The sequence below is a fragment of the Lactobacillus melliventris genome, assembly GCF_013346935.1.
Lineage (GTDB): Bacteria > Bacillota > Bacilli > Lactobacillales > Lactobacillaceae > Lactobacillus.
In genome coordinates, this window is sequence record NZ_JAAEEB010000003.1 from 115,344 (window position 1) to 173,014 (window position 57,671).

At 36.1% G+C, this 57,671-nt stretch carries 55 protein-coding genes and 1 pseudogene (2 of these 56 cut by a window edge); 39 read left to right on the forward strand and 17 right to left on the reverse strand.

Going from position 1 to position 57,671, the window contains the following annotated elements:
- Positions 1-977 carry the 5' portion of a L,D-transpeptidase family protein gene (locus GYV61_RS03525; RefSeq protein WP_174794810.1) on the reverse strand. 235 nt of this gene lie to the left of the window's left edge, so the window shows 977 of its 1,212 coding nt (coding positions 1-977); it begins with the start codon at positions 975-977; its stop codon lies off the left edge, out of view.
- Between the two features lie 111 nt (positions 978-1,088).
- Here GYV61_RS03525 and GYV61_RS03530 point away from each other — a divergent pair, with 111 nt between their 5' ends.
- The 7 genes from GYV61_RS03530 (at position 1,089) to GYV61_RS03560 (ending at position 9,971) form a co-directional block, all read left to right on the forward strand.
- Positions 1,089-1,883: a DUF4931 domain-containing protein gene (locus tag GYV61_RS03530; protein ID WP_174794811.1), complete on the forward strand. Its 795-nt coding sequence runs from the start codon at positions 1,089-1,091 to the stop codon at positions 1,881-1,883.
- A gap of 119 nt (positions 1,884-2,002) precedes the next feature.
- Entirely contained in the window at positions 2,003-2,617 is a 615-nt protein-coding gene (locus GYV61_RS03535) for an ECF transporter S component (RefSeq protein WP_174794812.1), read from the forward strand.
- Between the two features lie 174 nt (positions 2,618-2,791).
- Positions 2,792-3,541 (forward strand): ABC transporter ATP-binding protein, encoded by a 750-nt coding sequence (locus GYV61_RS03540; protein ID WP_174794813.1) that lies wholly within the window; start codon positions 2,792-2,794, stop codon positions 3,539-3,541.
- Between the two features lie 11 nt (positions 3,542-3,552).
- Positions 3,553-5,358 (forward strand): FtsX-like permease family protein, encoded by a 1,806-nt coding sequence (locus GYV61_RS03545; RefSeq protein WP_174794814.1) that lies wholly within the window; start codon positions 3,553-3,555, stop codon positions 5,356-5,358.
- Positions 5,359-5,412: 54 nt separating this feature from the next.
- The gene (locus tag GYV61_RS03550) at positions 5,413-7,227 is read left to right on the forward strand and encodes an FtsX-like permease family protein (protein ID WP_174794815.1); all 1,815 of its coding nucleotides are present in this window, start codon (positions 5,413-5,415) and stop codon (positions 7,225-7,227) included.
- Positions 7,228-7,452: 225 nt separating this feature from the next.
- Complete coding sequence (locus GYV61_RS03555; protein WP_174794816.1) at positions 7,453-8,301, forward strand: helix-turn-helix domain-containing protein; 849 nt, start codon at positions 7,453-7,455, stop codon at positions 8,299-8,301.
- Between the two features lie 197 nt (positions 8,302-8,498).
- The gene (locus tag GYV61_RS03560) at positions 8,499-9,971 is read left to right on the forward strand and encodes a hypothetical protein (RefSeq protein ID WP_174794817.1); all 1,473 of its coding nucleotides are present in this window, start codon (positions 8,499-8,501) and stop codon (positions 9,969-9,971) included.
- Positions 9,972-10,055: 84 nt separating this feature from the next.
- Here GYV61_RS03560 and GYV61_RS03565 read toward each other — a convergent pair whose 3' ends face one another.
- From GYV61_RS03565 to pplA, 3 genes are all read right to left on the reverse strand, one after another.
- Positions 10,056-11,069: a UbiA family prenyltransferase gene (locus tag GYV61_RS03565; RefSeq protein WP_174794818.1), complete on the reverse strand. Its 1,014-nt coding sequence runs from the start codon at positions 11,067-11,069 to the stop codon at positions 10,056-10,058.
- Between the two features lie 45 nt (positions 11,070-11,114).
- Entirely contained in the window at positions 11,115-12,200 is a 1,086-nt protein-coding gene (locus GYV61_RS03570; RefSeq protein WP_174794819.1) for an FAD:protein FMN transferase, read from the reverse strand.
- A 69-nt stretch (positions 12,201-12,269) separates the two neighbouring features.
- Positions 12,270-13,187, reverse strand: coding sequence for an extracellular electron transfer flavoprotein PplA (pplA, locus tag GYV61_RS03575; protein ID WP_174794820.1), 918 nt, complete (start codon positions 13,185-13,187; stop codon positions 12,270-12,272).
- A gap of 244 nt (positions 13,188-13,431) precedes the next feature.
- On the opposite strand from pplA, the gene GYV61_RS03580 reads away from it, so the two are divergent.
- From GYV61_RS03580 to GYV61_RS03595, 4 genes are all read left to right on the forward strand, one after another.
- Positions 13,432-15,327 (forward strand): FAD-dependent oxidoreductase, encoded by a 1,896-nt coding sequence (locus GYV61_RS03580; protein WP_174794821.1) that lies wholly within the window; start codon positions 13,432-13,434, stop codon positions 15,325-15,327.
- A gap of 73 nt (positions 15,328-15,400) precedes the next feature.
- The gene (locus GYV61_RS03585) at positions 15,401-15,778 is read left to right on the forward strand and encodes a NusG domain II-containing protein (RefSeq protein ID WP_110445503.1); all 378 of its coding nucleotides are present in this window, start codon (positions 15,401-15,403) and stop codon (positions 15,776-15,778) included.
- 11 nt (positions 15,779-15,789) lie between these two features.
- Positions 15,790-16,335 (forward strand): Gx transporter family protein, encoded by a 546-nt coding sequence (locus GYV61_RS03590; RefSeq protein ID WP_174794822.1) that lies wholly within the window; start codon positions 15,790-15,792, stop codon positions 16,333-16,335.
- A 1-nt stretch (position 16,336) separates the two neighbouring features.
- Positions 16,337-17,296, forward strand: coding sequence for a polyprenyl synthetase family protein (locus GYV61_RS03595; protein ID WP_174794823.1), 960 nt, complete (start codon positions 16,337-16,339; stop codon positions 17,294-17,296).
- A 124-nt stretch (positions 17,297-17,420) separates the two neighbouring features.
- On the opposite strand, the gene GYV61_RS03600 is transcribed toward GYV61_RS03595, so the two are convergent.
- Positions 17,421-17,735, reverse strand: coding sequence for a hypothetical protein (locus GYV61_RS03600; RefSeq protein ID WP_174794824.1), 315 nt, complete (start codon positions 17,733-17,735; stop codon positions 17,421-17,423).
- 452 nt (positions 17,736-18,187) lie between these two features.
- Between GYV61_RS03600 and GYV61_RS03605 the strand changes: the two genes are divergently transcribed.
- From GYV61_RS03605 to GYV61_RS03630, 6 genes are all read left to right on the forward strand, one after another.
- Positions 18,188-19,393: an ABC transporter substrate-binding protein gene (locus GYV61_RS03605; protein WP_420870798.1), complete on the forward strand. Its 1,206-nt coding sequence runs from the start codon at positions 18,188-18,190 to the stop codon at positions 19,391-19,393.
- 25 nt (positions 19,394-19,418) lie between these two features.
- Positions 19,419-20,297: a branched-chain amino acid ABC transporter permease gene (locus GYV61_RS03610; RefSeq protein ID WP_174794826.1), complete on the forward strand. Its 879-nt coding sequence runs from the start codon at positions 19,419-19,421 to the stop codon at positions 20,295-20,297.
- 8 nt (positions 20,298-20,305) lie between these two features.
- Positions 20,306-21,262 (forward strand): branched-chain amino acid ABC transporter permease, encoded by a 957-nt coding sequence (locus tag GYV61_RS03615; protein ID WP_174794827.1) that lies wholly within the window; start codon positions 20,306-20,308, stop codon positions 21,260-21,262.
- 2 nt (positions 21,263-21,264) lie between these two features.
- A complete protein-coding gene (locus GYV61_RS03620; RefSeq protein WP_174794828.1) occupies positions 21,265-22,047 on the forward strand; it encodes an ABC transporter ATP-binding protein in 783 nt (260 codons plus the stop codon).
- A gap of 6 nt (positions 22,048-22,053) precedes the next feature.
- Entirely contained in the window at positions 22,054-22,758 is a 705-nt protein-coding gene (locus tag GYV61_RS03625) for an ABC transporter ATP-binding protein (protein WP_174794940.1), read from the forward strand.
- Positions 22,759-23,109: 351 nt separating this feature from the next.
- Positions 23,110-24,312 (forward strand): ABC transporter substrate-binding protein, encoded by a 1,203-nt coding sequence (locus GYV61_RS03630; protein WP_420870799.1) that lies wholly within the window; start codon positions 23,110-23,112, stop codon positions 24,310-24,312.
- Positions 24,313-24,403: 91 nt separating this feature from the next.
- Here GYV61_RS03630 and GYV61_RS03635 read toward each other — a convergent pair whose 3' ends face one another.
- The 6 genes from GYV61_RS03635 to GYV61_RS03660 all read right to left on the reverse strand — a co-directional run bounded on the left by GYV61_RS03635 (position 24,404) and on the right by GYV61_RS03660 (position 30,372).
- Positions 24,404-25,126, reverse strand: a complete 723-nt coding sequence (locus tag GYV61_RS03635; protein WP_174794829.1) for a GntR family transcriptional regulator — start codon at positions 25,124-25,126, stop codon at positions 24,404-24,406.
- A 93-nt stretch (positions 25,127-25,219) separates the two neighbouring features.
- Positions 25,220-26,647, reverse strand: a complete 1,428-nt coding sequence (locus GYV61_RS03640) for a PTS sugar transporter subunit IIC (protein ID WP_110445511.1) — start codon at positions 26,645-26,647, stop codon at positions 25,220-25,222.
- Positions 26,647-28,029, reverse strand: coding sequence for a glycoside hydrolase family 1 protein (locus GYV61_RS03645; protein WP_174794830.1), 1,383 nt, complete (start codon positions 28,027-28,029; stop codon positions 26,647-26,649). The genes GYV61_RS03640 and GYV61_RS03645 overlap by 1 nt, the downstream gene beginning before the upstream one ends.
- 153 nt (positions 28,030-28,182) lie before the next feature.
- Complete coding sequence (locus GYV61_RS03650; RefSeq protein WP_174794831.1) at positions 28,183-29,037, reverse strand: class I SAM-dependent methyltransferase; 855 nt, start codon at positions 29,035-29,037, stop codon at positions 28,183-28,185.
- A gap of 28 nt (positions 29,038-29,065) precedes the next feature.
- A complete protein-coding gene (locus GYV61_RS03655) occupies positions 29,066-29,710 on the reverse strand; it encodes a histidine phosphatase family protein (protein ID WP_174794832.1) in 645 nt (214 codons plus the stop codon).
- Between the two features lie 23 nt (positions 29,711-29,733).
- Entirely contained in the window at positions 29,734-30,372 is a 639-nt protein-coding gene (locus GYV61_RS03660; RefSeq protein WP_174794833.1) for a M57 family metalloprotease, read from the reverse strand.
- 210 nt (positions 30,373-30,582) lie between these two features.
- Between GYV61_RS03660 and helD the strand changes: the two genes are divergently transcribed.
- Together helD and GYV61_RS03670 are read left to right on the forward strand one after the other, a co-directional pair.
- Positions 30,583-32,877, forward strand: coding sequence for an RNA polymerase recycling motor HelD (helD, locus tag GYV61_RS03665; RefSeq protein WP_174794834.1), 2,295 nt, complete (start codon positions 30,583-30,585; stop codon positions 32,875-32,877).
- 8 nt (positions 32,878-32,885) lie between these two features.
- Positions 32,886-33,335, forward strand: a complete 450-nt coding sequence (locus tag GYV61_RS03670) for a GNAT family N-acetyltransferase (RefSeq protein WP_174794835.1) — start codon at positions 32,886-32,888, stop codon at positions 33,333-33,335.
- 15 nt (positions 33,336-33,350) lie between these two features.
- Here GYV61_RS03670 and GYV61_RS03675 read toward each other — a convergent pair whose 3' ends face one another.
- Positions 33,351-33,923, reverse strand: coding sequence for an SGNH/GDSL hydrolase family protein (locus GYV61_RS03675; protein WP_174794836.1), 573 nt, complete (start codon positions 33,921-33,923; stop codon positions 33,351-33,353).
- Between the two features lie 95 nt (positions 33,924-34,018).
- On the opposite strand from GYV61_RS03675, the gene coaA reads away from it, so the two are divergent.
- The 3 genes from coaA to efp all read left to right on the forward strand — a co-directional run bounded on the left by coaA (position 34,019) and on the right by efp (position 36,749).
- Positions 34,019-34,933, forward strand: a complete 915-nt coding sequence (gene coaA / locus GYV61_RS03680; RefSeq protein ID WP_174794837.1) for a type I pantothenate kinase — start codon at positions 34,019-34,021, stop codon at positions 34,931-34,933.
- 72 nt (positions 34,934-35,005) lie between these two features.
- Positions 35,006-35,995 (forward strand): ornithine cyclodeaminase family protein, encoded by a 990-nt coding sequence (locus GYV61_RS03685; protein ID WP_174794838.1) that lies wholly within the window; start codon positions 35,006-35,008, stop codon positions 35,993-35,995.
- A 181-nt stretch (positions 35,996-36,176) separates the two neighbouring features.
- Complete coding sequence (efp, locus tag GYV61_RS03690) at positions 36,177-36,749, forward strand: elongation factor P (protein ID WP_046324214.1); 573 nt, start codon at positions 36,177-36,179, stop codon at positions 36,747-36,749.
- Positions 36,750-36,837: 88 nt separating this feature from the next.
- On the opposite strand, the gene GYV61_RS03695 is transcribed toward efp, so the two are convergent.
- Positions 36,838-37,638 (reverse strand): MurR/RpiR family transcriptional regulator, encoded by an 801-nt coding sequence (locus GYV61_RS03695; protein ID WP_174794839.1) that lies wholly within the window; start codon positions 37,636-37,638, stop codon positions 36,838-36,840.
- 166 nt (positions 37,639-37,804) lie between these two features.
- On the opposite strand from GYV61_RS03695, the gene GYV61_RS03700 reads away from it, so the two are divergent.
- The 5 genes from GYV61_RS03700 to GYV61_RS03720 are packed head-to-tail and all read left to right on the forward strand — an operon-like array spanning position 37,805 to position 41,455.
- On the forward strand, positions 37,805-38,896 hold the full coding sequence (locus tag GYV61_RS03700; protein ID WP_174794840.1) for a tyrosine-protein phosphatase: 1,092 nt from the start codon (positions 37,805-37,807) through the stop codon (positions 38,894-38,896).
- A complete protein-coding gene (locus GYV61_RS03705) occupies positions 38,886-39,335 on the forward strand; it encodes a PTS sugar transporter subunit IIA (RefSeq protein ID WP_174794841.1) in 450 nt (149 codons plus the stop codon). The genes GYV61_RS03700 and GYV61_RS03705 overlap by 11 nt, the downstream gene beginning before the upstream one ends.
- Entirely contained in the window at positions 39,316-39,792 is a 477-nt protein-coding gene (locus tag GYV61_RS03710; RefSeq protein ID WP_174794842.1) for a PTS sugar transporter subunit IIB, read from the forward strand. The genes GYV61_RS03705 and GYV61_RS03710 overlap by 20 nt, the downstream gene beginning before the upstream one ends.
- The gene (locus tag GYV61_RS03715; protein WP_122037219.1) at positions 39,789-40,610 is read left to right on the forward strand and encodes a PTS mannose/fructose/sorbose/N-acetylgalactosamine transporter subunit IIC; all 822 of its coding nucleotides are present in this window, start codon (positions 39,789-39,791) and stop codon (positions 40,608-40,610) included. Before GYV61_RS03710 ends, GYV61_RS03715 begins: the two co-directional genes overlap by 4 nt.
- Positions 40,607-41,455, forward strand: a complete 849-nt coding sequence (locus GYV61_RS03720; RefSeq protein ID WP_110445528.1) for a PTS system mannose/fructose/sorbose family transporter subunit IID — start codon at positions 40,607-40,609, stop codon at positions 41,453-41,455. Before GYV61_RS03715 ends, GYV61_RS03720 begins: the two co-directional genes overlap by 4 nt.
- A gap of 358 nt (positions 41,456-41,813) precedes the next feature.
- Here the strand turns inward: GYV61_RS03720 and GYV61_RS03725 are convergent, their stop codons facing one another.
- Together GYV61_RS03725 and GYV61_RS03730 are read right to left on the reverse strand one after the other, a co-directional pair.
- Entirely contained in the window at positions 41,814-43,304 is a 1,491-nt protein-coding gene (locus GYV61_RS03725; protein WP_174794843.1) for a family 1 glycosylhydrolase, read from the reverse strand.
- Position 43,305: 1 nt separating this feature from the next.
- A complete protein-coding gene (locus GYV61_RS03730) occupies positions 43,306-45,195 on the reverse strand; it encodes a glucose PTS transporter subunit IIA (protein ID WP_174794844.1) in 1,890 nt (629 codons plus the stop codon).
- Positions 45,196-45,369: 174 nt separating this feature from the next.
- Between GYV61_RS03730 and GYV61_RS03735 the strand changes: the two genes are divergently transcribed.
- Both GYV61_RS03735 and GYV61_RS03740 read left to right on the forward strand, forming a co-directional pair.
- Positions 45,370-46,116 carry a MurR/RpiR family transcriptional regulator gene (locus GYV61_RS03735; protein ID WP_174794845.1) on the forward strand — a complete coding sequence of 249 codons (747 nt, stop codon included), beginning with the start codon at positions 45,370-45,372 and terminating at the stop codon, positions 46,114-46,116.
- A 299-nt stretch (positions 46,117-46,415) separates the two neighbouring features.
- Positions 46,416-47,810, forward strand: a pseudogene (locus tag GYV61_RS03740) (IS3 family transposase).
- Positions 47,811-48,056: 246 nt separating this feature from the next.
- Here the strand turns inward: GYV61_RS03740 and GYV61_RS03745 are convergent.
- Positions 48,057-48,818: a DeoR/GlpR family DNA-binding transcription regulator gene (locus tag GYV61_RS03745; protein WP_174794846.1), complete on the reverse strand. Its 762-nt coding sequence runs from the start codon at positions 48,816-48,818 to the stop codon at positions 48,057-48,059.
- Between the two features lie 201 nt (positions 48,819-49,019).
- Here GYV61_RS03745 and ulaG point away from each other — a divergent pair, with 201 nt between their 5' ends.
- The 7 genes from ulaG to GYV61_RS03780 all read left to right on the forward strand — a co-directional run bounded on the left by ulaG (position 49,020) and on the right by GYV61_RS03780 (position 54,740).
- A complete protein-coding gene (ulaG, locus tag GYV61_RS03750; protein WP_174794847.1) occupies positions 49,020-50,093 on the forward strand; it encodes an L-ascorbate 6-phosphate lactonase in 1,074 nt (357 codons plus the stop codon).
- A 36-nt stretch (positions 50,094-50,129) separates the two neighbouring features.
- Entirely contained in the window at positions 50,130-50,606 is a 477-nt protein-coding gene (locus tag GYV61_RS03755; protein WP_174794848.1) for a PTS sugar transporter subunit IIA, read from the forward strand.
- A 5-nt stretch (positions 50,607-50,611) separates the two neighbouring features.
- Positions 50,612-52,105, forward strand: a complete 1,494-nt coding sequence (locus GYV61_RS03760) for a PTS ascorbate transporter subunit IIC (protein WP_174794849.1) — start codon at positions 50,612-50,614, stop codon at positions 52,103-52,105.
- A gap of 21 nt (positions 52,106-52,126) precedes the next feature.
- Positions 52,127-52,429 carry a PTS sugar transporter subunit IIB gene (locus GYV61_RS03765; RefSeq protein WP_174794850.1) on the forward strand — a complete coding sequence of 101 codons (303 nt, stop codon included), beginning with the start codon at positions 52,127-52,129 and terminating at the stop codon, positions 52,427-52,429.
- 12 nt (positions 52,430-52,441) lie between these two features.
- On the forward strand, positions 52,442-53,080 hold the full coding sequence (locus GYV61_RS03770) for a 3-dehydro-L-gulonate-6-phosphate decarboxylase (protein WP_174794851.1): 639 nt from the start codon (positions 52,442-52,444) through the stop codon (positions 53,078-53,080).
- 70 nt (positions 53,081-53,150) lie between these two features.
- Positions 53,151-54,032 (forward strand): L-ribulose-5-phosphate 3-epimerase, encoded by an 882-nt coding sequence (locus tag GYV61_RS03775; protein WP_174794852.1) that lies wholly within the window; start codon positions 53,151-53,153, stop codon positions 54,030-54,032.
- A gap of 12 nt (positions 54,033-54,044) precedes the next feature.
- Complete coding sequence (locus GYV61_RS03780) at positions 54,045-54,740, forward strand: L-ribulose-5-phosphate 4-epimerase (protein ID WP_122025599.1); 696 nt, start codon at positions 54,045-54,047, stop codon at positions 54,738-54,740.
- Positions 54,741-54,863: 123 nt separating this feature from the next.
- On the opposite strand, the gene GYV61_RS03785 is transcribed toward GYV61_RS03780, so the two are convergent.
- Positions 54,864-55,544 carry a hypothetical protein gene (locus tag GYV61_RS03785; RefSeq protein WP_174794853.1) on the reverse strand — a complete coding sequence of 227 codons (681 nt, stop codon included), beginning with the start codon at positions 55,542-55,544 and terminating at the stop codon, positions 54,864-54,866.
- 56 nt (positions 55,545-55,600) lie between these two features.
- Between GYV61_RS03785 and yaaA the strand changes: the two genes are divergently transcribed.
- The 3 genes from yaaA to GYV61_RS03800 all read left to right on the forward strand — a co-directional run.
- Positions 55,601-56,368 (forward strand): peroxide stress protein YaaA, encoded by a 768-nt coding sequence (gene yaaA, locus GYV61_RS03790; protein ID WP_110445533.1) that lies wholly within the window; start codon positions 55,601-55,603, stop codon positions 56,366-56,368.
- 50 nt (positions 56,369-56,418) lie between these two features.
- Positions 56,419-57,024, forward strand: a complete 606-nt coding sequence (locus GYV61_RS03795; protein WP_110445534.1) for a histidine phosphatase family protein — start codon at positions 56,419-56,421, stop codon at positions 57,022-57,024.
- Positions 57,025-57,149: 125 nt separating this feature from the next.
- Positions 57,150-57,671, forward strand: the 5' portion of a protein-coding gene (locus tag GYV61_RS03800; protein ID WP_238786744.1) for a TetR/AcrR family transcriptional regulator. It continues 12 nt past the right edge of the window; only the first 522 of its 534 coding nucleotides appear in the window; the start codon lies at positions 57,150-57,152; the stop codon falls past the right edge of the window.

The following is a 57,671-nucleotide window of genomic DNA, read 5'->3' on the forward strand; positions in this document are numbered from 1 at the left end:
TGGCGTTGCTTATAGTGAATATACCAGACTCCTTGAGGAGTGCGGTTATTTTTATTACCATCCTTTGTCCCAGTAACAACATCGTTAAGGTGAACAACCACCTTGCCTTTGCGCACAATCCACATTTCCTGCTTTTGCAGAGAAACTACAATATAGTCATCACCTATGCCATGATTATTTAAGCCGTAGCCTAAACCATAAGTGCTGTAGCCAAGACCATAAATATAATTTTTGCCGTCCAGATTTTTAGTTCCATTCAAAAATGCCTGCTCAACAGCTGTTTGTGCTCTTTTGACATGCACGCCCCAGCCATAGCTTTGGTTTTTAACACTAATTTTCTTTCCTGCAACTTTATTGCCTTTTGGAACCGCAAAACTATAGCTTTGATGAATTGTTGAAACATCCTGGTCAATTTTATTAAGCTTTGCCGTTAAGTTTTCGCTGTTAAGAAAAGTGTACTTACCTTTTCTATAAATTGCCTGGTTAATTAATTTTTGTGCTTTGAGTTTATAAACTTTGCCTGCAACATGGTAATTAACTACGGCGTTGCTCATCGTTTGCATTTTTTTGTTAGCGGCATCCAGATCAGTATTGCGGTATTCATAGCTTTGCTTATTGGGCATAGTTGTATGTTGCTTTTTAAAATAAGCGGCAACTTCCCGCTTTTTAATAGTCTTGCTGCTAGGGTCACATTCAAGTGCAACTTTACCATTTTCCAGGGAAACCATGTTGTTCGCTTTCCGATTAATTTTGGCAGTTGCTTTATTAATTGTTAAGTTTCCAACTTCTACGCCATAAATGTTAACATTAGGGTTAAAATGATTTGTAGCGAATGCTTTAGCCTGCTTTTGCGCTTCGACGTGATTGTTATATAACACCACGCCAAATACAACTGCTAAAATCAGAACTATTCCGATAATAATTAAAAGCAAGTTATTGCGGTTATTGTATTTTTTTAAATTTCTTTTTGATTGCATAAGTTCTACCACCGTTGGAATTTTCAAAAAATAATTGCGGTTACAGTTTACCATCTATTGCGGCCCTAGTAAAATGCAAGATATAAGAATGTTTTTGGGAGGGATTGCTCAATGGAAAATGACCCATTAGTGTTTGACGTTAACATAGCTAAAGAAAAGCCTAATTCTTATCATAAAGTTAAAAATAATTCTGGCTGTCCCTTTTGTGATGTGGCGGGTTTGACCCATATCTTAAAAAAACAGGGTGGGATGATTTGGCTTGATAATAAATACCATACGTTACGTGATACGGTTCAGACTGTTTTGATTGAGTCCAATAAGCATCAAGGAGATATTACCACTTATTCGCTTGATTATAATCGTTCTTTGATGCGTTTTTCATTATCATGCTTTAAGCAGATGAATGATTCACACAAGTTCAGATCGGTTTTATGGTATAAAAATTATGGCGAAAATTCTGGTGGCTCTCTTGCACACCCCCACATGCAAATAGTGGGTCTGGAAAAGTTGGATGGTTATAAATATATTCAACCCAATAATTTTGAGGGCATAAGTCTTTTTAATAAAGATGGGGTTGAGGTTAACGTGAGCACACATCCAATTCAGGGCTACATTGAACTTGATTTTAATCTTCTTAATGAAAACAGTATTGATGAGTGGTCGGACTGGATTCAAAGCGGAGCAAAGTATATGCTAAAAGTTTTATCAAAAGGGCGTAATAACTCCTATAACTTGTTTTTCTATCCGCGCTTTGATCGGGGTATTTGTGCTAAATTGATCTTGCGTTATACGGCATCACCGTATTTTGTCGGTTATAAGCTCTCACAGGTAGATAACCGAGAGAAACTGCTCACTGAAGCCGAAAACTTTAAGCATTTCTTTGAATATGGATCAGTTTTAGAATAGAAATTCTTATGGTTTTAGAGCGTTAAATATTATTAAAACTAATCCATAACGGAGAAATTATTTGCGACTAATAAGATCAAGCAATATAATAGCAAGGTGTTTTTTTAAGGAGGATGAAAATGCACAGAAAAGAAACAAAAAACCTGGCTATTACTGCTATATTTGTCGCAATCTTTTTATTGCAAACTCTCATACCCAATATTGGTTACATTCGCATACTACCAACTTTGCCTGCTGTAACGACTATTCCGTTGACTGTTGCCGTTTATTCTTTGCTTATGGGGCCAATTGCTGGGACTTTCTTTGGCATTTTCTGGGGCATTGCCCGCATGGTGCAGGCATATACTCAGCCTGGCGATATTGTCAGCCTGATGCTTTTCCAGAACTTTCTAATTGCCGTAGTTCCCAGCGTCCTAGCAGGCTTTTTCCCAGGAATGATTGGAAAATTCACGGCTAAAAAGAAAAGCAGTGTTAAAGAAATAAGCTACACGATTGCAGGCGCAGTGACTTCTTTAACTAACACTGCTTTTGTAATACTATTAACCAGTCTGGTTTTCATGGGTAATTCCGCTAAATTACTAGGACATTTAGGCAGTTTTAGTCAAGGTACACCTTTAATTACAGCTTTAATAGTTGCTCTCGGCTTGAATGGACTTGTGGAAGCAGTATTTACAGCTATTGTGACACCAATTATTGTTACTCCACTCGACAAAGTTTTACGTAGATTGGGTTAAAAATGATATTTTTAATAAAAAGTTAACATTTTATGCTAGCCACTATTATTAGGAAAATAACATTGATATAAGTCTTTCAATTTCTGAAAGGCTTATTTTTTATTGACATTCTTGTTTTCTTTCATTAGTGTATTAGATAAATAGTACAGAAGTATTACAACGAGGACTTTACAAATGACTGAAATTTTACGAGTAGATCAAGTTACTAAAACATACGGCAAGCGGGGCGAAAAGCAATACCAGGCTTTAAAAGGAGTTAATTTTGCAGTTAATTCGGGTGAATTTGTAGCCATTATGGGAGCTTCGGGTTCTGGTAAAACAACTTTGCTTAATATTTTGTCAACTTTAGACAAGCCAACAACTGGTAATGTTTTTATTAATCACCAAGACAACAGTACTTTAAACGCTAATCAGTTGGCGGATTTTAGAAGTAAGCAAATTGGCTTTATTTTTCAGGATTTTAATCTCTTGGAGAATTTAACTAATCGTGAAAACATTGCCTTGCCTTTAAGTTTAAGGGGCATCTCTCCCAGGAAAATCGATCCCTTAGTTGATAAAATTGCAACTAGGTTAGGGATTAAAGAGATATTGCCCAAGTATCCTGCTGAGGTATCCGGTGGGCAAAAGCAAAGGGTAGCAGCAGCTAGGGCCTTAGTGCATGAACCGGCAATCCTACTTGCAGACGAGCCGACGGGGGCCTTGGATTCTAAAAGTGCCCGTGAATTGCTCTTTACTATGGCAGATTTGAATCAAAACGATGATATTACTACTCTCATGGTTACCCATGACCCGTTTGCTGCCAGCTTTGCCAGTCGCATTTTATTTATTAAAGATGGCAAGATTGGCGAGCAAATGTTAAAAAAGGGGCAGTCCAGACAAGAATTTTACCATCTACTAATTGATCACTTAGACACTGATGAATAAGGAGAACAAAAATGATTTGGAAGTTGTCCTTAACTGGAATCAAAAGTCGTTTTAAAGATTACGCGGTTTTGTTTTCCGGCTTGGTTGTTGCCAGCATGATTTTTTACATGTTCCTCACAATCACTATTAATCCCACTTTTATTAAAAATGATATTGCAGCACCAAGTAATTATGTTCGGTTCACCTTTGGCTTTGGTATTGTCTTGCTGGTAATTATTACTGCTATTTATCTGGTTTATGCTAATTCTTTTTTATTGAGCATGCGCAAACACGATTATGGCATGTACATGATGCTGGGAGCTAAAAGCACTAAAATCGGTGCACTAATTTTTTTGGAAACTCTGATAACTGGTATTTTGGCCACAATAGTGGGTATTCTGCTAGGCTTTGGTCTGACTGCCATTGTATCTCAGCTCCTGATTTCGCGCTTGGATTTGACCGTGAAGCATTTTGCTGTTGTTTTGCCTAATGCTGTTATCTGGACAATCATTTTCTTCATTTTGATTTTCTTATTTGGCGCTTTAAAAAATGTCCGCAAATTAACTAGAACACCGGTAATTGAACTATTGCGCGATGATCAAAAGCCGGTCGCATACAAGCGTCAGCCAGTCTTGCACTGGATTCAAGGAACGCTGGGACTAGTGCTTTTAGCTGCAGGCTACTTTATTTTGGGTCTTCCCGGTGGCGCTATTTTATTCATTATTCCAGCAGCACTGGTAACGATAGTTGCCGGCTCATATTTCACATTTAATGCTTTTTTCAGTGCGCTGATTGGGTTCTTACTTAACCGCAGAAGCTTTTCTTATCATGGCATTCGGATTTTTACCTTAGGCCAATTGAAGTTTCGGCTGCATGATTATACGCGGATTTTAACCGTGGTTTCACTGCTTTTTGCCTTGGCGCTTGGAGCTATCACTGTGGGACTTAATTTCAGTACCCTCAGTGAGCAGCTTAAAGGCAATTTCTATTATGACACTACTATTATCAGTGACTCACCCAAAGTCACGCAGGCTGAAAATAAACTGACCATCACCCGTCAGCAAACTTTTCATTATAAGGAACAAGGCAAGTATTTATACTTTAATCGCAGTGAATTTACTAATAATCCAGTTAAAAACGTTAAGTTTTATATGAAAAATGGCCAGCCTGCCTACAAGACGATCGACTTGCCTATTAAAAAATTAGATGTGCCAGCAACATACGCTAACAACGCTTTTGGCGCTATGGTTCCTAATGGTATCGCTAAAATTATTCGCTTGGTTTCACCTGAAAAATGGGCGGCAAAAACGGGCCGAAAGAAGTTTGTCAGCTTCGTAAATGTGAAAAACTTTGATCAAGATTACTCTACTATCTTGAAATTGCAAAAACAGCAATTAAAAGAAAATCCCGCTTATGCGGATATTTATACCTCCAGTAAGGCTGGCAGTTACCAGTTAATCAAGAATTTCAGCAGCGGTTTTGAATTTATGGGCTTCTTTTTAGGTTTTGCCTTCCTAACCATGCTGGCTTCAACCTTAATGTTCAAGGTTTTAAGTGGAGCAGCTAGTGACAAGGTGCGTTACCAAATGCTATTTGAGATTGGCACAAGGGTGAAAATATTGCGCCAATCCATTAGAAATGAGATAGGGGTTCTGTTTCTTTTGCCCGGTGTGTTGGGCGTGATCGATGTTCTCTTTGGCTTAAGATTATTTAAACTACTCTTACCGCACCCCTACCAGAACTTGTGGATTCCTTTTACGATTTTTATCGTGCTTTATCTCATTTATTACTTATTAACGGTGAAATTATATGAAAAAATCGTGCTCGCACATGAATAAAATTGGCGCAGGAATTAATACAAGTTTGTTTTTAGTAAAAGAAAAGGAGCAGTAATGATTTGGAAACTGTCCGTGACGGGAATTAAGAATAGGCTAAAAGATTATCTAGTATTGTTTTCCGGCTTGATTGTTGCCAGCATGATTTTCTACATGTTTTTATCAATTGCTACTAACCCTGTGTTTATTAGTAAAGATATTTATGGCAGAGAAGCATACCTGAATTATATTTTTACCTTTGGTATTATTCTGCTTGTGATCATTACCTCGGTTTATCTTGTTTATGCTAATTCATTTTTGCTGAGCATGCGTAAACATGATTATGGTATGTATATGATGCTTGGGGCCAAAAGCACCCGTATTGGCTTACTCATTTTTTGTGAAACTCTGTTAACTGGTTTCTTGGCTGTTTTGCTTGGAATAATATTGGGTCTAGGTCTGACAACAGTAATTACCAAAGTACTGGTAGGTAAGTTAGGACTGGAAATTACTCACTATAAGGCAATATTGCCGAGCGCCATAATAGGAACATTGATTTTCTTTGTTATTATCTTTCTCTTGGGTGCACTGGGCAATATGCACAAGCTTACTCGTACCCCTGTAATCGACCTGTTACATGAAGATCAAACTCCAATTAATCTAAATCATCATCCAGTTTTACGGGGAATTGAAGCGGTTTGCGGTGTACTTTTGCTAGCGGTCGGTTACTATGTAATGACTTTACCTACTAACTATATTTATCTTCTTATTCCCACCGCGTTAGTAACAATTATTGTCGGTTCTTTCTTTGTCTTTAATGGCGTCTTCACGGCTATTATTAACTTTCTACTTAATAAAAAATCTTTTTCATATCGTGGTATTAATGAATTTACTCTGGGTCAATTGAAATTTCGTTTGCAAAGTTACACCAAGGTATTAACTACGATTTCAATCCTTTTTGCCTTGGCTCTTGGTGCAATTACCGTGGGACTTAATTTTGGTTCCATGAAAGATGAAGCGCAAAAAGGGATTTATTATGATGCTACAATTATCAGTCAAACGCCAGCAGTTAAAAAAGCAGAAGCCAAGTTAACTATTACTAATAAGCAAACATATCATTACAAAGAAAAGGGGATGCATCTCTACTTTAACCGAGCGGAATTTAACAAGCAGCCGCTGAAAGAAGTAGCAGTTTATTTTCATGACAGTCAAAACAATTCCCCCACTTATAAAGTAAAAACGCTGGCTACTGCTAAACTGGATAAACCGCAAACTACGGAAAATAGTATTTTCAGTCAGATGGTGCCTAATGGTCTTCCTAAGAAGATACATCTAGTTTCACCAAAAAGGTGGCAGAGTATTGGTGGTCAGAAAAAATTTGTCAGCTACATTAACGTCAAAGACTTTGTCCACGATTTTCCGGTGATCAATCAAATTCAAAAGCAGCAATTGAGGGAAAATCGTAACTACAAAGATACTTACCTTAATTCAAAGCCATACTATTATAGCAATGTGCTCGGCTTTACTAGTGCGTTTGAATTTATGGGCTTTTTCTTAGGATTAGCTTTTTTGACCATGCTGGCTTCTACTTTGATGTTTAAAGTTTTGAGTGGTGCTGCCAGTGACAAGGTTCGCTACCAGATGTTGCATGAAATTGGTGCTAGGCCACGATTATTGCGTAGTTCAATCAGAAAAGAAATTGGTACTTTGTTTACTATGCCTGCCATTTTAGGTATAGTCGATGTTTTTTGTGGGTTACAACTGTTTCGTTCGTTGCTGAAGTCACCTTACCATAATATTTGGATTCCATTTACTATTTTTATTGTTCTCTATTTAGGCTATTATTTGTTAACAGTTACTCTATATGAAAAAATTGTACTTACAAAAAAATAATTATAAAAAGACTGGATTTTGAAGTTCATCCTAAAATTGGACTAGTATCTCCTAAAGCTGTAGAAATTTATGCAACATTTCGCGACAAAAAATAAGCAAAGTCGATTGGACTGTTGCTTATTTTTTAACTTTCTTCATAACTTAACGATATGTTTAGCATATTTTGGCTATAATGAGAAAGAGTGGAATGTCATATTTGATAGCTTAAAATTAGGAGAAATAAAAATGACAATTGGGGAGCTGCTAAAAAATTATCGGATAAGTCAAAGAAAAACACAGAAGCAGTGGGCAAAAGATATAATAAGTCCTTCATTCTATGCGAAAGTAGAGAAAAACTTAAACCGAATTTCTGCAGAAGATTTAATAGACTTGTTACATTCTAACCAAATTTCACTAATTGATTTTTTTGGTAAATTGAATCAAAGTGATAAAACTCTCCATCAACAAAAATTGGAAATAAGTAGAATGGCAAATGAAGCATATTATCGAAACTCTAAAAAAGGATTACAGCAATTACGAGATATGGTAGTAGAGAGTAGTTTACCGGATAAAGATGATGAAATACTTATTATTAATATTTATATTGCAATAATTGATAAAGATATTACACATTTGGATAGAAATGCTATAAATAAAATGAAAGAAAAAGTTTTTAATATTGCGAATTTTGATGAAGATGGTTTGATTTTATATTGTAACTTCATGAGCTTTTATAATTTGAATAGCAACTTGGTGCTATCTAAAAGGTTAGTAAAGCAGTTTATTGGATCCAGCAGTGTCAAAATACAAAAAGTAGTTTTGGGTATCGTTATCAACATGTTGATTTTGTGTATTCAAGACGAAAAATTTGAAGAAACAGAAACTTTTATTAATTATGCAAATCAAATTAAAGCACAGCCAGATATATTCTTTTATAAAGAAGTAATACCCGTATTTGATAATGTAGTTAAATATCATTATGAACATGATAAGAAATATATAGATACGGCGACGAAAATAATTGACAGTATTAAATTAGCTGGTATGTCTGAATACGGTAAAGATTTAGAAAAACTTTTAATTGCAAATAAATAAACTTAAAAAGATTTTATTTGATTGTGCTAAGTCCCCAAAGTTGCATAATTTTGGGGTTTCTTTTCAATAAATAAAAACAAAAAGTTAAGAAACGTTCAAAATATTGGCTAGCTCATTTTAAAGTTGGTAGCGCTAACTATAATTAATTCAAAAGGTGGTCTACTTGAAGGAGCTAACCAGAAAGTTTGGTGATCTTGGTGCAAAGATTAAAGAACATGCGAATTGGACTTGTAGAACTTTGTGCGACCCTCATTATTAGTAGTCTGATGATCATAGCTGGTATTATTTTGGGCTTGGATCTAGCATCCTTAATTATTAAGTTGTTTAGCGGTTTGATAAAACCAGATATGCCGAATTTTAACGTCATTATTAGTTTTTTGCGGATAAATTCAGGCATGCAAGTCGTTATGTTACTGGTGGTTCTAATAATTGTTGGCGGTATTGTAGTAACTTTGAGGATAACCAGATCCACTTTAAGCAGTTTAGCTGAAAAAGAAGATGCACCTGCAATTTTTCAAAAACATTCAGGGCTAAAAATAATTGAAGTGGTTTTAGGGTTAATGGCAGTAGTTGCAGGCTACTTTATGTTAAATCTACCTAGCCATAGCTTGGTTAACACTGTATTGCCAGCATTTGTCACAATTGTATCAGGTACTTATTTGCTTTGCCACTCGTTATTAAGCTTGGTGCCTGAAAGTTGGTTTGCCAAAATCAAATTAACTAAGGGAAAAACGCAGCTGGAGCTTCACCATTATGCCAGCGTTTTTACTATCATTTCACTACTCTTCGCTTTGACTATGGGCGCTCTCGCTTTAAGTCATGACTTTAATGCTTTTCCCCAAGTTATTAAAAGGGGCATATATTATGATGGGGTAATTGTCAGCAATACCGCTAATATTAAAAACGATGTTGCTCAACTAAAAATTAAGAAGCAGCAAACTTACCATTATAAAGAAACAAAAGGGCACTTTTATTTTGTTCGTAATGAACTGGCAGATAATCCAATTAAGTATGTCAAAAATATCGGCAGAAGCAATTTTCAAGTCAAAGCTATCAAGTTAGACCAATTGAATAAAAATTCTTTAGCAGGTGAAAGTTTCCGCGAACTCGTTCCTAATAGCAGTCAAAAAGATAAAACAATTGCACTTTGTTCAACTGCAGAATTAAATAAGGTTAAAGGTAAAACTAAATATCTGACTTTGGTGCAGCTAAACAGTTTCGATAGAGATTGGCCATTTCTACTAAAAATTGAACATAAACGGGCTCAAAGTAGTGCCGTCTATAGTCGTCTCTATAGCAACTCTAAGGCGGCTACTTATCAGCTGATATTGGGGATGAGTAAAGAAATGAAGATCTTGGGCTATTCAGTGGCATTTGTGTTTGGCGTAAGTCTGATTACTGTTTTAATGATAGTAGTAAAAGCTGCTAAAAGAGAACAGAAGTTAGCGAATGAGAGGCTGGCTCAAAGAACATGGCAGAGCAAAACAGGACTTTTGTTCTTTGTTCCTGCAACATTTGGTGTCTTTGATGTTTTGTTTGGCTTAAAATTTTTTGATCAGATTTTGCCAACAGCATATTATAAAGTTTGGCTACCAATAGTATTGATGTTACTAGTTTATTTTGTTATTTATCTGCTAACAGTTCGGAGATATCACAATGCTGAATTTTAAAAAATTTAGACATAAAGATGACCCCCAAATTTGTCCTAAATTTGGGGGTCATATCATCCTGAGCGTGCTTTTTATTGTGTTTATTTAATGAAAGATAATGCCTAAAATTAGTCCGCAGACTTGCATTAATTGAAACCAAAACAAGTTTTGCGGTGCTAAATCAAAAGTTGTGGGTACTCTGTGCTTGACGTTATCTTCATCAACCCAAAAAGCCATATCCTTGGTCTGCTTCTGCCTGAATGCCTGCACGTTTTTATAGAGCTTCGGCAAAGTTACAAAAATTAATAGTTGCCAAATGGGTAAAAGACGGAATATGACGCTGATAGCAACTATAGCAAATGGGGCCAGAGTTAAAAAGCTGAATAAGTTTAAGGAATTCTGAACTCCAATGTATGAAGGTAGGGTGTGACGGCCATTAGCCAAGTCCTGCTTCAAATCGCAGGTATTGTCCGCCAGCATTGTCGCCGCGTTAAAGAATGCTTGCGGTAAAGCTACCCAAAAAATTAATAATAGATTGGCTAAGTTGCCTCCGACATTAAATTGCGGCCAATCAAAATTTAAATAGGCTAATTGACTTACTGGTGAATTGATATAAACAGCTAAAAACATAATTCCCAGCCCTTCAAATAAACCAGCAAGAATTTCTCCCAATGGTACCCTGGAGAAAGGCACTGGACCGTATGTGTAAAATACAGCTACAAAAAGTCCGGGGGCACCGATTAGTAAAATAAAGAGATTAGTTCGGACAGTTAGCCAAATGCCTAAGACCGCTGCAATTAAAAGCAGGCTAAGCATAACTGCCATTGCAGTTGCTGGCGATAAATTGCGCTTACCGATTAAATTGTGTTCTTTTTGATAATCTTTGCTTTTAGCCAGACGATAGTCTTGAACGTTATTAAAACCAGTAACAAATAAGGCAATCGCGCCTTGAGCAACTAGGTATATTAAAGAATTTTGCCAATTAAAAGTATGAAAATAAAAATAAGCAAACAGTATTCCTAATAAATACGGCATTAAGCTGTTTAACTTGGTATTAAGCCGCACCAGTTCAAAAAAATCAGTTATTGTGAAATGACTGTACTTCGTTTTAGCTTCCATTGAATTTTCCTTTCAGAACATCATTTAACAGAGAAAAGTTAATTACTAGTTTTTAAGCTTTGCAAGTCGGTAACCATTACCTGAAAACAATTTGAATTTGTTTTTTAAACCGGAAGTAATATATACTTTTTTCTTTTTGGTGATAAATATTGCTTCTACGCCAGGTTTATGTTCCACATAGTCGTAGCCTTTTTTCAAACCGCGATTAAATACAGCAGTTGAAAGGCCATCGCCAGTGGTTGAACGCTTGGCAATAATTGTGACACTTAACAAGTTGTTTTGACAAGGATAACCCGTTTTAGGATTCATTAAGTGGCTATAAACTTTATTACCGACTTTGAGGTATCGTTCATAAATACCTGATGTTACTGCAGTTGCATTCTTTTGCGGTAAAGAGCCGATGGCATCACCACGCGCAGCGCTGGGATCCTGAATACCTACCGTCCAGTTACTGTTATTCGTAGGAGAATTGCCCATAACATAAACGTTTCCGCCTAAATCAATAATCGCGCTGGTCACACCATTTTTTTGTAAAACTTTCATGACTTCATCAGAAATAAATCCTTTGGCCATGCCACCTAAATCGAGCATCATTTTCTTTTTCTTAAGAAAAACAGTTTGTTTCTGATCATCAAAAATCACATTATGATAATTAACCAGCGGCAGCCGCTTTTTGATGGTGCTTGGCTTAGGTTTATGAGCATCAGGAAAGCCAATCCGCCATAAACTGGTAATTGGTCCGATTGTTAAATCAAAGGTTCCAGCAGAAATTTTGCTGTAATAGTATGCATCTTTACACATACGATAAATGGTGGGAGTGACTTTTACCGGTTTAATTCCGGCATATTTGTTAATTTTGTCTATTTCACTGCCTTTTTGATTAACGGTGGTTTCAGTGGCTAATTGTTTAATTCTTTTAAAGCCTGCTTTTAAAGCTTTCTGTTGGTGTTTATTGTAAATTTTAATGGTGCAAACTGTTCCCATTAGAAATTGAGTATCTGAAGTAGGGGTAGTGGTAACAGCGGTTTTGGCCGGTGCTGTGTCTTTACTCTGAGTTGAGCAAGCTGTCAGGCTGAAGCTTGTAATTAGTAATGCAAGTAGCAGCAAAAACTTGTTTGTTTGCTTCTTCATATAATTTATTTCTCCTAATAAAAAAGAGCGGCTAAATGTCACTCTTTTTGTGATTAACTAATTATCTTTTTATTCCTGGTAAACGATATTGTCAACCTTGATAGTTCCGCTTTTACCTTTTTGAGCGGCATTAATTAGTTGTTCAGCGTAAGCAATAAATGAATGAGAAGATTCTGTTGCTCCTGAAACAGCTTGTACTTTTTCAGTATTTCCTTTAGCTTTGATGAATTCCTTTTGTAATTTTGGAATGTATTCTTTAGGACCAACTTTGTTAACCTTCTTCATTTGCTTTTCATAAGCAGCATTCTTGGTCTTGGAAACGCCCTTTTTATTAACTTGGTCGTAAGTAAAGTCACTGATTTTACCGTTTTTAACTACCATAGTTAAAACTTGGCGATAACCGTGACTATAGTTCTTTTCAGCCAGTTTATACGTACCATCTTTCATCTTCTTATTGTTATTGATGTGAATGGTAGCTGTATCACCTTTTTGTGCAGCCTGAGTCAACTGGTTAACATAGTTCTTTAAAGTATTACTGGAACTAGTGGCTCCAGTAACAACTTGAATAGCGCTCGAATTAGCACCACTTGCGGCAAATGATTTTTGTAATTTTGGAATGTATTCTTTAGGGCCAATCTTTGCTTGAGAATACTTCTTCATTTGTGCTTCGTATTTAGCATCCTTAGCCTTGGACTTGCCGCTCTTGTCTACATTATCGTAACTGGTATCAGTAACTTTACCATTTTTAACGGTCATAGATACTTTAACACGATAGCCGTTGAAATAGTTGTCTTCTACTAATTTGTAAACACCGTCTTGCAGTTTACCACCGGCAATCTGCTTAGGAGCTTTCTTTTTCTCAACTTTGCTTACCTTTGGCTTAGAATCGCTTGAAGAACTTTTCTTAGCTGTTGTTGAACAAGCACTTAATAAAAGTGTAGAGAGTGCCAGAATGGCAGTACTATATATTAAATTATTCTTTTTCATAATATCTCCCTCAGTAATAATAAAAGATTATAACATTGTGTACGTGTTCACTTACTATAATTATAAGATAGAGCTCTACTTTGTGCAACTACAAAATATGAAAGCGGAAACTTATAATTATAGCAATTAAATCGTATAAGTAAAATATTACGAACATAGTTTGTGAAAGTGACCACTTTACCATAGTCCAAAACACTAGTATAATATAATATAACTAGTATATTCGCATTAAGGAGTGTTAAAAGTGGCTGAAACAAATATTGTAGTTATTGGCGGCGGCTATGGTGGTCTGTATACGACTAAGCACCTTGCCAAGAAATTAAAAAAGCGGCATGATATCAAAATCACGCTGATTGATAAAAATCCTTATATGACTATGATGACTTCACTTCATGAAGTTGCGGCTAACAGGGTAGAAGCCAAAAGTTTGAAATATGATCTGCAACGTTTATTTTCGCGGAGAAAAAATGTTGATGTTGTAACTGACAATATTACCAAAATTGATCAATCTGCCAAAAAAGTTATTGGCGATAACGGCAGTTATCCCTACGATTATGTCATATTAGCTATTGGTTCGCAGCCTAATGACTTTAATACTCCTGGTGTTAAAGAAAACGGCTTTGTTTTAGGCAATCTGGACGATGCAGAGCAATTACGTGACCACATTGATATGATGGTTCATTTAGGTTCTAAAGAACGCGATCCCGAAAAGCGGGCACAGTATCTTAACTTTGTCGTTGTTGGTACCGGGTTTACTGGCACTGAAATGGCCGGAGAATTAAATTCTTGGCGTGGTGATTTAGCTAAAAAATATAACCTGCAAAAAGATGATATCAAGATAACCATGATGGAAATGGCACCAACGGTTATGAATATGCTTGATCGCTCTGATGCTGATAAGGCAGAAAAATATCTCTTAAAACAAGGTGTAGAAATTAAAGTCAATACTGGCGTTGTTGGTGTTCATGAAAATTATATTGATCTTAAAGATGGTTCAACATATCCGACCAGAACTTTAATTTGGACTGCTGGTGTTAAAGCTGTTGATACTGCTAAAAACTTTGGTTTTGAGACTGGCAGAGCCGGCAGAATTATAGTTAATGAATATTCCCAAATTCCAACCGATCCCCATGTTTACGTCATAGGAGACGTTGCTCTTTATGATGCTAACGGCAGCGGCCGCGGTGAACCACAAGTGGTTCAAGGGGCTGAATCTGCTGGTAAGTGTGCTCTAAGAAATATTTTGAGTCAGATTAACGGCGGTGAACCCGTTAAGTTTAAAGGCACCTATTCAGGATTTATGGTTTCTTTAGGGCCTGCTTGGGGTGTGGCCTCTCTTGTTAATACTTTTCATCTGAGCGGCTTTTTCGCCATCTTAATGAAAGACATAGTGGATATGATTTACTTTATGGAAATCTATTCTGGTCATTATCTCTTTCATTATATTATGGATGAATGGTTCAGAATTAAGCGCCCAACTTTATGGCGCGGTAATCTTAACCGGTATGGCAATGTCTTATGGACTGTACCTTTGAGAATTTACTTAGGCTTAATGTGGTTAGTAGACTGCTGGTATAAAGTTCAAGGCAGTGGTTCTTGGTTTACCAACAAATTGCAACTGCATTTTCCATGGCTTGTGCAAGCTGCAACCAGTGGCGCTTCACAGAAAGCTGCCGCTACTACAGCAGCAAGTGGCAAGGCAGCGACTTCTGCTGCTCCTGCACTATTTTCCCTAAACTATGACTATGGTCACTCACCAATGGCTGTTTTTGATAAAATGCCAAACTGGGTACAATCAATGACTAAAGTCATGATTCCTAACAAGGATGCGGCATTAGTTGCTCAAAAGACAATGACGTGTTTGGAAATTGCATTAGGAATTATGCTGGTTTTAGGATTATGCACCTGGTTTGCCGGTGGCATGAGCGCAATTTTTGTAGCTATTTTCTGTTTATCAGGAATGAACTATTGGGTAAATGTTTGGATGATATTTGCGGCAATAGCAGTTATGAACGGCTCTGGTAGAGCATTTGGTCTGGACATGTGGTTTGTTCCATGGCTAGAAAAGAAGCTTACTAAGCTGAGATATGGTGTCTTGAAGCCAATTTATCATGTCGATAAAAACGGGGTAAAGAACTAACAATGGTAACTCTAAAAAGTCCTATGGTTTTATCTGTAAGACTTTTTTAGTTTTATTGTTAGTGAGGTAATACATGAAAATTTTAAAGAAGCTTAAACTTGGTGATTTTTTAATTATAGTAGTTTTATTAATCATTAGTTTTACTCCTTTTTATATGTTGCACAATCAGGAAAAAGCTGACGATCAAATTATAGGAATCGTCAAAATTAATAATCGTGAAGTGAAAAGACTCTCTTTAGCTAAAGATCAGAAATGGCGTTATCAAAAAAATGGTAAAATTAATATTGTACAAATAAAAAAGCACAAGATTCGGGTAATTGATGCCAATTGTAAGGATCAAGTATGTGTTAAAGAAGGCTGGAAAAGCGAAAGCGGGGATACAATAGTCTGTCTGCCACATAAATTTTTAATTGAGCTAAAAAATAAAAATCAAATTGACGATAATAAATAGATTTAAATATTATGACTGAAACAAATAATTATTTACGCACATATGTGTTTACAGGAATTCTATGCTCACAAGGAATTATTCTTAGTGTTGTTGAGCAAATGTTTCCTTCGCCCTTTTTCTTTGCACCTGGTGCCAGGCTTGGTTTAACTAATATTATAACGATGATCGCATTAATGATTTTACCTTTTAATAATTGTATTTTACTGACATTTTTGCGCCTGGTGCTAACTGCTCTGATGACAGGAGGTACTGGTACCTTTTTATTCGCTGCAGCAGGGTCATTTTTAAGTCTGTTTTTAATGAAATTGTTTTTACCGCTGGTTCCCAGATTTATCAGCATAATGGGGGTATCAATTCTTGGCGGCGTATGTCATAATTTTGGTCAATTATTAATTGCAGTGCTGCTAGCACATAGTAAATATATTTTATTGTATTTGCCTTTATTGACAGTATTCGGAATTCTTTCTGGAACAATAGTTGGTCTTGTCAGCAGCTACTTATTGCATTATGTTGATGCATTGAGTTTTATCAAAGGAATAATTAATAAAGGTAATTAACATGTCAAGGCTAGAAAAAGAGTTACAGCAAGTCCAAAATACAATTCAAAAAAATATCCGGACGCCAAAAGGTAAACTGGGAGAAGCAGTCAGATATGCGTTTTCTAAGCCTGGCAAGCAATTACGTCCTAGTTTTGTTTTATTATTTGGAGAAATGGGTGAAAGCAAGAGGGAACAGAAATTAATTAATATTGCCGGTTCGATTGAAATACTGCACAATGCCACTCTAATTCATGACGATATCATTGATAATTCAAATGTTAGAAGGGGCAGAGCATCGGTTCAAGCCAAATACGGTAAAACTATAGCACTATATGCTGGAGACTTCTTATTTGCTTTGTCATTACAGCTGCTAAGTGAAAACACTTCAAAGATAACAAATCTGCGTGCAAACGGCAGCACTATGCAAAAAATACTTGCAGGTGAAACCACTCAGTTTGGTAATGAATATGATATTACAATTACGGAAGAAGAATATCTTGAACAAATTCGGGGCAAAACGGCTAGTTTATTTGGTTATGCCTGCTATATTGGTGCTCTAGAAGGTGGACTTAGTAAAAGACTGGCCAGAAGTGCTCAGCAAGTAGGTGTGCTATTTGGTCAGGCATTTCAACTGCGGGATGATATATTAGATTACACCGCTTCTACTGCTGAATTAAAAAAGCCGGTATTATCAGATGTGGTTAACGGTGTTTATACTGGTCCCCTGATTTTTGCACTGAAAAAAGATTCTTCTGGTAAATTGAGGGATTTAGTTAAGAAGGGTAAGAAACTGAATTCTGCTCAATTGGAGCAAATTGACCTTCTGGTGAGTGAATTGGGTGGAATTAGGCATGCACAAGATTTAGCAAATGACTTTACAAATAGCGCATTGGCGCTACTTGAGAAAAACTTTGCCGAGTATCCTGGATATGAAAAGGTCGCTGATATTGTCCGTAAAATGCTTACCAGAAATTGTTAATTATAAAAAAAGAGGTTGACTTAATGTTTGCTATGACCTCCAAATTAGGAGTCAAAACAGTTCAACCTCTTTTATTTTGATGAAAATATTTAAAAGTTAGCTAAATTAATTGTTAATTTTAGATCTATGCCTTTTTAGGTTTACGAGTGAAACCAAATATGACTTGTAAAATCACCAGAGCGCAGTAAGCCATCAGCATATATACCAAAAGACTAATGTCTGCCCTAGTAGAAGCAAACCAGTACCACTGATTTCCTTCAGTACTATAGATTAAATCAGCCAGACCTATTAAAGCTAAAATCAAAACATTAATAATTGCAAAAATCCATAAGTTGCCATTTTCATGTTTAGCAACATATATAATCGACCAGGCTGCTGACCATATTCCCCAAAGACCGGTAGCAGCAATTATAATCCAGTAAAAAACCGTAGCAAACATATTTATGCCTCCTCAATAATTCTATTTTACCATAAAGCTCATAAAATCACATGTTTATTTGGCACTATTTATGATGGTGGGGAATCAACGAATTTTTCTAAGAATAAATTTAATAGAAGAATCTTAAAGCTTTGCTAAAAATAATTGTAAATTTATCTTGACATGCTAATGTTCTTTTTTTATAATTCTAAGTATTAAATTAAATTTTGGGAGGTGATTTTAATGAAAGCTAAATATTTAAATATGCGAAGTAATGCTAAAAATATTATTGCCCAAAATTTAATTGCCTTGTTGTTGTCGCGTAGGACTTAGCTTGAATAGATTACTTCTAGTAATTTTACATGTTGAGCCCTTGTTTGCGTCTAATGAATGGGGCTTGACCAATAATTGACTAAAGCCTCATTCATTAAGTGAATGAGGTTTTTGGTTACCAAGCTATTTATAAGGAGAAAATGATGAATAAATTTTCAAAGAAAATGTTGCGCGTCCTGACGTTGGGAATGGCTGGCTTAGCGTTAGCAGGCTGTTCAGTAGCAAAAAGCGGGGGAGGCAAGGGTACACACCAAGATAAAGATACAGTCAAGGTCGGGATTAATATTGAGTTGTCTGGTACTGCTGCCGGCTACGGCAGTGCCGAAAAACAAGGTATAGTTCTAGCCGCTTCTGAAATTAATAAGGCTGGTGGAATTAACGTCAATGGGCATAAGAAGAAGCTTAAGTTGCTTATCCGTGATAACAAGTCCTCAATTGCTACTTCGGCTTCAGTCGCTGCACAATTGGTAACCAAGGATAAAGTGGCTGCAGTTGTAGGGCCAGCTACTACTAACTGCGGTACGGCAGAAATTCCTAATGTTACCAAGGCTTCTGTTCCCTGCGTTAGTCCATCCGCAACTGATCCAAACTACACTAAACAGAAGGACGGCAAAGTGCAACCTTATGCCTTCAGAGCCTGCTTCCAAGATACATTCCAGGGAAAGAGCGCAGCTAAGTTCGTCGACAATAAGCTGAAAGCCAAACGGGTAGCTGTCTATGCTGATAACTCCAGTGATTATGGCACTGGTTTAGCTAAAGCCTTCAAGGAAACTTATAAAGGCAAAATTGTGGACAGTCAAACATATTCTGCCGGTGATAAAGACTTCAACGCTGTTTTAACTTCATTTAAATCTAAGAAGATCGATGCTATTTATGTACCCGGCTATTACACAGAGCTTGGTTTAATCATAAAGCAAGCACGTCAGATGGGTCTAAAAGCTCCAATCGTTGGTGGTGACGGAATGTGTGATCCGAAACTAGTTCAAATAGCAGGTGCTAAAAATGCAACTAATATTTATTACACCACGCCATTTTCAACCAATGTAGCTGCTAAAAACCCAGATTCAAAAGCTGCTAAGTTTATCAAAGCATATAGAGCTCGTTATCATTCCGAAGCGCCAACATTTTCAGCTTTGGCTTATGATGCAGTTTATTTAGTAAAAGCAGCTATTGAGCAACAAAAATCTGATGATTCCGTTAAAGTTGCTGCAGGTCTGGCTAAGATAAAAGACTTTGATGGTGTTACCGGTAGAATTACCATGGATAAGTTCCATAATCCTGAAATGCCGATCGCTATTGAAAAATTGACTAATGGTAAAGTAAGCGACTCGTTTCGTGTTGAGTAAATAAAAATAAAAGGAGTGCTTAAATTTGCAAACAGTTTTACAGCAAATCATTAATGCCTTGTCACTAGGATCAATTTATGCCTTGCTGGCTTTAGGCTATAGCATGGTTTATGGCATTATTAACTTAATTAACTTTGCTCATGGCGATATTTATATGTTAGGTGCATTCTTTGCTTACTATGTGATTAATGCTTGGCATTTTAACTTTATTACAGCACTGCTTTCTGCAATGATTATTGGTGCAGTTTCTGGTGTAGTGATTGAATATTTTGCTTATCGACCACTACGTAAATCACCTCGAATAGCAGTATTGATTACGGCTATTGGTGTTTCGTTCTTACTAGAAAATGGTATGTCATATTTTGTCGGTTCAAATGCTCGTAGTTTTCCGCAAGTAATTGAACAAGTTAATTACAATATTGGTGGGGTGCAAATTTCAAACGTTCAAATTTTGATTTTAGTTACCGCCTTGATTTTAATGGTTTCATTACAGCTGATTATTCAAAAAACTAAGATGGGTCGAGCGATGCGGGCAGTTTCTGTTGATCCCGCTGCAGCTGAATTAGTTGGTGTTAATGTTAATCATACAATATCATTTACCTTCGCTTTAGGTTCTGCTTTAGCTGGTGCTGCAGGTATTTTAATTGGAATGTATTATAACCAAATTGATCCTTTAATGGGAATGACGCCTGGTATTAAGGCGTTTGTGGCTGCCGTTTTAGGCGGAATTGGTTCAGTACCTGGAGCATCTCTTGGTGGCTTCTTAATCGGAATTTTAGAGACATTTTTCCAGTCAATTGGCTTGTCGGCATATAAAGATGCAGTCGTTTATCTGGTATTAATTGTTATTTTGCTTTTCTTACCTGCTGGCATTTTTGGCAAAAATACTAAAGAGAAGGTGTAGGTGGCAAAATGAAATCGAATTGGAAATACATTTTGTCGTGGCTGTTATTAATGGTAGGTGGATTTTACCTAATCAATGCGCTGATAATGGTTGGCGTCATAGATGATTTTATTGAAAACATGCTGGTCACGATTGGAATAAATATTATCTTAGCAACTGGCTTGAACCTGATTATAGGCTTCAGTGGTCAATTTTCTCTTGGTCATGCAGGTTTTATGGCAATAGGAGCATACGCTACTGCAATTATTACTCAACGTATGAGTAGTGAAGCTGGCTTCTTAGTTTCAATGTTCGTAGGGGTACTTTTAGCTATTATCATTGCAGCAATTATTGGGACGGCTACCTTCATTCGCTTAAAGGGTGATTATTTAGCAATTGCTACTTTAGGAGCAGCTGAGATTATTCGGAATGTCATTAATAATTTGAAAATTACTGGTGGAGCAGCCGGATTGTACAATATTCCGCAATTATGTTCATGGCCTACTGTTTATATTTTAGTTTGTGTAACTACAATTATCTTGACGAATTTTATTCGTTCGAAAAATGGTCGAGCAATTAAGGCTGTGCGGGAAGATGAAATAGCTGCTGAAGCAATGGGTATTAATACTACCAAATGGAAATTAGCTGCTTTTGTCTTAGGAGGCGCGACAGCTGCAATTGCCGGCAGTCTCCATGCTTCATTCTTACAAACAATCTCACCTTCAAACTTTGGCATTATGGAATCAATCTCTATACTGGTTATTGTTGTTTTGGGTGGTGTTGGCAGTATGACTGGCACATTTGTAGCAGCAATCGTTTTAGGAGTTTTAGACACCGTTTTACAAAGCTTTGGTGCATTAAGAATGGTGATCTATGCTATAGTTTTAATATTAATCATGATTTTCAAGCCATCGGGACTTTTAGGTAACTGGGAATTCTCCCTTAAAAATTTAACCCGCCACTTCGGTAAAAAGGAAAGGAGCTAGATATGCCACACTTATTAGATGTTGACCACGTAGTGCGAAAATTTGGTGGGTTGACTGCCGTTAATGATGTTTCACTCCATCTGGACAAGCACGAACTAGTTGCCTTGATTGGACCTAACGGTGCTGGTAAAACTACCTTGTTCAACTTGCTAACCGGCATGGTGCAAGTTACTAGCGGAAAGATTAATTTACAAGTTGATGATCAAAATTATGATTTAACCCATAAAAGTGCAGTTCAAATAGCAGATTTAGGATTGTCCCGGACATTTCAAAATATTCGCTTATTTAAAGACTTAACAGTAATGGATAATGTTTTAACTGCAATGACAAATGAATATAAGGAAAACTTTTTAACAACAGTTTTTCGCTTACCGAGTTTCTATAAAACCGAAAAGGAAATGAGAGCAGCCGCCCAAAAATTACTGGCAATTTTTGATTTGACAGAAAATGAGCAAACTCTAGCCAAAAACCTGCCCTATGGAACGCAAAGACGTCTAGAGATAGTTCGAGCATTAGCAACACATCCGCAGATTCTTTTCTTGGATGAACCAGCGGCGGGGATGAACCCTGAGGAAACGGCAGATTTGACTAACCTTATTAAGTATATTCAAAAAGAATTCCAAATCACGGTTTTGCTGATTGAACACGATATGTCTTTGGTCATGAACTTGGCGGAAAGGATCTACGTACTTGATCAAGGTGAAATACTGGCTACCGGATCACCTGAAGAAATCAAAGCAAATCCTAAAGTTATAGAAGCATATCTAGGAGAGGGTGATGACTAGATGGCAATGTTAGAAGTTCGTGACCTGTCTGTAAATTATGGTGTTATTCAGGCTGTCAAGAATGTCAGCTTTGAAATTAACCAGGGTGAAATTGTAACCCTGATTGGTGCAAATGGTGCTGGCAAATCAACTATTGTTAAAACCATTTCTGGTTTACTTAAACCTAAAAGCGGTCAAATTTTTTACCTTGGAGAAGAAATTGATCATAAAAGTGCACCGCAAATTGTGAATGCGGGTATTTCACAAGTAGCTGAGGGTCGGCATATCTTTGCTGGCATGACTGTAATGGAAAACCTGCAGATGGGTGCATTTTTACAAAAAAATCATGACGAAGTTTCTAAAACGTATAAAGAGATTTTTGAGCGTTTCCCAATTTTGCAAAAAAGACGAAGTCAGGATGCTGCCACTTTATCTGGTGGTGAACAGCAAATGTTGGCAATGGGGCGTGCCTTAATGGCTAAGCCTAAATTGTTACTACTTGATGAGCCTTCAATGGGTTTATCACCCTTATATATTCAAGAAATTTTTAAAATTATTAAAGAACTAAACGAAAAAGGTACGACTATTTTGTTAATTGAACAAAATGCTAAACAAGCATTGTCAATTGCAGATCGGGGCCATGTGTTGGCTACCGGTGTAGTGCAATTAAGTGGTACCGGTCAAGAACTATTAGCTAACCCAGAGGTGCAGAAAGTATACTTTGGTGGCTAGTACATAATAAAACTGTTGTAATGACTGTGAGAATAATTCATTATTAAGTCACACGTTCAAACGCATAAAGTTTACTTAAAATTCTGAGGAGGTAATTTTGATGACAACGAAATATTTAAACAAACAAAACAATATTAATATCTTTCAAATTCAGAATTTAGTTGCCTTGTTGTTGGAGCGCAGGACTTAACGTGTATGAATTACATTATGTAATTTAAAAGCAGTTAAGCCCTAGTTTGCGTGTCAATGATTGGGGTTTAACTAATTAATAATTTGAGCCTCATTCATTGAATTGAATGAGGCTTTTTGGTTGGCATTTTAATTAATTTTAGAGAGAAAAGGAACTAAAAGATGGATAATATTAGTGGTATTAAAAAAGTAATGAGTGTTGTTGTTACTGGTGTGGCGGCTTTCATGCTGGCAGGCTGTACTGTAGCAAAAAGTAGTGGCAGTACTGGTACTAAACAGGATAATAAAACTGTCAAGATTGGCGTTAACATGGAATTGTCTGGAGCTGCAGCTGGCTATGGCAATGCTCAAAAGCAGGGAATTGAACTAGCCGTTAGTGAAATTAATAAAAAGGGCGGCATTGACGTTAACGGTCAAAAGAAGAAAATTAAGCTCATTGTGCGTGATAATAAAACAGCTATTGCTACGTCTGCTTCTGTTGCAGCCCAACTAACTAATAAAGATAAAGTTGCGGCAATCGTGGGACCGGCCACTACCAATGCGGGTACAGCCGAAATACCTAATATTACTAAAGCAAAAGTGCCAAGTGTCAGTCCTTCAGCGACGGATCCGAATTACACTTTACAAAAGAATGGCAAAGTACAGCCATTTGTTTTTAGAGCATGCTACCAAAATAACTTTCAAGGTAGCAGTGCTGCCAAGTTTGTAATGAATAACGTTAAGGCAAAAAGAGTAGCCGTTTACAGTGATAACTCAAGTGATTACGGCAATGGTCTGGCTAAAGCATTTAAGAAAGCATATAAAGGTAAAATTGTTGATAGTCAAACTTTTTCAGAAGGTGACAAGGACTTTAACGCTGTTTTAACTTCGTTTAAAGCAAAGAAGGTTGATGCTATTTATGTTCCTGGTTATTACACTGAAGTGGGTTTAATCATTAAACAAGCACGTCAAATCGGAATTAAAGTGCCAATTATTGGCAGCGATGGCATGGCTGATCCGAAACTGGCTCAGATAGCTGGAGCTAAAAACGCAAGCGGAATCTACTACACAACACCATTTTCAACTCAAGTAGCTGCTAAAGATCCGACAGCTTCTAAATTTATGCAGAATTTTAAGAAGCGTTACCATGAAGAAGCACCAACCTTTTCAGCTTTAGCTTATGATGCTGTATATATGATCAAGGAAGCAATTGAAAATGAAAAATCTGATGATTCAGCCAAAATTGCTAAAGGGTTAAGCAATATTCAAAACTTCATTGGCGTAACTGGCAAAATTAATGTTGATAAAAATCATAATCCTGAAAAGCCACTAGCAGTAGAGGAATTAATCAACGGTAAAGTAGGGAAAACTTTTAAAACTGAATAATTTTGTTAAAAAAATAATAAAAGGCCCACATTTATGATGTGAGCCTTTTTGTTTTCAAAATATTAGCCTCATGAATTTGAGTACTTCATTCTTAAAACCTGATATTTTCTATAATCGTATAATCTCGTTGATCGTACCGATTTCTGCTAATTGAATATTCAATGGGCTTACCATTGGTTAGCCAAACTATTTGTTCTAGTTCAAGCATAGGGTCATCTTTTTTGGCGGCCAGATATTTCTGATCATATTCATCAGATTTGGTAGCCTTGATTTTGCGATACGCATGACCAAATTTTAGCTTTAAGTTTTGGTGAATGTAATTATATATGGATGAATGCAAAATATCAGTATTTAAGTTGGGAACTAAATTAACTGGCATATAAGTATGCTCAATGACAAGAGGATTATCATCTACAAGTCTTAGGCGAATGATATTATAAACCGGGTCAGAGCTAGTTAAATTAAGGTTTTTTTGAATTTGTTTATTAGGGAAACCAACAGAGAACTTAATAATTTTACTTTTAATATCATCTGTTTTCATCAATTCCATTAAGCCGGTAAACACATTGGCCGGGGAATCAATTTTACTGCGAATAGGGATAGCACTCGATACAAAAGTGCCTAAACCAGACTGCTTATAAATTATCCCTTTTCTCTCCAAGCCGTCTAAAGCTTTTTTGACGGTTAATCGACTAACTCCTAGTTCATTAGCTAATGTTTGTTGATTAGGTAACAAGTCCCCAGGCTGATAGGTGCCAGCTTTAATTCTACTAACAATAGTTTGAACAACAGCTAAATATTTTGCCTTTGCCATTTTTTAGTCACCACTATTCTGCTAAATTTTTTGATTTTTATTATAAAAAAGATGTCACATATAAGTTTAGCATTATTTGTGACATCTTTTTACTTATTTATTTGATACTTGTTCTTGTTCTTGCATTAATAACATTTTATCGTACTTCTTTGCAAACGGCCAATAGACGGCTGTCGAAATTAGTAATGTGCAGGCCTGCCAAATAGCCATCTTCCAACCGCCTATTAAGAATCCGGAAATAACTGCCGGTGTTGTCCACGGTGCCGCTACTCCATTAAGAGGAGGTACAATTCCCAGTTTGATTACGAAATATGTTGAAGCTGCCACTATTACTGGCGTTAAGAAAAATGGCACAGCCAGCATAGGATTCATCACGATAGGTATACCAAACAAAAATGGTTCATTAATATTAAAAATACCAGGAACTAGTTCCAGTTTACCAATTGATTTTAGTTGTTCAGATCTTGCTGCTACTAAACAAAATACGATCAAGCCAATTGTTATTCCTGAACCGGTCAGGTTAATGAAGTTGTTATAAAACTCATTAGTAACAATGTGGGCACCATTGGCAAATGTCAATTTTCCTGCCGCAAATAGTCGAGCATTGTCAGCAGTATTGGCTTGTAGCATTGGTGCAACTAAAGAACCCATGATTAAGCCACCATGAACTCCAAAGAACCAGAAGAACGGAACTAAAAATCCGATTGCCAGCGCTCCACCAAATGAGTCTGATATTCCTTGCAGTGGGATTTGTAATGTGTTGTAAATCCAGTTCAAAAAGTCGGTGTGTGCAAATGAACTAAAGCCTGCAAAAATTAACATTGCTCCAATGAGAATAATCCCAGCTGGAATCATTGCAGTAAACTGATTGGATACTGCGGGTGGGACAGATTCGGGCATCTTGATAGTCCAGCCGGCTTTCATAATTTTGCTGTAAATCCAGCCAACAAGTAATCCGATAATGATAGCGGCAATCATCCCGTCGCCACCGAGCCATTTAGTATTAATAACGCCAGTAACCGGTGACTGCAAAAATGCTTGTAAAGCATGTGGTAATTTGTCAATGTTTTCAGTAACGGCCTTACCAGTCATGATTGTAGTATTACCATTAGTAATTCCGCCAGCCAAAGCAGCTTTGAGGGGATTATCTATACTTAAATTCTGTAACATGATAAATACAGCTGCAGAAGTTAAGGCCGGTGCTAAAGGTTCAAACTTTTCGTTTTTAACATAGACATAAGCTATACCAATAGCTGCCCATAAACCCATCAACTGGAAAGTAGTGTTATTTGCCTGGGCAAAGAAAGCACCCCAGCCTGACGCATTAATTGCATTAGCAACTGCAGGGATTGGAATATTGCCGAGAATTAAAAATATTGACCCAATAATGATAAACGGTAGTGAATAGACCATACCATTTTGTAAGGCAACTATTGCTTTAGTGTTAACGAATTTCATTATTGGAGGCAATATCTTTTTGTTAATAAAGGCACTGAAACCTGATTTTTCTTGATTAGCCATTATAATTCATCTCCATTATTTTTAAATGTTTTTTGAAACCAATAAAATGATTTTTTGGGTATTCTTTTTAAATCTTTTATATCATGATTTGATCTATTGACGTAAACCGTCCCGTAGCGCTTTTCCATATCGCCCTGAGAGCTGGGAATATCTATTAACCCCCAGCCTAAATACCCTAAAACTTGAGCACCATCTAAAAAAATTGCATCTTTCATAGCTTTGATGTGCTCTCGGTGATAGTCAATACGCTGATCATCCTGAATCGTGTGTTGCCCATCCCACTTTTCTCTCAGGCCAATGCCATTTTCTATAGGAAAAATCGGGATATGGTAGTGATTGTACATAGTAGCAATTGCATTTCTAAAACCAAGGGGGTCGATTGCCCAGCCCCATTCATTCGTCTTAACGTATTTTGCCGGTACACCACCTTGTAATAAGTAGCGGTTAGGTGCTTCGCCTTTTGGAAGATGATCACTTGACAACACCCATGAAGAATAATAAGAAAAAGCGAGGAAATCAGCTTGTGCCTTTTTCATATCAGCTATGTCTTCTTCAGTTATGTCCATATTAATGTCATTATTTTTAGCATATTGTAGGACTTCTGGGGAGTACCCCCGACCCGTATCAGCATCATAAATATTAAAATTTAAAAATTCTTGCACTTGTTTAGCTGCCCAAACATCTTCGGGCTTGCTGGTCTGCGGGTAAATTTGTTGGTAGGCTAACATACCGCCAATCTTGACATCAGTAAAGTTTTCATGAATGTAGTTGGCTAACTTTATATGACACATCATTGTGTGGTGAAAAATGGTATACATGTCAGATAAGCTTTTATCGCCATTTTGGTATCCAGAAATATTGAAGACTTGGTCTTGGAAATATAAGTTATGCTCATTGAATACAATCCAGTATTTAACGCGATCAGAGAAATGATCAATCATTTTTTTGCCAAATCTGATAAAAGCATTAACAACATGTTTTGAAATAAAACCATTGTATGCTTGAGCTAGTTTAAGCGGCATATCAAAATGATAGAGACAAACCATTGGCTCGATTCCGCGCTCCAGCATAGCGTCAATTAAATGATCATAAAATTCGATGCCCTTCTCATTATATGCACCATCTCCGTTTGGACAAACTCGTGACCATGAAATTTGAATACGATACATATTCATATTCATTTCTTTCATGATATCGAGGTCTTCTTTATATCTATGGTATTCATCGATTGCTACATGCCAGTCTGACGTGTTGGCAGAAGGCTGGCGAATATCATAGACTGATAAACCTTTTCCATCTTCGTTCCAAGCGCCCTCGGTTTGCATACTTGAAACGGAATTCCCCCAAAAAAAGCTTTTTGGCAACTTTCTTTGTTCTTTCATTCAGTCGCACTCCTTTTATGCAAGTGTTTACAAATTACACATAAAGTATATATTTTTTAAAAAGTAAAATCAATATTTTATTTATAAAAATATATACTTAAAAGTAAAATAAAAAATACTTCGAAAAAAATTCGAAGTATTAAATAGCAGTTATTAAAGCTTTTGTGCTACTACTGAAAAGGTTAATGGCACTTGCGGTAAATTTGTTGGTTGTATCCAGCCTTCTTGGGCTTTATCATAGATTAATGAAGGTAAAGACTGCCAATCACTAACCTGGTGTTCTCCGACATTTTTAATAGTCAAACCAGCATTAATTAATGTATTAATAATTTCTGCAAAATCATGCGCCCAATTATGATTAGTTTGATGTTTAATTTTTCCAGTAGAATTTGAGGTATATGAAGCATCTGATTCGTAGGTATTTTCAGTGCCACTAAAGTAATTTAACTTAATTTCCAGTCCAGCATTATCCAGTGCAAACAGTAGTGGATGATTATCGCGAATCATAAAAATACCACCGGGCGCTAATAATTGCGCAATTGATTGTGCCCAAGACTTTAGTTCCGGTAGCCAGGTAATCGTACCGGCACTTGTTACGATTATATCAAATTTACCTGTTTTTTCTGGTAAAGCTTTGGCGGCATAACGGGCGTCACCTTCTACATAGGTGATTGGAGTATTAGCCTCATTAGCTAGCTTGCGAGCATATTTTAAAGCTACAGGTGAAAAGTCAAGGCCATATACATCTTTAGCACCTAGACGTGCCCAGCTAAGAGTATCATCACCAATGTGGCATTGCAGATGAAGTAGTCGTTTGTTTTTAACCGTATTATGAGATAAGTATGGCTTGAGTACGGCGAAGTCACGCTTAACAGTTGTAGTAACGGCACTTTTATCTTTAACAAACTGAGTGAGATCGCCATAGCCACCATTTGCATGTACAACAGCACGGTCATTCCAGTTGTTTAAATTGTCAGTGATTTCCGAGTGCTCATTTTCTAATTGCATAAATTTTCTCCTATAATTAAAGAAAATATTACAGTTTCAGTTTGTCATATGAAACAATTTTCATTTCTTTATCCGTCATATTCATTATGGTAATTGAAGCGTTACGAGGCCGCTTTTTAATTTCAAAATCTCCGTAGCGATCAGCAATGCTGTGGATGGTAAAGCCATGAGTAACAAGTAAGATGTTTTCTGCGCCATCTAACTGGCTGATTAATTTAAAACCTTTATCTAGTCTTTGCCAATACTCATGGGCATTCTCAGCGTCATGAAACGGGTCAGCTTCTTTAATCCAATCTTTAACAGTGTTTAGAGATTCATTTTTAAGCATTTCTGCGTGGCTGGTGTAACCATGTGGGCCGCTAATCATTTGCCAAGCAGCATCCGAATCCATACCTTCAAAATAGCCGTAAAAATGCTCACGGAAAAATGGGCTGGCAATGTGTTGAATTTCATCATGATTAACGTTGTGCTTAATAATAATATCGCAAGTATCACTTGCTCTCTTAAGATCACTTGACAAGGCAATATCAAAAGGAATGTCTTTCAGAACTTTTCCCACTTGTTCTGCGCCTGCTATTCCTTTTTCTGTTAGTGGTGTGTCACACCAGCCCTGCATTTTGTTATAGCGATTAATATAGGTTTCACCGTGACGCACAATATATATTCTTTTCATTTTACTCCTCGCAAATTTTTAACTTATTTCCCGTATAATTTTTCAACCTTGGCAACATCAACGGGTTCAATTGAGTAGAGCGAACCAGTTGGATACATTACCGAAACGCCATTATTATGTTTAAGACCTATTGCATGTCCCAATTCATGTTCAACAGTATTAAGAATGCGTTGATACGTATAATTATATGGTGAGAAATTTTGTAAATAATAAATGTTTAGCCTGGTTAAAGCAGAGTACATAATCCCGGTTTTAACGTAATAATGAAAGGTAGTATAACCGGCATAGTTCGTGTTGGGACTGTAAATCTGCTCTATCACAATCTTAGCATTTTTCTTGCTTTTAGCTTGGGTAAAAGTAAAGGCTTTAGTATCATTCCATGCTTTAATCGCGTCATTAGTAGCGGAAATCAGTTCTTGATTATCATTAAGATCAATGTAGACCGAAGCTGTGGGCTTTTTCCAGCGCCAAGAAGTTGCAACAGCGACATGCTTCTTTTTACTTTTTTTACTTTTTTTCTTTTTAGCCTTTTTAGCATAAACAGTCTGCGAAGACCAGTTAGTTAAAGGGTTATCAGCAACGGGAGTTATTGCACTTCCAATTGTCAGAATTGCAACTAGTGCACACGCTAATTTAGAGAAAAAATGACGAAAATTTTTCATACTTTAATCACTCCATTATCTTACATTATATAAGAAAAATGGTGAAAGTATCATATTTTACTAACTTTAGCATATTAAATTATAGTCATAAACTGCCTAAATTATCTTAATTGCCCCTATTTTACTGGTTGAAAAAATAAGTGCAGGATTTTAATATAAACCGATTTCATGGTAAAATAGAATGCAAGTTTTGAAAAAATAGGTGAGTTTATGACAAAAGCGATGGATGATAAAGAATTTGAGCAAAAACATCTCGACCGGATTTTGAAAATGATTAGAGCTAAAAAGTCCGAGTTGTCTTCGTCAATTAAGTCCGCTGAAGGTGAGGCCCAAGATCTTAATTCACACTTTTTTGATGATGTAAAACTAGATTATGACGGTTATTCAACGTCAATGGAAACTGCATTGTCTATTCACCAACAGCAACAGCTGCTTGATGAACGTCAAAATGCCTGGCAGCATGCCGCAAAGCAACTGAGTACAGTGCAAAAGTTAGAACAAAGGCCATATTTTGCCAGAGTAGATTTTAAAGAGAACAAGGAGAAGCCAGAGACTATTTATATTGGTTTGGGCTCCTTTGCTGATAAAAATAACCATTTTCTGATTTATGATTGGCGGGCACCAATTTCTTCAATTTATTATGATGGGAAAATTGGGAAAGTTTCTTATATGTCACCTGAAGGTGAAATTACCGTTGATATGACTAAAAAGCGGCAGTTCATGATTAAGGATGGCAAGATCGTTAATATGTTTGATACCAATGAATCCATTGGCGATCAAATGTTGCTGGAAGTTTTGGGTGAAAAATCCGGCACCCAGATGAAATCAATTGTGACTACTATTCAGCGTGAGCAGAATAAGATCATTAGAAATACCAGTGCCGACTTGCTTTTTGTTCAAGGTGCAGCTGGTTCTGGTAAAACTTCTGCCATCTTGCAAAGAATAGCTTACCTGCTTTATCGCTATCGGGGCAACCTCACTAGTAGTGACGTTATTATGTTCAGTCCAAACCAATTGTTTAACGATTACATCAAGAATGTTTTACCTGAAATGGGTGAACAAAACATGGTGCAAATGACCTATTGGCAGTTTGTGGCGAGAAGACTGCCGGGAATGACAGTCGAAAACTTGTTTGACCAATTTGAAGATAGCGCAGCTGATTCTGCTATCAGTCAGTTTAAGGACTCTACCAGCTTCTTTAATCTGTTACATCATTATGCTAAGCACCTTAATAATCGGGGGGTAATTTTTAAAAATATTTACTTCCGCAATAAAAAGAAACCATTTTTTACGAAAGAAAAAATCAGTGAGCTCTACTATTCATTTAATTCCAACTATAATTTAAGCAACAGAATTGACGCTACACGTGAGGAATTAATTAAGTCACTTAATCGTAAAATTAATGGTGAAACTAAAAAGGCGTGGGTATCGGATGCAATTCAAAACCTCAGCCAGGAACAATTGAATGCTTTGTATGATCGACCGGACCAAGAATTTGAATCTGAAGAAAAAGAAGAAAAATTCCTCAGCCGTAAAATCGTGGTCAAAGCACTGGAAAAAGTTTTCCAGCAAATAAGACGCAATAATTTTATTAACATGCGTGCCCAATATCTGAGCTTTTTACGTGCAGTTCCTAAAATGACTGATTTAGCTAAATGGCAAATTAGCGAAAAAGACTGGGAAAAACATGTTGAAGATGTTAAGCAAAGCTTTATGAAACATTATATTCATATGAATGATGTTTCAGCGTATTTGTATCTTTATGATCTAATTACGGGTCGTCACGTGGATTATGAAATGCGCTATGCTTTTATTGATGAAATTCAAGATTATACTCCGTTTCAACTTTGTTATCTCAAGTATAATTTTCCCCGCGCCAAATTTACGATGCTGGGTGACTTAAATCAGGCTATTTTTACTAAAGACGAAAGCAGGAGCCTGCTTAAGCAGATTAGTGGTCTGTTTGATCCTGAAAAAACGGATGTGGTGCAATTAACCAAATCATATCGCTCAACTAAGCAACTGACAGAATTTACCAAACAAATTTTGCGGCAAGGCGAAAAAATTGAATCATTTAACCGTCAAGGACCTAAACCAGTTCTGTGGGGGCGGTCCAATAATACTGCTGCTATGCAGGTATTAGAACAAATTTTAAGTGAAAATGATCAAGCCAAATTGACAACAGCGATCATCACCAAAGATTTAGCCAGCGCGAAAATTGTAGCGCAGCAACTAAAAGAGGATAGGGTGAAGGCGACGCTAATTGCTACTGCCAATCAACGTTTGGTAGATGGTACTCTTGTCATCCCGTCATATTTGGCTAAGGGTCTGGAATTTGACGCAGTCATTATGTGGGCTGCTTCGAAAGAAAATTATCATCGCATTGATGAAACACAACTTGTCTACACAATTACTTCTCGTGCAATGTACAAGCTTGATATTATTTATGCAAACGAAAAGAGCCCACTTCTTGAAGTAGACCCAGAAACGTATATAGAAAAATAGGTGATTCTATGACTGAAAGTGAAAAATTTACGTTTAAAACAGTTGCGCAAATGACTGGGCGGGAAATGTTTTGCGTTGCTCGTTTGCGGATAGATACATTTGTAACGGAACAGGAAATTACTGTACCCGAGCTGGATGACGAAGATTTGGACGCTATTCAAGTCTATTTACTGAATGATCAAAAAACAAACGCTCTGGCTGTTTGCCGCATTTTTCAAGAAAAAGACAAGTGGCTGGTAGGCAGAGTGGCAGTTGCTACAGCGGCCCGCGGGCAAAAACTGGGTACCAAAATGATGACTCAGGTTCACGAATACTTGCGTAATCAGGGAGTTGACCGCCTTTATTGTCATGCACAATGGCAGGCTAAGCCCTTCTACGACTTTTTAGGCTACCATACTAAAGGTGAGCCTTTTACAGAAGCTGATATTAAGCATGTAATGATGTATAAGGATTTATAAAGATAATAACTTGCACTACAATTGTGCAAGTTTTTGTTTAATTGACGCTACTACCAGGTTAATTAAGATTTGATTTCCTGCAGCTGTAAGATGCTGTCCATCTTCTTGGTAATATGAAGATAAGTTTTCTAACTGACAAAAATTAGCGATCAAGTTAATGAAAGGAATGTTATATTTGCGGGCACAATCTGCAGCGATTTGATTATAAATTGTCATATTTTGGTGATTGTAGTATTGCATAATATACTTATTATTAGGATCCTCATAAGCAGGACCTACAATAATCATTTTCGAAGCACCAATACTTTTAACCATGTCGTTAAGATTGGCGGCATACTCAGCACTACTGATTCCCCAACCAGTAGACATGTCGTTTGTACCATATTCAAGGACCACTATGGCAGAATCTGTTGGAATTAAGTTTAAACGCTGCTTGCCTTGAGCTGTTGTGGCACCACTTAAAGATAAGTTGCTAATTAGAGCTTGATCAGCAAACTCTTTTTGCACGCCAGTAGTTACTATTTTAGTATCATGACCAGCACGATAACCATTAAACAGGGAGTCACCAAATAAGATTATTTTTTTCATAGTTTTGCCTTTCTGTATGATTAAGGAAATTAATTAAAGAACTTTATGTTTTTATTTTACTATATTATAAAAATTAAAATTCAAGGATATCTAGGATGAAAAATTATTTACAGTTTAATAGAGAAGAATGGCAGTCATTGTCTGCCACTGAACCGGTTAAAATAACTCAAGATGAATTGGCTAAGATTAAATCTTTAGGAGATATTATCAATTTAACTGATGTGCAAGAGGTATATGACAGTTTAATCAAGTATCTTTATTTAGTCTATCAAGAAAAGCGGACTTTGCAGCAAAAGCAAGGGCTTTTTTTACACCAAAAAGTTGCAAGCGCCCCCTTTATTATTGGTATTTCAGGTTCTGTAGCAGTGGGGAAATCAACTACTGCACGGCTTTTGCAAATATTACTTAGTCGTTCATATCCAGGTTTAAAAGTGCACTTAATGACTACAGATGGTTTTATTTATTCCAATCAAGAATTAACCAGGCGCAATTTAACCGACCGCAAAGGTTTTCCCGAAAGTTATAATATGAACTTGCTTATTAATTTTTTACAAGATGTCTTAAGTGGCAAGAAGGACATTGTTTACCCACTATATTCTCAGGAGTTAAGTGATATTGTTCCCGGAAAATATGGACACGTATGTGAGCCTGATATTTTAATTATTGAGGGAATTAACACGTTGCAACTGCCTACCAATGGTCAAATTGTAACCAGCGACTTTTTCGATTTTTCGATTTATATTGATGCACCAGAAGACCTGATTGAAAAATGGTTCATGCAGCGTTTTGTCAGACTGATGGAGCTCAATAAAAATAATCCACATAACTTTTATTATGAAATGGCTAATGGGCCACGGGATGAAGCTCTTAGGTTTGCACAAGAAACTTGGCAAATGGTAAATTTGGTTAATTTGCGGGAATATATTGCCCCTACCAAACAGCGTGCCAGTTTGATTTTGCATAAAACTGCTGGCCATGTTATTGACAAAATTTATCTCAAACAAATCTAGCGTGTAGCGGGGATAACTTTAATTTATAAGAGGCTTTAAAATAATGATATTGGGAGATAGCAGGAGAAACAAATGTTACTGTTAAACAGAAGTGATATTGAAAAATGTTATTCATTAAAAGATTGTATTGCTGCGGTCAGTGATGCTTTTCGTTACTTTTCTGCCGGCAAAGTAGATGTACCATTAAGAACGCAAATTCTTAAGCAAAATGGTAAGGATACTTTCTTATGTATGCCCGCTTTTTGTGAAGATTACGAAGCTGCTTGCGTGAAGGTATTGAATATGTTTCCTGAAAATATTAGTCATGGATTACCATCTATTAATGCCCAAGTCTTAAATATTGATGCCCAAACCGGTGTAGTTAATGCTATATTAGACGGTAATTATGTAACCCAATTACGCACCGGCTCTGCTTCAGGAGTTGCACTCAAGTACTTGGCGAAAAAGAATTGCAGGAAGGGTGCCTTAATTGGAACAGGCGGACAGGCTGCAACTCAGCTTGAAGCCATGTTGATTGTGCGAGACTTGGATGAGGTGGCCGTGAGTGACCTTGATTTTGAACGTGCTCAAAAGTTTGCTGTGAAAATGCAAGAGGACTTGGCCCAATACCACACCAAAATCACGGCGGTTGAGACTGGGAATGAAGCAGTACAGGATGCAGATGTGGTCATATCTGTCACGCCGTCAACTAAACCAGTTTATGATGCTCACTTTATTAAGCAAGGTGCTACTATTTGCGGTGTAGGTGCCTATCAACCACAGATGGAAGAAACACCAGCAGAACTGGTTGCTAAAGCGGATAAAATTTACTTTGATTCTAAAGACGCTGTTTTGGCAGAGTCAGGTGACATAATTATTCCGTTAAATAAAGGCTTAGTTTCTGACTCTGACTTTACTGGCGAGATTGGCCAAGTCGTTAGCGGTGAAGTAACTGGACGCGAAAATGACAATGAGATAATTTTCTTTGAAACGGTTGGTATTGCGGCTCAAGACTTGATGGCCGCAAAATCCATTTATGATAACGCTGTAAAGCATAACGTTGGAACTCAAGTTAACATGTAAGTCTCAACTTTTTAGTTTATTTAAAATGATTGATTTTATGGTGTTGATAAAGTCCAAATTTTGCTATACTAATCATTATGAATGAGATTTATTTATTATTAATAAAAAAGTTTGCTTTACCTCCGGCGTGGTTTTCTGAAATCAATAATTAATTTAATAAATGGATTTAAAGGAGTAAAAAATGGTACAAGCAATAAACTTAAAAAAAGGTATGGTTTTTAGTCAGGACGGCAAACTAATTCGGGTTTTGAAAGCTAACCACCATAAGCCCGGAAAGGGCAACACGGTTATGCAAATGGATTTGCGTAACGTTGAAAGTGGTGCTGTGGTTCATAAGACTATGCGTCCAACTGAGAAAGTAGATTTAGTTGATATCACTAAGAAAAACGCACAATATCTTTATAATGAGGGTGATATTTATACTTTCATGGATACTGAAACTTACGAACAATATGAAGTTTCAAGTGAACAATTAGGTGATGACAAACTTTATCTGATGCCTAATATTGAAGTTCAGTTGGAATTTGCTAATGACAGTAAATTGCTGGGTGTGGAATTACCGTCAACTGTAACGATGAAAGTAACTCATACTGAACCTGGCATTAAAGGTGCTACTGTTACTGGTTCTGGTAAACCTGCCACAATGGAAACCGGATTAGTAGTTCAAGTTCCCGACTTTATTAAAGAAGGAGAGGAGCTGGTTATCAATACAGCTGAAGGTTCCTATAAGTCGAGAGCTGAAGGAAGTAAATAATTACATATTTACTATTAGAATAATAAAAAGACGTAAATAAAATGTACTAAGCCCCAAAAGTTGTCTAACTTTTGGGGCCTTTTTATTACTAAATATCACCTACAGCTTTTCTGGTAGTAAGCATTGACTTTTGTAAATCAGTTTCTTCTTGCAAGCATGAAGTCAAAATATCAATTAGGTACATATTCGAAAACTGGGAATTAATAAATTTCTCGTTATTAGCAAAGCGCGGATTATATACGTGAAAAATCAGGTCGCTAAGTTGAGCAACAGGATTTTCGAGATAACTGGTAATCGAAACGATTTTTGCCCGATGTTTCTGCGCTAAAGTCAGTGTTTTAACAATGCAGTCAGTTGTACCGCTATTTGATACAGCTAAAAAAAGATCATTACTGTTGGCAATACTAGCACGCATTTCCATCCAATTTGGATCGCTGAAGCTTTGAGCATCGAAACCCATTCGCATAAGTCTCAGACCAAATGTAGCAGCAGAAACACCGGAACTACTGGAACCAATTACAATAATATGTTCTTGCTTTTTTAACAACGCAATAAACTGCTTGATTAGACTTTGATCTATCATTTGCTGAGTATTTTTAATAACTGTTTGATAAAAAGTAAAAACTTCACTTAAAATGTCATCTTTTTGTTTAGGAACAGTATTAATTAAATGATGACCAATGCTAACCTTCATGTCGGAATAACTTTGACAGCCGATTTTCTTGACGAACCTGGTAATGGTTGAAATAGAGGTTGAAGTGTGACGTGCCAGTTCAGTAATTTTCATATTATTTATTTGAGGACTGTTTTGCAAAATATAATTGGCAATAACTTTTTCATTTTTAGAAAAATTCAAATAATTTTTTTGGATTGCTATAAGTGGATTCAAAATAATTTCCTCCCAAGAAAGCCTTAAAGTTTATTGTAAGCGGATAGATTTTCTTTTTTTCATTGTACTATATTTTATCAAAAATGAAAATAATTTTTTTTAAAAATAAATTGCGAAAAATATTTTCTTGTAGTATTATCATTAATGAAAGGGGTATCAAAAGCTAATGAAAAAGCAACCATACATTTTACCGAACATTTCTATGAAACGTGATGGCGAGCAACTGATAATTAAATTGCAGAATGAGAACAATGGCCCTTATCAGCTTTTAATAGGTGATGTACCAGAACTTGAAAAAATACAAAAGGTTATAGCGGAAAGCTCTAGCGGTGATTTTACAGTTAAAATTCCACGCAAGAATTTGCCAAAATACTATATTATCAAAAACAGCGCTTCTCATTTTGTGACGAATATCTTTGCTGAACGAGTTATTCCACTTGAAAATGCAATCAATATCCGAGATATGGGAGGCTACTCAGCTAAAGACGGGCGCTTTTTAAAATGGGGTGTTTTGTTTCGCGGAGATCAGTTATCAAAGCTTAATGACAGCGATCAGCAAATATTAACAAATTATAACTTGCAAACAATTGTTGATTATCGTTCACCACATGAAAGACAGTATCATCCCAATAAATATTTACCTACAGTTTTACAAATTCTCAATTGTGACCCACAGTCAAGCTTTTCTGAGGCTGCCGCAAATGTAGTTGATTTAAAAGGTGAAAATGAAAAATTGGTACAGTCTTTGGAAAATGGTGAAGTCCCAGAAAGGTATATCAACGATCGTGGCGACAATGTCATTGAAAGTTATGAGGACCTAGTAACCTCTCCGATTGCGCAAAAGTCTTATGGCAGAATGCTAAAAGCTGTGGTGCGCAGAGAAGCTTTGCCATTACTTCACCATTGCCGTGGTGGCAAAGATAGAACCGGTTTTGGCTCAATGTTGATATTGCTGCTGTTGAACATCAAAGAAGAAGATATAGTGCGCGATTACATGCTGACTAAGATTATTCGCAAAGAAAGAAACCAGTTAAAGTATGACTTGTATCATAAACTGGTTCAGAAAAAATCATATCTTGATTATTTAATGGCTATGATTGATACGCGCGAAAGTTACATTAAAGCTGCAATCAATAAAATATACGAGCTTTTTGGTACTCCTGAAAATTACTTTCAGCAACATTTTAAATTAACTATGGCAGAAATTAACAAAGCCAGAGATTTTTATTTGGAAAAGGGGAACGAAAATGGCAGATAAAAATACTCCAGTTGCAGTGATTTTAGCTAGTCATGGCTATTTGGCCAAAGAAGCACTGCGTAGTGCAGAAATGATTGTAGGTAAGCAAGATAATTGTGCTTATTTGGCTGTGACAGAAAACCTGAACTTGAATCAAGCAAAAGAAAAAATGAATCAAATGTATGATGAACTTGACACCAGTAATGGTACCATCATTATTTGCGACATTTTAGGGGGAACGCCATCAAACGTCAGTGGTACCTTTTGCTTGGAAAAGGACAATGTTTTGGTATTAAGCGGATTAAATTTGCCAATGCTGCTAGATTTATTTACCAATCGTAATCGCAGTTTGGCTGAACTAGCAGATTCACTAGAAAAGTCCTACAACATGGGATTTCAGAATATTTCAGAAAGATTTAAAGAAGAGGAGCAAGACGAAGATGGCAGTGGAATTTTGTAGAATTGATGATCGTTTGATTCATGGACAAGTGGTAACAACTTGGCTTAATGTTAAGCAAATTGAGCAGGTAATCATTGTTGATGATAAAGTTGCTAAGGATAAGATTCAATCGAATGTTTTAAAAATGAGCGTTCCACGCAATGTTAAATTACATATTTTTTCGACTGAGAAATTTTTAAAAATTGTCCCTCATAATCCGGTTACAAGGAGAACGATGCTTTTGTTTGCCTCTCCATTTACGGTGGAAAAGATTGTTGACAGTGGTTATCAAATACCAAAATTAAATATTGGTGGCATTCGCGGCAATGATGAACGTAAACAATATACCAAAGCTGTTTTCTTAACTGATGAGGAAAAGAAAGCACTGGAGAAATTGCTGGATTTAGGAATAGATATAGAGATTCAAATGGTTCCAACAGATGGAGCCGTTAAATTAAGTGAGGTTTTACAAAAATGAAAGTCTTTATCTTAACGGCTTTGGCCTTTCTCTTAGGAATTGATAATGTCAGTACAAAGATGTTCAGGCGGCCTTTGTTAATTGCACCAATTGTGGGTATTATTTTAGGCAATTTGCAAGCTGGACTTATTATTGGCGCAACACTTGAAGTTATGTGGATGGGTATTGGTGATGTTGGTGCCTATATGGCTCCAGACATCATTACCGGTACGATGATTAGTACTTCTCTTGCAATAATGGGTAACACCAGTGGCAATATTTCAACAATGGTGGCAACTGCCATTACACTGGCTGTTCCAACTTCAATTTTGGCGCAACAACTACTTGTTTTAATCGAAACAATTAACTGTTCTCTTAACGGCTGGGCCAAACGGCTAGCTGATAATGCTGATGTTAAAGGTACATTTTGGTTGACTTGGCCACCTGCATTTTTATATGGTTTTGCTTGTGCATTCCCTACCTTTTTGGCTCTGCAGTTTGGTGCAGGAGCAATTCAACAAGCAATAAATGACCTGCCAAAATTTATTATTAATGGCTTAAGCACGGCAGGTTCCATCATTCCTTCTGTAGGTATTGCATTATTGATGATGACAATGCTTAAAAAAGGTGAATTATGGATGTTTATTATTTTAGGCTTCGTCTTATCTTCCTATTTAAAATTAGATATCTTACCAATTACGTTGATCGCTTTGGTGTTTGCTTTCTTATACGAAAGAGCAACTCGTGAGCCTAGTGCTAAAGCTCAAGTTTCACCAAGCACGCAATTAAATAATTCAAGCAGCGATGAAGAAGACGATGAGGAGGACTATGACCTATGAGTGAAGAAAAGTTAACTGCGCCTGAACACAAATTGAACAATAGAGATATTTGGCGCATGTTTATGCGCCTCAATACTATGCGCATTACCTTAAATTATGAAACGCTGCAAGGTGTAGGATTTATGCGGGCAATCGCACCGGCTCTGGCAAAAATCTATCCTGATAAAAAAGACTTATCAGAAGCTATGAAGCGGCATTTGGTTTTCTATAATTCTCACGTTAATTTTGATGCTGTAATTTTAGGATTATCAGCCGCAATGGAGGAAACAACATCTCCAGATGAAAAAGATGGGATCAATCCATTAAAAACTGGGTTAATGGGACCTTTAGCCGGTTTAGGCGACAGTCTGATTAAATTTACCTGGCTGCCAATCGTTGGTAGTATTGGTGCCTCAATTGCCTTTGGTGGCAGCATCTTTGGCCCAATTTTGATGTTTATTCTCTATAACATAATTAATATGGGAGCAAGATACTATGCTGTTTCATTTGGTTATAAAAAGGGAATTGCTTTTTTAAATAATAACGAACAAAGCGATGTCATCCAGCGTATTTCCACAATGGCTAATGTAGTTGGATTAATGGTTGTTGGTGCTCTGATTTCAACAGTTATTAAAGTCAAAACACCATTAAAAATTGTTGTTCACTCTAATGTCTCTAACAAAGTTGGTGGCAATGTCATTAGCTTGCAATCGATGTTTGATAAAATTATGCCGGGTCTGTTAAGCCTACTGGTAACTGTTTTGGTTTACTACATCTTAAAGAAGACTAATGGTAAACATGCAGCAATGTTAATCATTGCAATGATGGTGGTAGTAGTTGGCTTAACCTATTTCAAGATTTTATAATATTAATAGTGAAGAATTAGGTATTTTTTGAAAATTAAAACTAAATTCAAATGTAAATTTTAGTATCAAGTTGCTTATAAAACTTGATACTTTTTTATTTAACATAGTTATTTGGAATAAATGTTAAACGAAAACATGACTATGATTTTAATAGTTACAAAAAGGTATAATTATTGATTTTTGAATCTCTTGACATGCATGAAGTATACATCAGCAAAATTCATAAAAAAATCCTAATAACAGTTAATTAAAATTTTTCTATAATTGCTGTTAATAGGATTATTAATAAAATATCAAGTTACAAAAGTTGTAAATAATTGAGATAGTAGCTTTATGGATTTTAATTTTATATTGCTTTTTAAGCGAAGTTCAAATCGGTACCGTTACTTGCAATGATTTTTTTATAATAATTAAAACTGTCTTTTTTATATCTTTTATATGTGCCATTACCATAATCGTCAAGGTCTACATATATAAATCCATACCTTTTGGACATTTGTCTTGTTGATTCAGAGACTAAATCAATGCATCCCCACCAAGTGTAGCCCATCAATTCAACGCCGTCTATATTGATCGCTTTTGCCATTGCTTCAACATGCTCTTTTAAATATTGCATTCTATACTTATCGTGTATCTGACCATTATTCTCAAGCTTATCTTTAGCACCTAAACCATTTTCAATAACAAAAAGAGGTTTTCTATATCGATCATACAGTTCAATTAAGGAATATCGAAGACCCGACGGGTCGCTTTGCCAGCCCCATTCAGAAGAATTAAGATAGGGATTTTTAACTCCGTTAACAGTATTTCCTGGTGCTAATTCTAAACCGTTTTTATTTGCCGCTTCTAATGAAGACATGTAGTAGCTAAAAGATACGAAGTCAACTGTTCCCTCTTTTAAAATCATTTCATCTTCAGGCTTGGTTTCAATATTAAAGCCCTTATTAATAATTTCTTGTTTTAAAAATTCAGGATATTGTCCGAATACTTGGATATCCGAGTATCTATATATTTCACGCATTCTATGCTGAGCAGCTAGATTATCTTCAGGACGCTGTGAATATGGATAAAACAATAATTTAGTTAGCATACATCCAACATATGAATTTGGTATAATTTTATGACATAAATTAGTAGTTATTGCACTGGCTATCATTTGGTGATGCATAGCTTGATAAATAGCTTCTTCAAATGGAATATTCATTTTTTGAAAATCTTCCTTTAGAAGACCACCAGAAGTTAAAGGGTGACGTATCATTGCATCTACTTCGTTAAAAGTTAGCCAATACTTAACCAGTGATTTGTATCTGTTAAAACAGGTTGAAGCATATTTAACAAATAAGTCAATAACTTTTCGTGAATACCAGCCATGATATTTGTTTACTATTTGTAATGGGATTTCGTAATGGGATAAAGTTACAATCGGCTCAATATTGTATTTATGCAGTTCTTTAAATACATTTTCATAAAACTTTAGACCTTTTTCGTTAGGAAGATTTGAATCCACATCTGGATAAATTCTAGCCCATTGAATAGATAATCTAAGAGTTTTAAATCCCATTTCTGCAAAAAGTTTAATATCTGATTTGTAATGGTGATAGAAATCGATTCCATGACGTTTGGGAAATAAGTTATCATTTTTCGATTTTTGAGCCATTTCTAGTTCTTTTCGAGAAGTTTCAAAAAGTTTCGAAAAATTTGCTATTCCAAGTTTATCTGCTTTAAACTTCATACAATCTTGTACAGTAATTGACTTATTATCTTCATTCCAAGCGCCTTCAGTTTGATTTGCAGCAATAGCGCCACCCCATAAAAAATTTGATGGGAATTTTTTTAGATCTTTTTTCAATTTAAATAATCTCCTTTTCAATGCTTAGTATATCGTCTTCTGCAACCACGCTGTTTTTGGTTAATATTGGCAGTACATTTTTATAATTATTAGTGTTTGTAATAACAACTGGGCTAGCTATTGAATAACCTTTCTGCTTTATTTCTTTAAAATTCACTTCAGCAATTTTTTGACCTTGTTTCACTTGTTGTCCTTTTTTTACTAAGATTTTAAAATATTTTCCTTTTAAGTTAACAGTATTAATTCCCATATGTATTAATATTTCTATACCATCCAATGTTTTTAAACCAATGGCATGTTTAGTATCAGCAATTACTTCAATGGTTCCCGTAACAGGTGCATAGACATTATTGCTATCAGGTGTAATTAGAATACCTTTTCCTAATAAATTTTTCGAAAACACACCATCTTTAAGGGTTTTTAATTCACTTACTTGACCACTAAATGGACTTTTAATAGTTTGAATTAATCTTGTATCATTATTTTCTATATTTTTGTGAATATCTGTTTCTTGTTCAGTTTTTAAATTGATACCTAAAATTTGAACCATTATAAACGAAATAATAAATGCTATTGCCATACCAATACATGTGTAAATGAAACTTGGACCAACAAATACTGGCAAACTTAGTAAGCAAGAATTTACATAAGCATTCGCAGTTCCTTTAAAAAAAGCTACAAATGCTCCAGCAACACCACCACCTATCATAGTTGCATACAAAACATTGCGAAACTTAATAAGTAAACCGTAAATAGTGGGCTCTGTTATACCAATCACTGCAGAAATAAATGCTGACATTGAAACTTGCTTTAGCTTTTCATATTTAGAATTTCGGACATAAAACCATGTTCCCAAACCTGCTCCACACATTGCTAAAGTACCCATAGTATTTATTGGTAGTAGAACATCATAGCCATATTTAGCTAAATTTTGTATACAAATGGCACCAAGAGAAAGATGCATACCGGATAATACCACCAGTGAGCGTGTTGAACCCACAACCAGACCGGCTAAAATAGGAGAAAACTTAAACAGCCAGTTTACAATTGTTGCTAAGCCTATGCTAATATAATTTGCTAAAGGTGCAATTGCTATTAGCTCTAGTGGAGTCATTATTGCAACCACTATCATAGGTGTGAAAACAAATTGCAAAACTTTGGGAATGGCCTGATTGACTTTTGGATAAAGCCAGCTTAAAACTAAAACTACCAGAATAATTGGTATACTTGAGGCAGAATATCTTACAAAAGGAATATTTAAATTAAAAAAATCTATACCTTTTTTACCAATTTCTAGACCATGTGTCATAGTTGGATAAAGTAATATACCTGCTAATGCGAGTGAAACAGGAATATCAGTTTTAAATCTCTTTGCTGATGACCAAGCAACTAAAAAGGGTAAAAAGTAAAATACACAATCGGAAGCCATTATTAAAACCTGTAATGGTCCATTATTAGCAGGTACATGACCATACATTTGAATTAAAGTTACAATTCCTTTTAGCATGCCTGTCCCAGCTAAAGCTGGAACTATAGGTAAAAAGATAGCTGATAAAGTTGAAAATAAATTTTTCCAAGTTAATTTTTGTTTCCAATTTTTTTCTTTTTTTTGATTTGTGTCTTTAATACTCCTTTTTTTATTTCCGCAAGACTTTATTATTTCATCGTAGTATGAGATAACATCATTGCCAATGATAATTTGCAATTGGTCACCTGAAAATTGAACTCCAATAACTCCTGGTATTCTTTTAAGTTTTTCTACATTAACAATGTTTTTATCATTTAAGTAAAAGCGTAGTCGAGTGATGCAATGAAAAACCTCTTTAATATTATTTTTTCCGCCAACAAAAGTTATAATTTCTTTTGCTGCCAGTGAATTAGCTTTTGTCATAGTTTTTGCTCCTTTTCTAAAGAAAATGAAGATAAACGATCGAATATCATTAATGTAATAATTATCTTTTTTAATGATAATTATTACATTAACTATAATACCAAATTTTTGAATATTCAATATTTTTGTAAAAATTATCAAAAAGAATGATAATATGTAACTGGAGGATTAGTAATGTTCAATTTTATGAATGAGAAATATCATACGGATAATTTGTCTAAATCCGATAAAAAAATTTTGGCCTATATAAATAAATATCCGCAAAAAGTAGAACTTTTTACCATAAATCAGTTAGCTTTGGAAGTAAAAACTTCTGTAGCTTCTGTTCAACGGTTGTGCCAAAAATTAGGCTATTCAGGTTTTAGAGAATTTAAATTTGAGTTAAGTAAAAATTTGAAAGAACTTTATAAAAAGGATCAAAATTCGTCAAATTACTATTTGTCTAAAATATCAAATATTGTTTCAAATATCAGTATTGATGATAAAAATAGCAATATCCTAGTTAAAGAACTGACAAACGGTTACCCAAATATTTTATTAGGCAGTTATTACTCGGGCCTTCCTGCATATTATTTATATGATGGACTGATAGATCTCGGTTATTCAGCTAATTTTGCTACTAATACCACTGATGGGGAACATTTATTGAATACTGTGTTGGATGAAACTACAATAGTTTTGTTTTCAATACATGGTCTTCTTGAAAAATATAGAAATTATTGGAGAGTACTTTTAGATTATAAAAGGAACAGTACATTTTTAATTACAATGAATAAAGAAAGTAAGCTTCAAGATTATTTTTCTCATACTATTTTCTTACCAGGCATATCTTTAGCTAATCAGTTTCCGATTGATCCTCAGACTATCCCTATGTTGTATATTGAGATGTTACTTAATAAAATTTATAATCTAAAAAATTAATTTTTTACGAATTTTTTGGTTTAGTCGCAGCATAAATTTATCTATTATTTATGGTGACAAAAATCCTATAAAAAATCTCGTTCTGCTTTTAGCCAATACTTGTATAATAATTGTGGAGGCGAGACTATTAGTATAGGACCTTTGTCAGAATGGGTGACAGCATTTGCTGAAATTACAGCTATTTGCGTTGCATTATTTTTGCCTGTTTATGACAAAAAACAGGAAAAACGTAAAAAGACACGTAATATGAAGGCTATGAAGTGACCCCCAAATTTAGGACAAATTTGGGGGTCATTTTTATGTCTAAATTATCTAAACAAGATAAAGTTGAAATCTATCATCTTTGGCACGATTATCAAATCGCCCCTGCTGAGCTAAGTCAGCGTTATCGGGTTGGCAAGACTAATATTAATTACTTGTTAGCTTTAATTGGCCGTCACGGTCTAGCTATTTTAGATCAGCCTTTCACTGCTTATACAAGTAATTTTAAGGAGCAGGCCCTTAGGCGAATCATAGTTGAACATGAGCCTGCCCGTCGAGTATCTATTGACTTGGGCTTAAAAAGTAGTGGCATGTTGTCCAATTGGCTGCGCGAATATCGTAAAAATGGGTATAATATCGTTAACAAGCAGAGAGGACGACCGCCCTATGACCAAAAGAGAACAGCTGATCAAACAGGAAAATCATCGGCTCAAGCAAGAGAACGACCGCTTACGCCAGCAGAACTTGAAGCTGAAAATCGAGAACGAATTCGTAAAAAAATTGAGCGTCTTAGTCGACCAGCGGACCAAGAACCGCAAGCCGCGGAAATAGCCTAGGCAGTTACCCAACTAAGGCGCGAGCTTAAAGTCAGCGTAACTTTTATTCTTGATACCATTAATGCCAATCCCAATCTGCCGCACTTATCCCGTAGTAATTACTACTACACTTTAAAGAAGAAGGATAAAGAGCGAGATAATCGAGAAATAATGGCAGAAATCAAAACTATCTATGAAGAACACAAGCACCGCTATGGCTATCGCCGCATTACTGCAGAGCTTAGGCGTCGTGATTTATTAGTCAATCATAAAAAAGTGCAACGCTTAATGAACAAGCTGAAATTGTTTGGCATAGTCAGTAAACGCTGGCACAAATACAGCAGCTATCGCGGCACTCAGGGTCCGATTAAGCCTGACCTGATTAAACGCAGCTTTAGTGCGGTTTATCCCAATCACAAATGGTATTCAGATATAACTGAGTTTAAGCTCAAGGGGCAAAAGACCTATTTATCACCGATCATTGATGGCTGCACCCAAGAGATTGTTTCCTATACTATTTCCCGCAGCCCTAATCTTAAGCAGACCATGGACATGTTAAGAAAGGCCTGGGACAAGCATCCGGCACTAAATGGTTTGATCTTTCACACAGACCAAGGCTGGCAGTACCAACACCCGCAATTTCAAGCGTGGCTCAAAAATCATGGCATTAGCCAGTCAATGTCACGCAAGGGCAATTCGCTTGATGATGGGTTAATGGCAGGCTTCTTCGGGATACTCAAGCGAGAAATGTTTTATGGCTTTGAAAAGCAGTTTAAGAATCTCACTGAACTGGAAGACGCAATCAGAGACTACATTGAGTATTACAATCAGAATAGAATCAAAATCAAACTAAAAGGACTAACTCCGCTTGAATATCGGCAGTTAGTCCTCAGTTAGCAGCTAATATAAAGTGTCCTAATTTTAGGGTTCACATCAGGTCAGTGTCTTTTTCATATATGTATTTTTCTTGATCTTAATATTCATAGATACTTGCAGATTTAAATTGAGAGAAAACTAATCATTGAGTACCGGTAACTTTGGTCCAGCTGAATATCTGAAACTAGGCTTCAACTAGTAGCTAATAAGGTGCAGTAATTTTAGGGCTCAAATCAAAAATAGCAAACTTTTAGCCTATATTTTTACTTATAACTGTATCTGGACAACTTGAACTCCAGCTTTCATGAAGCTTTCAACTGTGTCTCTAGGGGTGAATGAGTCGGTAATTAAAATGTTAATATCACCAGCTTGGCCAATTGTAAAATTAGAAAATTGGTTAAATTTACTGTAATCAGCAACGACAATTAGTTTACGAGATTGTCTAATAATTGCCTTGTTCACTTTGGCTTCTTCCATAAATGGAGTTGAGATGCCACGTTCAATGCTTAAGCCTGCACACCCAATTATTGCCCAATCAGCGAAAATTTTTAAAAAAGGTTCAACAGCGAGATCACCGCTCATAATCATTTTGCGAGTTACATTGCCACCGCTTAAAATGATTTGACTGTTACTGGCACGCATGTCTAAATTTCCAGCATAGCCATTATTGGTCAAAATATTGACATCTTTTTTTAACAAATAAGGAATTGCCTCAAAAGCAGTTGTGCTTGAATTAATAAAAACCCAATTATGTTTTTCGACATGAGCAGCTGCTTCTTCGCCCAATCTTTGTTTGATATAACTAACTGAATCAGTAAAAGGAACTTCCTCAGGTTTAACTAGGGAAATAACGCCTTTTTCTTGTAATATCTTACCTTGGTTGGCCAGATTACTACAATCTCTGCGGATTGTCATAATTGACACATTCAGCTTTTTACTCAACTCATCTAAGCTGATTTTTTTTTCGTGGTTAAGTAAATTAATAATTTTTTGACGTCTGTTTTTGATTTCTTGATATGAATTCTTCATTTTTAATTCACCGTATAATATTAAGTTCGATTTATTATTATAAAAAATAACATAAAAAGCGATATTTATCACTAAATTTATTTATTTTTTGAAAAATTATCATTTAAAACAAATTTTATCATTAAATATGGTTGAAAGCGATAACACTGTACAATATAATTTACATTGACATCAAAAGTAAAAGAGTTCTAGGAGGAAAAAATGACAAAACCAAAAAACATTAATGAAGTCACACCAGCAGTTTTCGCGGAAAATAATTTCCCAGAATGGGGCACGTTCTTGAATGAACAGATTGCGGCGAAACAGGTACCTGAAAAGTCATTTACAATTTGGTGGCTTGGTTGTATGGGTACCTGGCTTAAAACCCATGAAGGAACAAATATTGCCATTGATATGTGGAACGGTACAGGAAAACATACCCATGGTGATGGCAAGATGCGCCAAGGTCACCAAATGATGAGAATGACAGGTGGAGAAGCCTTACAACCTAATTTACGTAACAAGCCGTACGTAATTGACCCATTTGCCATCAGAGATCTAGATGCATTATGTGTTACACATACTCATCATGATCACCTGGATATTTACACAGCCGCTTGTGTTAATAAGTTTTGCCCTAATGCTAAATTCATCGGTCCACAAGGTGTAGCTGATGAATGGGAAGAATGGGGCATACCTGCAGAAAAGATTACTGTTGTTAAACCTGGCGATGAAATTAAAGTTGATTCAGTAACAATTAAGGCCTTGGAAGCCTTCGATCGTACAGAACTTGTTACTGAAGATGACCCTAACGTTAAATTAGCTGGTACTAAACCAATAGAAATGGCTAAAGTAGCCGTTAATTATTTGGTTAAAACATCAGGCGGTAATCTTTACCATTCAGGCGATTCACATTATTCTAACACTTTTGTGAAACATGGTAACGAAAATGAAGTAGATGTAGCACTTTGTGCATATGGTGAAAATCCGCGCGGAATAACAGATAAACTTGATGATTCCCAAGTTCTGCGTATGGCTGAAGCTTTGAATACTAAAGTAATTATCCCAATGCATTATGACATCTGGACTAATTTTTATAGTGACCCCAAAGATATCTTAGCTCTGTGGAACAGAAAGAAGAATCGTCTGCAATATCAATTTAAACCATATATTTGGCAAGTTGGCGGTGAATTTGATTACCCACAAGATAAAGATAAATTTGAATATATGTATGATCGTGGATTCCACGATGCGTTTAAGAATGACCCTGATTTACCATTCCCAGAATTATTATAATTTGATTTTTAATTGAAAGTTTGGCGGGAGGAAATCATGCTCAGTTATTTTTTAGAAAATCACTTGATTAATATCAGTCACAAACACCCAAAGGATTGGCAGGAAGCAATTAGGATATCCGGTGAAATAATGAAAGAGAATAATCTTGTTACGGACAAGTATATTGATCAGGTAATTGCGGACATTAAGCAATATGGACCGTATATTGTAATTGTTCCCGGAGTGGCAATGCCACATTCACAAGCTGACAGTTCGGGGGTTTTAGGGACTGGAATTGGTCTGACGATATTTCCAGAAGCAGTTTCCTTCGACCGGAATGATCCAGAAAAAGATGCACAATTATTTTTTATGCTGGCGGCTAAAGACAATCCAACTCATATGAAGAATATTGCCAATTTGTCTAACTTACTGATGGAAGATGGCATGATTGAAGACCTCCGTAAAGTAAAAAGTTTACGAGATTATCAAGAAGTCATGCAAAAACATGATATGAGTAAAGAAAAAAGCAGGTAAGAAAAATGCAAAATATTTTAAATGCTTTGTTAGCTGTTTGGAGTTACTTTGCCACTAATGTTTTAAATCAACCAGCTTTTATGATTGGTTTTATCGTTCTTATTGGTTATATTTTGGAACGGAAAAAGTGGTATGAAGTTTTATCAGGATTTTTAAAAGCCACAGTTGGTTATTTTATATTAGCTGCCGGTTCCGGTGGTTTGGTTAATACCTTTAGGCCGATTTTAGTAGGATTAAAGGACCGTTTTCATTTGAGTGCGATGATTATTGATCCTTATTTTGGACAAAATGCTGTTAATGCGGGAATAATGCAACGCTTTGGCCGTTCGTTTGCAGATACAATGCTTTTGTTATTATTCGCATATATTATCAATATCTTGTTAGTAAGATTCTCTAAATACACTAAATTACGTGCAGTTTTTACAACGGGTAATGTTCAAGTACAACAAGCGGCAACCGCTTTTTGGCTGATATTATTCTGTTTTCCTAAATTAAATCGTTTCTCAATTTTAGCAATCATGAGTTTGATTTTGGGATTGTATTGGGCAGTTGGTTCTAACCTGACTGTAGGAATTACCCAGGAACTGACAGATGGTGCCGGCTTTGCCGTTGCCCACCAGCAAATGTTTGGTATTTACTTTTTTGCTAAACTTTCTGAAATGATTGAGAAGCATTCAGTTAAAAAGAGTAAGGGTAAAAATAAGCGACTGGAAGATATTAAACTGCCAAGTTTTATGTCAATCTTTAACGATAACATGGTATCGACTTCAATTTTAATGCTGTTTTTCATTGGTGCAATTTTGGTTGTGCTCGGTTCCGACTATTTAACTAAGGCTCATTTTATGCAAAAAGGGCAAAGTTTTATCTTTTACATTTTGCAAACCTCTCTGCAATTTTCAGTTTACTTAGCAATTTTACAACTAGGTGTTAGAACTTTCGTCAATGAATTAACTGAATCATTTACAGGAATTTCAGATCGCTGGCTTCCAGGCGCGGTCCCTGGTATTGATGTTGCCGCCACACTGGGTTTTGGCTCACAGAATGCTCAGACAATTGGGTTCATGTTTGGTGCACTTGGTCAATTCACGATGATTATTTTATTGCTGGTTTTCCATTCACCAACACTGGTTATAGCCGGGTTTATTCCGTTATTCTTTGACAATGCCGCAATAGGGCTTTATTCAAATGACCGTGGAGGCTATAAGTGTGCGATGATCATGCCTTTCATCTCAGGTTTAATTCAGGTTGCTGGTTCAGCCTTAATCGCTACCTGGGTAGGTATGGCAAGATACGGTGGCTATTTAGGAATGTTTGATTGGGCTACTGTTTGGCCATTCTTTACTGTAGTTATGAAATACCTTGGCTATATCGGTGTAGCACTTATCATTATTTTGCTTTTGGCAATTCCTCAATTACAATACCGTGCTGATCCGGAAGGATACTTTATGATCACTGAAGATTACCCAGCATGGAAGAAATTAAATAATAAAGAAGAATAATTAAAGAAAGGAAGATTCAATATGAAAATTTTGACTGCCTGTGCTAATGGTTCAGGAACGAGCTTAATGTTACTGCGGACCGTTAAAAAGACGCTAGAGAAAATGGGCTATCAAATAACGCAAGCTGATCATACTTCCATTTCGGAAGCTAAAGGTATTGCTCGCAACTATGACGTAGTATTTACCTCAATTCCGTTTATTAATATGTTTGACGAAGTAAAAAAACGAGGTGGCGAAGTGATTGGTATAAAAAATGTTATTTCAGCTAAAGAGGTTGAAGACAAAGTAAATGCCTCTGATATTCCCACAAAGTTTAAGAAGTAATAGGAGATAAAAATGGATTTACCAAAATTACAGGTTGCTTTAGATAGTGACAACACAGCTCAGGCAATAGAAGTTTTACGTAAAGTAGAAGATGTAATTGATGTTGTTGAAGCAGGAACTATTCTTATTTACCGTGATGGATTAAGTGCGGTCAGAAACTTGCGTGCAATGGCACCAGATAAAATTTTATTGGCCGATGCTAAATGCGCTGACGCTGGAACTAAATGTGGTCAATCATGTAAGGATGCAGGCGCGGACTGGATGACATGCATTAACGCTGCGACTGTTCCCACTATGAGCAATGCCCAAAAGGAAATTGAAGTTCAAGTTGAACTCTATGAAGGTTGGGACAATAAAGATAGAATGCAGGAATGGCTCGATCATGGTATTCACCAGGTAGTTTATCATCAAAGTAGAGATGCTAAATTTGCAGGTCAAAAATGGTCAGAGCAGGATGTTGAAAACGTCAAAGATTTGATTGCTATGGGCTTTAAAGTTTCAGTAACTGGTGGCGTTCATCCCGAAATCCTGAAACTATTTAAAGGAGTTCCAGTTTATACGTTCATTGCTGGTCGTGCAATTAGAGAAGCTGACGATCCTCATGCTGTTGCTAAACAATTTAAGGATGAGATCAACAAAATCTGGGGTTAATTATATGTTAAAAAGGGATAAATGAGCGATTGTTCATTTTTCCTTTTTTTATTAATTATGAGGAGAAAAAATGACAGTTAATGCTTTAGGAATTTATGAAAAAGCTTTGCCTCAAAACTTGTCGTGGCGTGAAACTTTTGAATTAACACATGATTTGGGTTTTAATTTTTTAGAATTTTCAGTTGATGAGAGTGACAAGAGACTGGCAAGACTAGACTGGACACGTGAACAAAGAAATGAAATTCGTAATTTGATGTGGGAGACAAACACACGCATTAATAATTTAATGCTGTCTGGTCATAGACGTTTTCCTTTGGGATCAGCTGACCCAGCGATTAGAGAAAAATCTTTATCAATGATGCAGAAGGCGATAGATCTTTGTGTAGATTTGGGTATACATAACATTCAAATGGCTGGTTACGATGTTTATTATGAAAAAAAGTCTGCAATGTCTCGGGAATATTATGTTGAGAATTTGATCAAGTGTGTTCATATGGCAGCTAGCAAAAATATTATGTTGTCAATTGAAACAATGGATGATCCCTTTATAAATAGCTTACCTAAAATTGCACATTATCACGACTTAGCCAAGAGCCCTTGGCTCCAAGCTTATCCCGATTTGGGAAACTTGAGTGCCTGGCCGGAAAATGATGTGCCGGTACAACTTGAAAAATACATTGATACTATCTGTGCAATTCACCTAAAGGACAGTAAAATGGTTACTTCAGCTTTTAAAGGGCAATTTAAGAATGTGCCTTTTGGTGAGGGATGTGTTGACTTTAAAGGCCTGCTTCGAACGCTAGTGAGATTAGACTATAATGGCAGTTTTACCATTGAAATGTGGTCTGGAGATAATGGTGATAAAAACGCGCTTGACGAAGTGAAAAGTGCGAAGGCATTTTTTGACGATATTTTTAAGTGTGTGGGAATAACTCAAGAGAAGGTTAATTAAAGGAGAAAAAGAATGCTGGAAAAATTGAAAAAGGAAGTTTACCAAGCAAATATGTCATTACCTAAGTTGAATCTAGTCACTTTCACTTGGGGAAATGTTTCAGGAATAGACAGAAAAAAAGGACTATTTGTTATTAAGCCTTCTGGTGTTCCTTATGAAGAATTACAGCCAGAAGACATGGTAGTTATTAATTTAAAAGGAGAGGTTGTTGAAGGTGATAAGAATCCATCTTCTGATACTCCAACTCATACATATCTGTATAATCATTTTCCTAAAATTGGCGGAATTGTTCATACCCATTCACCATGGGCAGTTTCTTTTGCGGCAGCCAAAATGGATATTCCCGCTTTGAATACTACTCATGCAGATACTTTTTATACTGATGTACCGGCTGCAGATGCTTTGACGAAAGAAGAAATAGAAGAAGATTATGAAGGTAATACTGGTAAAACGATTGTCCGTACCTTTAAGGAGCGTAATTTAGATTATGAAGCAACTCCCGCTGCACTAGTTAGTCAGCACGGTCCTTTTACATGGGGAGAAACACCTGCAAAAGCCGTTTATAATGCTAAAGTATTGGAAGTAGTGGCTGAAGAAGATTTCCATACTTTGGAACTAACTCATCAAAGTTCTGAACTGCCACAGTACTTACTTGACAAACATTATTATCGTAAACATGGTCCTAATGCTTATTATGGTCAAAGATAAATATTAAAAACTAATTCATTTAAAAAACTGATAAATCTTATAAAATATGCTACTTGAAGAAAAATTCAGCTAGCATTTTAAAATAAAGATTTATCAGTTTTTAAGTTGGGTTTTTACCGCTTGCTAATATTTTGTTTCTTTAATATCATCTTCTGGCCGATGCCCTTGAATCCTGATCACTTGCCAGGTAAAATCACTTTTAGGTGCATTTTTTAAGTTGATAGTCAATTGGTTATCAGCAAAAGTGAAATCAAGTTCAGTTCTTTGGGCGATCATTTCAATGCGGTTGGGTTCAATGGTCAAGCCGTGAATTTTTATTATTTCAGGCAAGGGAGCCTTGATGAAGATATACTTCTGAAAGTGCATGTGTCTATTTTGCAACACAAAGCCATTATCTTCATTAACATTGCTGATAGTAAGATGACACGGCTCGCCTTCATTAAAGGCATGACCAAAAAGATGCATCCAGTTATTGATTTGCGTAAGCAGTGCTTTAGTTTCTGCCAATAAATTGCCGTCATCTGTGATGGGAATATCAATTATTGCTTGTTGTCCTGCTTTGCGCTGCGAAACTAGTTGCTCTACCACATTCGCGGCAGATAATTCATAGTTAGCTTGAATGGGTTCAGTAGTGACTAAAGCAATAGTATACTTTTTGCAGGCTTTTGCAAAGTCAGTTTTAAATGCATCAGCAGCAACGGCGCGAGCACCAATATTGCGTGCAGTTTTTACTAAAAAATCAGCATCTACACCTTTAGCATTTTTTAGTTTAAAATTTAATACGATGGCAAAATCAGGATTCATTAATTTTTCTCCTCTAGTAAGTATCAGTAATAAGTTTAACCCAAAAGGTGGTAAAGATGAAAATTATTATTTCACCAGCGATGAAGATGATAGTCGACCGCGAATCTTTTCCTGCTAAGTCTCAGCCGCAGTTTTTAGCCCAAGCTCAAGCATTAGCTGCTTTTTTAAAAAAGTGTAGTTTTAACGAATTGCAAAAAATTTGGCAGTCAAGTGAACGCACGACCAAGGAAGGTCAAAAACAAATTAAGGAACTTAATTTAAACCAAAAGGATAATCTAACTCCAGCCGTTATTTCGTATTCTGGTATTCAATATCAATACATGGCTGCTGACCTGTTTACTGCTCCTGCTCTATCTTATTTACAAGATAATGTACGGATATTATCGGGACTGTATGGTGTTTTACGGCCTTTTGACGGTGTATGGCCCTACCGCTTAGAAATGAAAAATAAAGTTTGGGGGTTTAGTCAGCCCAACTTGTACCAATTTTGGGGTTCAACAATCGCTGATAATCTTTTTAATGAAGATCAAGTGTTAATTAATTTAGCTTCAAAAGAATATTCGCGCAATATTACGCCCTTTGTAGCAAATAACAGACAAATGATTAGCATTGATTTTCAAGAAAAGAAAAATGGTCAGTGGCAGACAGTTGGTGTACATGCCAAAATGGCGCGTGGAGAAATGGTGCGTTATATTGCAGAAAAGCAATTGAGTAAGCCGCAGCAATTGCAGGACTTTCATGATTTTGGCTTTAATTTTGTACCAAATATTAGCACCGACAATACTTACATATTTCGGACAGAGTATGATTTTAGGCGGCGCTGAAGAATTTAGAGTAAAAGAATATATTTACGACATAGAAATGTGAGGTTATTATGGAAATTGTTTTTGTTCGTCATGGTCAAACTGATTTAAATAAAACTGGCCGAATTCAAGGTTCAGTCTATGATCATGATTTGGATGAGGTTGGCCGTGCAAGTGCTGAAAGAGCCGCTGCCAATTTTGATCCTTCTGGTTTTGACGTGGTCTTTTCAAGTCCCTTAAAGAGGTCTTTGACCACCGCTAAAATTTTCACCAAGGGACAAAAAGAAATTAAAATTGATCAGAGGTTAACAGAAATTAATTTTGGCGAGTGGGATGGTGAATTTCTTTCCGAATTAGGACAAAAATATCCTGACGCAATTGATCCTTGGGGTAAGGCCGCTGCTGCTTACATCAAATATGCACCTAGTGGTGAATCATTTGAGTCATTAGATGAAAGATGCGGCAGCTTTTTAGCTGATATGAAAAAGAACTATTTAACTAAAAAAGTTTTGGTATTTTGTCATGGCACTCTTATCAGAATGATGTTTGCTCATTATTTTACGCAAGGTGATATGAACTTCTTTGAAACTATGGACAATTGTGCGTTAGCAAAAGTTTCTTATCGCAGTGGCATTCCGCGGGTAAACTACTATAATCGTATTTTGACACTAGAATAAAAAGCAATAGACCTCAATAAGAGGTCTTTTTTGCTGGCGGCAATTAAATGAGCATTATAATTGACGATTAATCGTCAGTGAATTATTCTTTTTAAGTGACACAGTGTCACCGAGAAGAAGAGGAGATGAATCAGAATATGGTTAAGGCGACTTTTATTAACTTGCCACAGGATAAAAAGCAAAAAATTGAAAGTGCATTACTGAAAGAATTCAGTCAATATCCTTTGGCAAAAGCACAGGTAGCGCGAATAGTTAAGGCGACTGGGATTGCGCGTGGCGCTTTTTATAAGTATTTTACGGATTTAAATGATGCTTATCACTATATATATGATTTAGCTCTAAAAACTGTTCATTCACCAGTGAAAATATTGCCGCAATTTCAAGCACAGCAGTATTACGATAATGTAACTCATTTCCTGGAAGAAACAAAAGAAAGTACATATGCAGGATTAATTAAAATGCATATTTTGTATAACGAGAATACATTTGATCATCATTTTCCGGCAAAAATACTGTCCGCATTAGATCCGCAAAATTGGAGTGCTATGGTACTTAGTCATGCAGCTATTAGGATGGTTCTTGAGAATCCAGAACAAAAAGCAGCTATTATGAAGCCCTTGAAGGCAAGTTTGGAATTGTTAAACAGA

Coding starts and splice junctions, on each gene's coding strand:
- GYV61_RS03530 (WP_174794811.1), top strand. CDS start 1,089: ATGGAAAATGACCCATTAGTGTTTGACGTTAACATAGCTAAAGAAAAG.
- GYV61_RS03535 (WP_174794812.1), top strand. CDS start 2,003: ATGCACAGAAAAGAAACAAAAAACCTGGCTATTACTGCTATATTTGTC.
- GYV61_RS03540 (WP_174794813.1), top strand. CDS start 2,792: ATGACTGAAATTTTACGAGTAGATCAAGTTACTAAAACATACGGCAAG.
- GYV61_RS03545 (WP_174794814.1), top strand. CDS start 3,553: ATGATTTGGAAGTTGTCCTTAACTGGAATCAAAAGTCGTTTTAAAGAT.
- GYV61_RS03550 (WP_174794815.1), top strand. CDS start 5,413: ATGATTTGGAAACTGTCCGTGACGGGAATTAAGAATAGGCTAAAAGAT.
- GYV61_RS03555 (WP_174794816.1), top strand. CDS start 7,453: ATGACAATTGGGGAGCTGCTAAAAAATTATCGGATAAGTCAAAGAAAA.
- GYV61_RS03565 (WP_174794818.1), bottom strand. CDS start 11,069: ATGGAAGCTAAAACGAAGTACAGTCATTTCACAATAACTGATTTTTTT.
- GYV61_RS03570 (WP_174794819.1), bottom strand. CDS start 12,200: ATGAAGAAGCAAACAAACAAGTTTTTGCTGCTACTTGCATTACTAATT.
- pplA (WP_174794820.1), bottom strand. CDS start 13,187: ATGAAAAAGAATAATTTAATATATAGTACTGCCATTCTGGCACTCTCT.
- GYV61_RS03585 (WP_110445503.1), top strand. CDS start 15,401: ATGAAAATTTTAAAGAAGCTTAAACTTGGTGATTTTTTAATTATAGTA.
- GYV61_RS03590 (WP_174794822.1), top strand. CDS start 15,790: ATGACTGAAACAAATAATTATTTACGCACATATGTGTTTACAGGAATT.
- GYV61_RS03595 (WP_174794823.1), top strand. CDS start 16,337: ATGTCAAGGCTAGAAAAAGAGTTACAGCAAGTCCAAAATACAATTCAA.
- GYV61_RS03600 (WP_174794824.1), bottom strand. CDS start 17,735: ATGTTTGCTACGGTTTTTTACTGGATTATAATTGCTGCTACCGGTCTT.
- GYV61_RS03605 (WP_420870798.1), top strand. CDS start 18,188: ATGATGAATAAATTTTCAAAGAAAATGTTGCGCGTCCTGACGTTGGGA.
- GYV61_RS03615 (WP_174794827.1), top strand. CDS start 20,306: ATGAAATCGAATTGGAAATACATTTTGTCGTGGCTGTTATTAATGGTA.
- GYV61_RS03620 (WP_174794828.1), top strand. CDS start 21,265: ATGCCACACTTATTAGATGTTGACCACGTAGTGCGAAAATTTGGTGGG.
- GYV61_RS03625 (WP_174794940.1), top strand. CDS start 22,054: ATGTTAGAAGTTCGTGACCTGTCTGTAAATTATGGTGTTATTCAGGCT.
- GYV61_RS03630 (WP_420870799.1), top strand. CDS start 23,110: ATGGATAATATTAGTGGTATTAAAAAAGTAATGAGTGTTGTTGTTACT.
- GYV61_RS03635 (WP_174794829.1), bottom strand. CDS start 25,126: ATGGCAAAGGCAAAATATTTAGCTGTTGTTCAAACTATTGTTAGTAGA.
- GYV61_RS03640 (WP_110445511.1), bottom strand. CDS start 26,647: ATGGCTAATCAAGAAAAATCAGGTTTCAGTGCCTTTATTAACAAAAAG.
- GYV61_RS03645 (WP_174794830.1), bottom strand. CDS start 28,029: ATGAAAGAACAAAGAAAGTTGCCAAAAAGCTTTTTTTGGGGGAATTCC.
- GYV61_RS03650 (WP_174794831.1), bottom strand. CDS start 29,037: ATGCAATTAGAAAATGAGCACTCGGAAATCACTGACAATTTAAACAAC.
- GYV61_RS03655 (WP_174794832.1), bottom strand. CDS start 29,710: ATGAAAAGAATATATATTGTGCGTCACGGTGAAACCTATATTAATCGC.
- GYV61_RS03660 (WP_174794833.1), bottom strand. CDS start 30,372: ATGAAAAATTTTCGTCATTTTTTCTCTAAATTAGCGTGTGCACTAGTT.
- helD (WP_174794834.1), top strand. CDS start 30,583: ATGACAAAAGCGATGGATGATAAAGAATTTGAGCAAAAACATCTCGAC.
- GYV61_RS03670 (WP_174794835.1), top strand. CDS start 32,886: ATGACTGAAAGTGAAAAATTTACGTTTAAAACAGTTGCGCAAATGACT.
- GYV61_RS03675 (WP_174794836.1), bottom strand. CDS start 33,923: ATGAAAAAAATAATCTTATTTGGTGACTCCCTGTTTAATGGTTATCGT.
- coaA (WP_174794837.1), top strand. CDS start 34,019: ATGAAAAATTATTTACAGTTTAATAGAGAAGAATGGCAGTCATTGTCT.
- GYV61_RS03685 (WP_174794838.1), top strand. CDS start 35,006: ATGTTACTGTTAAACAGAAGTGATATTGAAAAATGTTATTCATTAAAA.
- efp (WP_046324214.1), top strand. CDS start 36,177: ATGGTACAAGCAATAAACTTAAAAAAAGGTATGGTTTTTAGTCAGGAC.
- GYV61_RS03700 (WP_174794840.1), top strand. CDS start 37,805: ATGAAAAAGCAACCATACATTTTACCGAACATTTCTATGAAACGTGAT.
- GYV61_RS03705 (WP_174794841.1), top strand. CDS start 38,886: ATGGCAGATAAAAATACTCCAGTTGCAGTGATTTTAGCTAGTCATGGC.
- GYV61_RS03710 (WP_174794842.1), top strand. CDS start 39,316: ATGGCAGTGGAATTTTGTAGAATTGATGATCGTTTGATTCATGGACAA.
- GYV61_RS03715 (WP_122037219.1), top strand. CDS start 39,789: ATGAAAGTCTTTATCTTAACGGCTTTGGCCTTTCTCTTAGGAATTGAT.
- GYV61_RS03720 (WP_110445528.1), top strand. CDS start 40,607: ATGAGTGAAGAAAAGTTAACTGCGCCTGAACACAAATTGAACAATAGA.
- GYV61_RS03730 (WP_174794844.1), bottom strand. CDS start 45,195: ATGACAAAAGCTAATTCACTGGCAGCAAAAGAAATTATAACTTTTGTT.
- GYV61_RS03735 (WP_174794845.1), top strand. CDS start 45,370: ATGTTCAATTTTATGAATGAGAAATATCATACGGATAATTTGTCTAAA.
- GYV61_RS03745 (WP_174794846.1), bottom strand. CDS start 48,818: ATGAAGAATTCATATCAAGAAATCAAAAACAGACGTCAAAAAATTATT.
- ulaG (WP_174794847.1), top strand. CDS start 49,020: ATGACAAAACCAAAAAACATTAATGAAGTCACACCAGCAGTTTTCGCG.
- GYV61_RS03755 (WP_174794848.1), top strand. CDS start 50,130: ATGCTCAGTTATTTTTTAGAAAATCACTTGATTAATATCAGTCACAAA.
- GYV61_RS03760 (WP_174794849.1), top strand. CDS start 50,612: ATGCAAAATATTTTAAATGCTTTGTTAGCTGTTTGGAGTTACTTTGCC.
- GYV61_RS03765 (WP_174794850.1), top strand. CDS start 52,127: ATGAAAATTTTGACTGCCTGTGCTAATGGTTCAGGAACGAGCTTAATG.
- GYV61_RS03770 (WP_174794851.1), top strand. CDS start 52,442: ATGGATTTACCAAAATTACAGGTTGCTTTAGATAGTGACAACACAGCT.
- GYV61_RS03775 (WP_174794852.1), top strand. CDS start 53,151: ATGACAGTTAATGCTTTAGGAATTTATGAAAAAGCTTTGCCTCAAAAC.
- GYV61_RS03780 (WP_122025599.1), top strand. CDS start 54,045: ATGCTGGAAAAATTGAAAAAGGAAGTTTACCAAGCAAATATGTCATTA.
- GYV61_RS03785 (WP_174794853.1), bottom strand. CDS start 55,544: ATGAATCCTGATTTTGCCATCGTATTAAATTTTAAACTAAAAAATGCT.
- yaaA (WP_110445533.1), top strand. CDS start 55,601: ATGAAAATTATTATTTCACCAGCGATGAAGATGATAGTCGACCGCGAA.
- GYV61_RS03795 (WP_110445534.1), top strand. CDS start 56,419: ATGGAAATTGTTTTTGTTCGTCATGGTCAAACTGATTTAAATAAAACT.